This is a genomic window from Thermomonas alba, assembly GCF_022419205.1.
Taxonomy (GTDB): domain Bacteria; phylum Pseudomonadota; class Gammaproteobacteria; order Xanthomonadales; family Xanthomonadaceae; genus Thermomonas; species Thermomonas alba.
In genome coordinates, this window is sequence record NZ_JAJOZU010000001.1 from 1 (window position 1) to 56,507 (window position 56,507).

The window sequence follows — 56,507 nt, forward strand, 5'->3', positions numbered from 1 at the left end:
GGAAACCCGCCTGAAAGCGCCGGAAACGGCGCGTATACAGGGCATTGGAACGGCATTCGAGGCAAAAATCTGCCTTGGGAGACCGAGATCGAGGCGTCAGGGCGGGTTGTTCAGACCTTCCTTAAAGGACAAGAAGATGCCAATCGAGAGTCTAAATTCCTTGCTCTACTCCGCGACACCCTTCTGCCCAAACTGATCTCCGGCGAGATGCGCGTTCCGGATGTCGATAAGTTCATGGGGGCCATGGCATGAAGCTGACACATATTTCGATCCACAATTTTCGTGGAATCTTGGACGCGTCCATGGCGTTTCATCCTTACTCGCTCATTGTTGGCGCGAACAACTCGGGCAAAAGCACGATCATTGACTGCATCCGTGCCTTTTACGAAAAGGACGGATTCAAGTTCAAGAAGGAGGCCGACTTTCCCCTCAAAGGCGCTACTGATCAAGAGTCTTGGGTTGAACTAACCTTTGCTCTGACAGATGAGGAACATGAATCCCTGAAGGATGAATACAAGACAGACAGCAAATCTCTGAAAGTTAGGAAGTACTTTCAGACGAACGAAAAGCTCGATGACGGAAAAAATGCTGCTGGCTGGATACTGGGTTATAAGTCCGATGGTGTCCTGTCAAATACTCCGTTCTACGGCGCAAAGAATGTTCAAAGCGGCAAGTTCGGTGATCTGATCTACATTCCGGCAATCAGCAAGGTTGACGAACATACCAAGCTGAGTGGCCCATCGGCCCTACGCGACCTGATTACCAACATCATGTCGGACGTTGTGGAGGGAAGTGATGCCTACGCGGCTCTGGCTGATAGCGTCAAGGCCTTTGCGGGTAGCGTTCGGGCGATAGAGACCGAGGACAAGCGATCACTGTCGAGCTTCGAGAGCGACATAAATGCGATGCTTGCGTCATGGCAAGCAAGATTCAGTCTAGAGTTCACGGCTCCATCTACCGCGGAGATCATCAAGTCCATGCTTGGATGGAGTATCCGCGACAATCACCATGAAAGGCCGCAAGGAGTTGAGTACTTTGGCTCCGGTTTTCAGCGTCACTTCATCTATTCACTTATTCAGCTTGGAGCGAAGTACGTACCCCAGAAGGTGTCAAGGAAAGCGAAGGACTTCTCGCCTTCTCTGAACCTGGTGCTCTTTGAAGAGCCAGAAGCATTCCTGCATCCGCCACAACAGGAAGATCTGGCGCGAAACCTAATCAGGGTGAGCCACGCGGATGACTGGCAAATTGTATGTACCACACACTCCGCCCACTTTGTGAGTAGAAATGTCTCGCGGATCCCCGCCATCATTCGAGCTCGGCGAAATAACGGGATCGTGTCTATCTACCAAATAGATGACGCGCGATGGAGCATCATCGTGGATGCAAATAGAAGCATCCAACAGATTGCTGCAAAGTACTCCAAGGTGGCGAAAACCATGCAGGCAGATGACCTGCAGCCAGACATGGAATCCGTAAAGTACTGCTTGTGGCTTAATCCAGATCGAGCGGGGATGCTTTTTGCTCAGCATGTCCTGTTGGTGGAAGGGCCAAGCGAAACAGCGCTGATCAACCGTCTGCTGGACGATGGGAAGCTATCCTTGCCGCAAGGAACCTATGTATTGGACTGTCTCGGCAAGTACAACATTCACCGATTTATGAACTTGCTCAGCAGTCTCGGTGTGCCTCATGCCGTTATTCATGATGACGACGATAACGCAAACGAACATCAGGAACTCAATCAGCTCATTTATGACTCAAGAAATGCAGAATTTACGTGTGCGGTCGTGACCATACCAAAAGACCTGGAAAGTCTATTGAGCATCAACCCTCCAGGTTCTAGTCATAGAAAACCTCAGCATCTTCTGTATTGCTACTCTTCCAACAAGATTGATGCGGAAGCCATCAGCAAATTTTGCGAGCTGGTTCAGTCCTGCTTTGGAACTGAGATAGCAAGTAGAGTTTGAGTGTTTCTGAGACTCCCGCCAGAGTTCCCGCCAAGAACAAGGAGAAGCGCATTGGCATTCTTGTCGGAGGCCGAGATCGAAAGCGCGCTGCTGGATCAGCTGCGCGCGCTCGGTTACAGCGTTGAACGCGAGGACGACATCGGCCCCGACGGCCATTGGCCGGAGCGCGAGAGCCACGACGAGGTGGTGCTGCGCAGGCGGTTCGAGGAAGCCGTTGCCCGCCTGAACCCCGGGGTGCCGCCGGAGGCGCGGCAGGACGCGATCCGCAGGGTCGTACAGGCCGTGCGGGCCTCGCGGCTCGATGCGCATGATCCGCACGGCCTGATTTCCGGCACGCTGCGTATCTCCGATGCCCAAGCCTTCCTCAAGGAACGTGACTTATGAACGAAGCTGGGCAACTCGTCATCTTCGAAGCTGAAAACGGTCCGGTCCAGGTGCGGCTGGAGGGAGAGACCGTGTGGCTGACGCAGGCGCAGATGGCCGAGCTGTTCGGCACTTCCAGTGACAACATCAGCCTGCACCTCAAGAACATTTACAAGGAGCGGGAGCTTCAGGAGGCGGCAACTACCGAGGATTTCTCGGTAGTTCGCCAGGAGGGCGCACGGCAGGTACGACGCCGGCTCAAGCACTACAACCTCGACGCCATCATTTCCGTGGGGTATCGGGTCAGTTCCGCGAAAGCGACGCGCTTTCGCCAGTGGGCAACTACCGTCCTGCGTGAGCACCTGACCCGTGGCTTCACCCTGAACCGCCAACGCTTCGAACGCAACGCCGCCGAGCTGGAAGCCGCGCTGCAGCTGGTGAGAAAGGCGGCTGCGGGCGAGGCGCTGACCGCCGAACAGGGCCGCGGGCTGGTGGATGTGATCGCGCGCTACACCCAGACCTTCCTGTGGCTGCAGCGCTATGACGAGGGGCTGCTGACTGCACCGGCGGGCAGTCCGGGCGGCGTGCTGCCGACACTGGACGAGGCCCGTGCCGCCATTGCGCGGCTGAAGGCTGACCTGATGGCGCGCGGCGAGGCGACAGATCTGTTCGGGCGCGAGCGCGGCGATGCCTTTGCGGCCCTGCTCGGCAATCTGGACCAGACGGTGTTCGGCGAGCCGGCCTATCCCACGGTGGAAACCAAGGCCGCGCACCTGCTGTATTTCGTCATCAAGAACCATCCGTTCGCGGACGGCAACAAGCGCAGCGGGGCCTTCCTGTTCGTGGATTTCCTGGCACGCAACGGGCGCCTGCTGCGCAACGGCGAGCCCATCATCAACGACGTGGGGCTGGCGGCGCTGGCGCTGCTGGTGGCGGAATCCGACGCCAAGAACAAGGACGTGATGATCCGCCTGATCGAGAACATGTTGGCGCTGCCAACACCGGCCGGAGCTTGAAGGATGGCCTTTCTGTCGGAAGCCGAGGTGGAAAATGCCCTTCTGGATCAGCTGCGCGCGCTCGGCTACAGCATCGAACGCGAGGAGAACATCGGCCCCGACGGGCATCGCCCCGAGCGCGAAAGCCACGACGAGGTGGTGCTGAAGCGGCGGCTTGAGGAAGCGGTGGCCCGCCTGAACCCCTCGCTGCCCGCTGAAGCCCGGCACGACGCGATCCGGCGCGTGACGCAGTCCGAGCTGCCGAACCTTCTGGAAGAGAACCGCCGGCTCCATCGCCTGCTGACCGAAGGCGTGGATGTGGAGTACTACGCGGATGATGGCGTGCTCACCGCTGGCAAGGCGCGGCTGATCGACTTCGATGACCCGGCCAACAACGACTGGCTGGCGGTGAACCAGTTCGTGGTCATCAACGGACAGTATCAGCGGCGGCCCGATGTGGTGCTGTTCATCAACGGCCTGCCGCTCGCGGTGATCGAGCTCAAGGCGCCGGGCGACCACCAGGCCACCGTCGTGGCCGCGTTCAACCAGTTGCAGACCTACAAGCAGCAGATTCCGCAGCTCTTCCAGACGAACGCGCTGCTGGTGGCGTCCGATGGACTCATGGCGCGGGTGGGCTCGCTCTCGGCCGATCTCGAACGCTTCATGCCGTGGCGCACCACCGACGGCCGGGAGGTGGCGCCCAAGGGAGCGCCGGAGCTGGAGACGCTGATCGACGGCGTGTTCGAGCCTCGGCGCCTGCTGGACCTGCTGCGCGACTTCACGGTGTTCGGCGAGACGGGAGCCAGCCTCGTCAAGATCATCGCCGGCTATCACCAGTTCCACGCGGTGAAGAAGGCGGTGGAGCAGACCGTGCGTGCCATGCCGCCTGCCCATGTCGCGAAGGAGGACCCGGCCGACTACGGCCTGCCCTCGGTCAAGAGCCAGCGCCCCGGCGACCGGCGCGCCGGTGTGATCTGGCACACCCAGGGTTCGGGCAAGAGCCTGCTGATGGCCTTCTACGCGGGCCTCTTGGTCAAGCATCCGGCGCTGGAGAACCCGACGCTGGTCGTGCTGACCGACCGCAACGACCTGGACGATCAGCTCTTCGCCACCTTCTCGATGTGCCGCGACCTGATCCGCCAGACGCCGGTGCAGGCCGAGGGGCGCGAGCACTTGAAGGAACTGCTCAACCGGGCATCGGGCGGGGTGATCTTCACCACGTTGCAGAAGTTCGGCGAGGTCGAGGGGCCGCTCACCCTGCGACGCAATGTTGTGGTCATCGCCGACGAGGCGCACCGCAGCCAGTACGGCTTCAAGGCCAAGGTGGATGCCAGGACCGGCGAAATTTCCTACGGCTTCGCCAAGTACATGCGCGATGCCCTGCCGAACGCCTCGTTCATCGGCTTCACCGGCACGCCTATCGAGGCCGACGACGTGAACACCCCGGCGGTGTTCGGTCACTACATCGACATCTACGACATCAGCCGCGCGGTGGAAGACGGCGCCACGGTGCCGATCTACTACGAGTCGCGCCTGGCGCGCATCGAGCTGGCCGAGGACGAAAAACCCAAGCTCGACGCGGAGATCGAGGAGATTCTGGAAGGCGAGGAAGAATCCGCCCGCGAACGCGCCAAGCAGAAGTGGGCCACGGTGGAGGCCCTGGTCGGCGCGGACAAGCGCTTGAGGTTGGTCGCGGAGGACATCGTCCGCCACTTCGAGGACCGGGTGGCGGCCCTGGACGGCAAGGCGATGATCGTCTGCATGAGCCGGCGCATCTGCGTCAAGCTCTACAACGAGATCGTGAAGCTGCGTCCCGGATGGCACAGCGATGACGACCACGCCGGCAGCGTCAAGATCGTGATGACGGGCGCGGCCTCCGATCCGGCCGACTGGCAGAAGCACATCGGCAACAAGGCGCGGCGGGATCTGCTTGCCAAGCGCGCCCGCGACCCGAACGACCCGCTCAAGCTCGTGATCGTGCGCGACATGTGGCTGACCGGCTTCGACGCGCCCTGCATGCATACGATGTACGTGGACAAGCCGATGCGCGGCCACGGCCTGATGCAGGCCATCGCGCGCGTCAACCGCGTGTTCCGCGACAAGCCTGCCGGGCTGATCGTGGACTACATCGGCATTGCGCAGAACCTGAAGAACGCGCTGGCCCAATACTCACCGCGCGACCGCGAGAACACCGGTATCGACGAGGCCGAGGCTGTTGCGGTGATGCTGGAGAAGTACGAGGTCGTGCGCGACATGTTCCATGGCTTCGACTACCTTTCGGCCTTGAACGGTTCGCCGCAAGCGCGTCTTGCGATGATGGCTGGCGCCATCGAGTGGATTCTGGAGAGGCAGCAACAGTGGGCCGCCCAGGAAAGGACGCCCGAGGGCAAGAAGGCGGCGCACCGGCGCTACCAGGACGCCGTGCTGGCGCTGTCCAAGGCGTTCGCGCTGGCGGCATCGAGCGATGAGGCGCGGGAGATCCGCGAAGAGGTGGGCTTCTTCCAGGCCATTCGCGCGGCGCTGGTCAAGTCGAGCGCGGGCGCAGGCACCTCCGCCCAGGATCGGGAGCTTGCGATCCAGCAGATCGTCAGCCGCGCGGTGGTCTCGACCGAGATCGTGGACATCCTGGCGGCTGCCGGCATCAAGAGCCCGGACATCTCCATCCTGTCCGACGAGTTCCTGGCCGAAGTGCAGCAGATGGAGAAGAAGAACCTGGCGCTGGAAGCCCTGCGCAAGCTCCTCAACGACGGCATCCGCTCACGCGCCAAGGCCAACGTCGTGCAGACCCGTGCGTTTTCGGAGCGGCTGGAGGAGGCGGTCGCGCGCTACCACGCCAACGCGATCACGACGGCCGAGGTGCTGCAGGAGCTGATCCAGCTCGCCAAGGACATCCGCGCCGCCCGGCAGCGCGGGGAAGAGTCCGGCTTGTCGGACGAAGAGATCGCCTTCTACGACGCACTCGCGGAGAACGAATCCGCCGTGCAGGTGATGGGCGACGACAAGCTGAAGCTGATCGCACACGAATTGCTGATGAGCCTGCGCGAGAACGTATCCGTGGATTGGGCCCGCCGCGACTCTGCCCGCGCGAGGATGCGGGTGCTGGTGAAGCGCATCCTGCGGAAGTACGGCTACCCGCCCGATCTGCAGGATGCTGCGGTGCAAACGGTATTGCAGCAGGCCGAGGCGTTGTCGTCAGGGTGGTCGATTTCTCGGGGATGGGCGCACTGATATGCCCGGCCGTGAAATTGAGCGCGTGAACTGAAAGCGATGAAAAGCGGTGTCGGGTTCACTTCCTGATCTGTTGGTTCCCATCACGCACAAGGCCCGCATCGCTGCGGGCCTTGTCGTGTCTGGATTCCGGTTGACCTGCCGGCGTCGTCAATCCCGCAGCGCCAGCCGCTGCCCCAGCCGCACCGGGGATTCGGCATGCAGCGCCGGATCCAGCGTGGCCGCGCCCTTGGGCAGCAGCACGATGACGGTGCTGCCGTAGTTGAAGCGGGCCATCTCGGCGAAGCGTTCCAGGGTGATCCCCTTGCCGCGATAGTCCTTGCGGACGATGGCATGGCCATAGGGCGGGACTTCCTCGCCGCCCCAGACGGTTTCGATGCCCGATACCAGCAGCGCGCCCACCATCACCTGCGCCATGGGGCCGAAGTCGGTGTCGAAGTGGCAGACCAGGCGCTCGTTGCGGGCGAACAGGCGCGGCACGCTGGCCACGGCATCCACGCCCACCGAGAACAGGCGGCCGGGCACGTGCACGGTTTCGCGCAGGGTGCCGGTCCACGGCATGTGCACGCGGTGGTAGTCGCGCGGCGACAGGTACACGGTGGCGAAGCTGCCGTCGCGGAACGGGGCGGCATCGGCCTCGCTGCCCAGCAGTTCGGCGGCGGTGAAACTGCGCCCCTTGGCCTGGAAGATGCGGCCGTCCACGATTGGCCCGCACTGGCTGATATGGCCGTCGGCCGGCATCAGCAGGGCGCGCGGGTCGGCATCGGGCGTGCGCGCGCCGGGCTTCAGCGCGCGGGTGAAGAACGCGTTGAAGCTGGGGTAGGCGGTGGGGTCGGGCTCCGCCGCTTCGCTCAGGTCCACGCCGAACCGGCGGGTGACGGTGTCGATCAGCCACTGCTTGAGCGCGCGGTTTTGCGAGTACGCCAGCCGCCGCGCCAGCGAGGACAGCAGGCGGTGCGGCAGCACATAGGTGAGGGCGGTGAGGGGACTCATCGGGCGGGCGTGCTCAGCGCTTTGAGATCGGCCGCGATGCCCTTGACGTCGAACGGCGGCTGCACCACGCCAGCCATGCGCACCGAAGGGTCCAGCAGCACGAAGGCAGCGCTGTGGTCGATGCTGTAGTCGGCCGGGTCGCCGCTGGGGCCGGGCACCTTCATGAATACCAGCGATAGCGCGCGGGCGAAGGCCTGAAGCTGCGGCAGCGGCGCGGTGGCGGCCAGGGTGTCGGGGTGGAAGGCATGGGCGTAGCGGGCGACGGTCTCGGGGGTGTCGCGCTCGGGATCGGCGGAGACGAACAGCACCCGCGGGCGGGTGGCCTCCGGCAGCGCGGCCCACTGCTTCTGCGCGCCGGCGATTTCCGCCAGGGTGGTCGGGCAGACGTCGGGGCAGTGGGTATAGCCCAGGAACACCAGCGTCCAGTGGCCTTTCAGCGTGTCCGGCGTCAGCGCGGTGCCATCGGCCTGCTGCAGACGGAAGGCGGGCAGGGCGCGTGGAGTGGGAAACAGGGTGAGCGCGCGCGGGGCGGGCAGGGCGGGCACGGTCGGGGCATTCGGGCCAAGCAGGCGCTGCGCGGCCCACAGGCCGAGCGCGGCGGCGACCACGGCGACGACCAGCAGGGGGACGAGGCGTTTGGACATGGACGGGCAACCAGCAGGCGGTGAAGGCCCATGATACCGGGGCGCCGCCGGTATACTTCAGAACCTTTGCCCGCGCGCCTTCGCCCATGTCTCAGGAACTGCAGACCATCATCGACCTGATCCGCTACGGCGCCAGCCGGTTCAACGCGGCCGGCCTGACCTTCGGCCACAGCTACGACAACGCGCTGGACGAGGCCACCCAGCTCACCCTGCATGCCCTGCACCTGCCGCACGACCTGCCGCCGGCCTACGGCAACGCCCGCGTCACCGAGGCCGAGAAGGAGGAGGTGCTGGCCCTGTTCCTGCGCCGCATCGAAGAGCGCATTCCGGCCTGCTACCTCACTGGCGAGGCATGGTTTGCGGGGCTCAGCTTCAAGTGCGATCCACGTGCGCTGGTGCCACGCTCGCCGATCGCGGAGCTGATCGAGGCCGGCTTCCAGCCCTGGCTGGGCGACCGCGAGGTGCGTCGCGCGCTGGATCTGTGCACCGGTTCTGGCTGCATCGCGATCGCGATGGCGCACTACAACCCGGACTGGCACGTGGACGGCGTGGACATCAGCGACGACGCGTTGGCGCTGGCGCGCGAGAACGAGGCGCGGTTGCACGTCAAGAACGTGCGGTTTCTGAAATCCGACCTGTTCTCCGCGCTGACCGGCGAGCGCTACGACCTGATCGTCACCAATCCGCCTTACGTCACCAATGCCGAGACCGACGCGCTGCCGCGCGAATACGCGCACGAGCCCGAGCTGGGCCTGCGCGCCGGCGACGACGGCCTGGATCTGGCCCTGCGCATCCTGTGCGATGCGCCGCTGCACCTCACCGAGGACGGCCTACTCATCTGCGAGGTGGGCGAGGCCGAGCAGTCCCTGGTCAAGCTGCTGCCGGAGCTGCCGCTGGCGTGGGTGGAGTTCAAGGTCGGGCAGATGGGCGTCTTCGTGGCCGAGTGCGCCGACCTGATCGAGCACAATGCCCGCATCGCGCAACTCGTCGCGGCGCGCGCGAAACCAGGCCTGTTCTAGTGGGCGCGATCTTTCGGCGCGCGAATGCGCGTCGCCCAGCGCGCTGATGACGTTGCAGGCCCGGGCGAGCGATGTGCGGCGGTGCTCGTCATTCGTCGCGGAACTTGCCGGTGAAACGCTCGATGTCATCGTGCCGCTTGCAGCCGCCTGGCTCGATCAGCAGGGCGGGATGCCGCGCTGCTGTATCCATGCCATGAAAAGCCGGGGCATCACGCGCGGCCCGTGGCGATGGAGATGCGGTACTTCCGCGCCTTGAACGATTGCGCGTCCTGGCGGGGGGAGCCGCGGATCCGGTTCCCTCGGCGATCTGACGCCCGCCGAGGTTCGCCAGCTGAACCAGGAAAATCTGTGTGCGCGACGGAAAGCTCACGCTACGACCGGCTAAGCTTGGGTTGCACCAGGCGCGCGGATGATGTGTGTAGGCCACCACGGAGTCACGCCATGAATGCCAACGATGCCAAGGCTTTTCTCGTTGGATTGAGCCTCGCGCTGGCGGTGTCCGGCTGCGCCAGCGCGCGGATCGACGATGGCCAGCGCCTGGCGCTGTACCAGGCGCATGCCGGCGCGCCGGTGTCGCAGGTGCGCTACTACGATCCGATCGGCTGGGAGCGGGTGGATGGCCAGCATGTAGCGCTGCAGATGCGGCCGAACGAGACCTGGCTGCTGACGCTCTCGGGGCCTTGCCTGGACTGGGGCGGCGGGTCGCCGTTCCTGAAGGTGGTATCCAGCGACGGCATGACCCTGTCCACGTTCGACCGGGTGCAGGTGCCGGGCGGGCCGATGAGCTGTCAGATCCGTGAGATCCGCCCGCTCGACACCAAGGCGGTGCGCGCCGCAGAGAAGGCGCTGCGCGCGCAGGCGAAGGTTCAGGCTTCCGGCACGTAGCCGGCGGGCTTGTCGGCGCCGCCGCCGAACAGGAACTTGGCCATCTCGCCTTCGAGGAAGGCGCGGTGCTGCGGGTTCAGCGGCGACAGCCGGTTTTCGTTGATCAGCATGGTCTGGTGCGCCAGCCAGCGCTGCCAGGCCGGCTTGCCGACGCTGTCGAACACGCGTTTGCCGAGTTCGCCGGGCCACGGCGGGAAGTCCAGGCCGTCGGTGTCGATGTCATCCACCACGCAATGCACTCGGCGGGTCATGCGGTTTGCTCCTGCAGCAGTTTGCGAATGGGGGCGGGCAGGCCGATCGTGGAAAGCTCCGCGCGGCGCGCCCAGCGCAGGCCGTCATTATCGGCGATACGCGGCGGCGTGCCGCCGATGCGCACGCGCAGCGGGTGCAGGCGCAGGCGGTAGTGGCTGAAGGCGTGTTCGATCGGCGCCAGCGGCTGCGCCGCGGCGGGATCGCCGCGCAGGTGGTCGCGGAGCCAGGCATGCGCCTGCGCGGCATCTTCCAGCTGCGGCAGCGACCACAGCCCGGCCCACACCCCTATGGGCGGGCGCCGCTGCAGCAGCACGCGGCCGTCGCCATCCTCGGCCAGCAGAAGGTGCGCTTCGCGCTGCGGCAGCGGCTTGCCCGGCTTGGGCGCGGGCAGATCGTGCACCCGGCCCCCGCGGCGCGCGATGCAGGCGTCCTGCAAGGGGCAGATCGCGCAGGCGGGATTGGCGCGGGTGCACAGGGTGGCGCCGAAATCCATCTGCGCCTGGGTCCAGTCGGCCAGCCGCGTGGGCGGCAGCAGGGTTTCGGCAATCGCCCACAGGCGCTTCTCCACCGCCGGCTGGCCCGGCCAGCCTTCGATGCCGAACACCCGGCACAGCACGCGCTTGACGTTGCCGTCGAGGATTGGGGCACGTTCGTCCCAGGCCTGCGCGAGGATCGCGCCAGCGGTGCTGCGGCCGATCCCGGGCAGCGCCATGAGGGCTTGCAGATCGCGCGGCAGCTCGCCGCCGTGACGCTCCAGGCACAGCTTCGCGGCGGCATGCAGGTGGCGGGCGCGGGCGTAGTAGCCGAGGCCCGACCACAGCGCGAGGACCTCGTCCTGCGGTGCGCGGGCAAGCGCGGGGATGTCCGGCAGCGACGCCACGAAGCGCGCGAAGTAGGGAATCACCACCGCCACCTGGGTCTGCTGCAGCATGATCTCGCTCAGCCACACCCGGTACGGCGTGCGCGGATGCTGCCACGGCAGGTCGTGGCGGCCGTGGCGGTCGAACCAGTCCAGCAGGCGCGTGGCGATGTCGGGCATGGTGCTCATGGCGCGTCGTCGAGCTGCAGCTGCACGCCGTCCAACGTCACCCCGTCCAGCACCAGATGCGGGGTGGTCAGGCGGCCGGCCAGCGGCGGCAGCGGCGAACCGCTGGCGCCGGCGTCCAGCCACGTCAGCATCTCGGGCAGGCGGAAGCCCGCCTCCAGCGCGGTGGCGTCGCGGCGCAGGGTGAGATGGGCAGGGCCGCTGGCATCCGGCGCGCCGTCGTAGGCAAGGCTGAAGGTCAGCGGCGAGCGCGACGCCGCCAGCGGCGCCGGCAGCGCGGGCAATCCCGCCGGCCAGGCGGCGATCTCGCCGGCCAGCTGCAGGCGCAGGCGCGCGCCGAGGCTGAAGCTGCCGCGCGCGTTGGCCCGTGGCACCTGCGGATCGCCTTCCAGCACCACGCTGGCCGGCGCGAAGCGCCAGGTGACCTGATCGAAAGCCATCGGCGCGGCCAGCCCGAGCCGGAACGCGGTGCTGCCGCCGGTCGCCTGGTAGCGCGCAGCCAGCCCCAGCCGCACCGGCTGCATCAGCGCCGAGTCGCGCCCGATCCGCAGCGGCCCGGCCAGGAATACCTGCGCCGGCATCCGCCAGCCCTCGCCCGCAAACTCCAGGCGGCCGCGCGCGGAGAGCCGCGCCGGCTGCCGCTCCAGCAGCCGCTGCGGGGTGTCGAGCGAAAGCGTGAGGGCGGCCGGCAGGATGAGCGCGTCCGCGACGTAGCGGCCGCGCACGTCCAGGCGCAGCGCCTGGCGCGGATGCAGCGCGGGCAGGTCGATGGCCAGCGCCTCGATCTTCCAGGCGTCGTTGTCGATTCGCCCATCGACCACGCGCAGGCCATCGACGAGGGTCGGCAGCCGGGTCGCGCTGGGCGGCCGCCCGGCCAGCCAATGCTGCAGCGCCGGCAGGTCCAGCACCGGGGCGTCCAGCTCGATCCGCTGCACGGTGAGGTCGGCACCGCGGGTGCGCAGGGTGCGCCACGGCAGCGCGAGGAGCACGCGGCGCGCACGCAGCAGGGCGCGGGGAGCGCCGGGTTCGCGCGCGACCAGGTCGCGCAGTTCCAGCTGCGGGGTGCCGCGCAGGCGGTAGTCGAAGCCCTCGGCCTCGAGTTCCAGCGCCAGCGCATGGCCGGCCAGCGCCAGCAGGGCGCGCCCGGCGCGCGGGGCAGGGGCCAGCCAGACCATCAGCAGCACCGGCAGAATCAGCGCCAGCGCGATGGCCAGTGCCGCCAGCCGCCGCCACCGGCGCGGGCGCGGGCCGGCGGGCAGCGCCGCTGCGCTCACCCGCCCAGCGACTCCGGCAGCAGCGCGTCCACGAACGCCTCGGCGTCGAACACGCGCAGGTCCTCCGGGCGCTCGCCGATGCCGGCATAGCGGATCGGGATGCCGAACTCGCGCGCCAGCGCGAACACCACGCCGCCCTTGGCGGTGCCGTCCAGCTTGGTCACCACCAGGCCGGTGACCGGCAGCTTCTCGCTGAACTTGCGCACCTGGTTGATCGCGTTCTGGCCGGTGGTGCCGTCGATCACCATCAGCACCTCGTGCGGGGCCTCCGGATCGAGCTTGCGCAGCACGCGCGCGACCTTCGCCAGCTCATCCATCAGCCCGCCTTGGGTATGCAGGCGGCCGGCGGTGTCGGCGATCAGCACGTCCACCCCGCGCGCCTTGGCGGCCTGCAGGGCATCGAACGCGACCGCGGCCGCATCCGCGTTCTGGCCCTGCGCCACCACGGTCACGCCGTTGCGCTCGCCCCAGGCCTGCAGCTGCGCGACCGCGGCGGCGCGGAAGGTGTCACCGGCGGCCAGCATCAGGCTGCGGCCTTCGTCCTTGAAGCGGCGCGCGAGCTTGCCGATGGTGGTGGTCTTGCCGGCGCCGTTGACGCCGACCGTGAGCAGCACGAAGGGTTTCTTCGCCGGGTCGATCTGCAGCGGCCGCGCCACCGGTGCGAGCATCGCCACCAGCTCCGCGCGCAGTGCGGAGAGCAGGGCGTTGGCGTCGGCGAACTCGCGCGCGCGCATCCGCTTGCGCAGCGATTCGACCAGCTGGGTGCTGGCGGTTACGCCGACGTCGGCGGTGAGTAGGGCGGTCTCGATTTCGTCCAGCAGATCATCGTCCAGACGCGGATTGCGCGAGAACAGGCCGCTGAATGCGCGCGCGAAGGCGCTGTCGCGCAGGCGCTGCCGCCAGCCGGGCTTGCCGGCGGGCGCAGGTTCAGCGGAAGCGGCGGCAGCATCTGGGACAGACGGCGCCGGGGCGGAGGTGTCCTCCGGACGTGCGGGCTGGGGCGCGTCGGGGACGGAAGGCTGCGCGTCGGGCTTCTTGCGGCGGAACCAGCTGACCATGAGGCCGTGGGAATAGCGGAGAATGGCGCGCATGGTAGCACCCAGCCTTTCCGTTTCCCGATGAGCCGCTCGCGCGCAAACTCATCTCCGGCGCGGCCCGGCAGCGTCCGCATCATTGCCGGGCGCTGGCGCGGCACGCGCCTGCCGGTGCCGGATCGCCCGGGCCTGCGGCCCACTTCCGACCGCGTGCGCGAGACCCTGTTCAACTGGCTGCAGCCGGTGCTGCCGGGCGCGCGCGTGCTGGACCTGTTCGCCGGCAGCGGCGCGCTCGGGCTGGAGGCCGCTTCGCGCGGAGCAGCCCAGGTGCAGTTGGTGGAGGCCGATCCGCAGCTTGCGCGGGCGTTGACCGAGACGGCGGCAAGGCTGGACCCCGAGCGCCGGGTGGCGGTGCATCGGGGCGACGCGCTGGCGTTCCTGCGCACATCTGCCGAGGCCCCGTTCGACATCGCCTTCGTGGACCCGCCGTTCGCCGCCGGGCTGTGGCCGGCGGTGCTCGCGCTGCTGCCGGCACGAATGGCGGCGCAGGCCTGGCTGTACGTGGAAAGCCCGGCCGGGCAGGTGCCGCCGATGCCCGCGGAGTGGGCACTGCATCGCGAAAACCACACTCGCCAGGTGCGCTATGCGCTGTATCGGCGCGGTACACTGGACCATTCCTGAAGCAGCAGCGGTTCGACGACGAGCATGAGCGTGGCGGCACGCACCGCGGTCTATCCCGGTACCTTCGACCCGATCACCAATGGCCATCTGGACCTGGTGGATCGCGCCGCGCCGCTGTTCGAGCGGCTGGTGGTGGGGGTGGCGGCCAGTCCTTCCAAGGGGCCGGCGCTGCCGCTCGCGCTGCGGGTGGAGCTGGCGCGGCAGGCGCTCGGCCATCACGCCAATGTGGAGGTGCGCGGCTTCGACTGCCTGCTGGCGCATTTCGTGCGTGAGATCGGCGCCGGTGTGCTGCTGCGCGGCCTGCGCGCAGTGTCCGATTTCGAATATGAGTTTCAGATGGCGAGCATGAACCGCCATCTGATCCCGGAGGTCGAGACGCTGTTCCTGACCCCGGCCGAGCAATACGGCTTCATTTCATCGTCGCTGGTGCGCGAGATTTCGCGCCTCGGCGGCGACGTCTCCGGCTTCGTTCCGCCCACGGTCGCGGCGGCGCTCGAAGCCCATTGGCGGGGGCGGGCCGCTTGAGCCGGGCCGCCGCCACCGCTGCATCCATGACCACTGCCAAGCCTGGGGGAAAGCCCATGAACCTGTTGTCCCGTTTGCTCGTCGTCGCCTGCCTGGTGCTGCCGTTCACCGCCTGCAAGAAGGAGGAAGCCCCGCAAACGCAGGCGCAGGTCGCACCGCCGCTGCCCACCGGCAGCGAGCAGAAAGACTGGAAGGCCTATCTGGAATACAAGATCACCCCGCACATGGGCGGCATCACCAGCAGCCCGTACGTGTACTTCCTGCCCAAGCCGGATGTCGAGGACTTCGACGGCAAGTACCAGCGCCAGCTGGAGAAGCTGCAGACCGACCTCGGCCGCGGCATGACCGAGGGCGTGATGCTGGTGTTCGCCTCGCCCGCGCCGGAGAAAGAGGTCGAGATGATCGAAGCCGCCTTCAAGGACGTGCCGCAGGGCAGCATGAAGGGCGTCAAGGTGGTCTTCATCGGCACGCCGATCCTGGGCGAGCGGGTGAAGGCCGCGGTCGAGCCGGCCGGCGTCAACTACATCTTCGAAGAAGCGAAGTAAACCGGCGGCAACCGTCCGCCGCGGGCCCGCCCCGCGACGGACGCAGGCGCAGGGCCGACGCCGGTGCGCGCCGTCCATCGCCACTCCGGCGCGCCGCCCCGGCGGCCGCCGTCTTGCCCGTGGTACCGCAAGGAGTGATCGCATGAACCGCATCGCCTGGCTGCTCTTGGCCTTCCTGCTTCCACTGGCGGCTGCCGCCGGCCCGGCCGCGCCTGCCGCGCATCCTCCCGGCGCGGCGGTGGCGTCCGCGCATCATCTGGCTACCGAGGCCGGGATCGAAGTGCTGCGCCAGGGCGGCAATGCGTTCGACGCCGCGGTGGCAGTGTCCGGGGTGCTGTCGGTGGTGGAGCCGATCAGCTCCGGCCTGGGCGGCGGCGGCATGTGGCTGCTGCACGATGCCAAGAGCGGGCGCGACGTGTTCGTGGACGGGCGCGAGACCGCCCCGGCCGCGGCCACCCCGGACAAGTTCCTCGACGCCAAGGGCAATCTCGACCCCCAGCGCTCGCAGAACGGCCCGTGGTCGGCCGGCATCCCCGGCCTGCCGGCGCTGCTGGTGCATGTGGCCGAGAAATACGGCCGCCTGCCGCTGAAGCAGAGCCTGGCGTCGGCCATCCGGATCGCCCGCGAGGGCTTTCCGGTGTATGCGCGGATGGCCCATGGCTATGCGCTCAAGCGCCAGGTGATGGACCGCTACCCCGGCACCCGCGCGGTGTTCTCGCCGAACGGCAAGCCGATTCGCGAGGGCGACATCTTCCGCCAGCCGGATCTCGCCGCCACGCTCGAGCGCCTCGCCGCGCAGGGCTTCGACGGCTTCTATCGCGGCACTACCGCCAAGCGCCTGGTGGCAGGCGTGAATGCCGCGGGCGGGCAGTGGACGCTGGACGAACTCGCCGGCTACCGGGTGAAGGAGCGCGAGCCAATCCATTTCCGCTACCACGACTGGACGATCACCACCGCGCCGCCGCCGTCCTCGGGTGGGATCGCGCTGGCGCAGATGCTGCAGATCCTCGCGCCCTACGACCTCAAGGCGATGCCCGAGGCCGAGCGCGTGCACATGGTCGTGGAATCGATGCGGCGCGCGTTCCGCGACCGCACCTTCTACCTGGGCGATCCGGATTTCGTGAAGATCCCGCAGCGGCTGCTGCTGTCGCCCGACTACGCCGCCGGCCTGCGCGCGGGCATCGACCCCGACAAGGCCACCCCCAGCGACCTGCTGTCGGGCCAGCCGACCCCGCTGGAGGATGAAGAGACCACCCATTTCTCGATCATCGACGCCGACGGCAACCGGGTAGCCGCCACCCAGACCGTGAACCTGCTGTTCGGCTCCGGGCTGATTCCGCCCGGCACCGGCGTGCTGCTGAACGACGAAATGGACGATTTCGCGCTCAAGCCCGGCACGCCCAATGCGTTCGGTGTGATGGGCTTTGAAGCCAACGCGCCCAAACCGGGCAAGCGCATGCTCAGCTCGATGACGCCCACCTTCATGGAGTCGCGCGACAAGGTGGTGGCGCTGGGCACGCCGGGCGGCAGCCGCATCATCACGATGGTGCTGCTGGGCATCCTCGGCTACGACGCCGGGCTGCAGGCGCCGCAGGTCGCCGCGCTGCCGCGCTACCACCACCAGTGGCTGCCGGACGTGATCGACGCCGAGCCGGGCGCGATCTCCACGCAGGCTGCGCAGGCCCTGCAGGCGATGGGGCATCGCATCGAACTGCCGCCCGACGAAGCGGCCGGTGGCCGCGGCTCCAGCCACGTCTGGGGCAATCTGCAGACGGTGGAGTGGGACCGTCGCGCCAATGTGCTGCGTGGCGGCACCGATCCGCGCAACCCCCAAGGCAAGGCCGCGGTGCTGGCGCAGCCCTGACCGGGCGCGCATCCCCACGCCAGCGCGCAGGAGGCATTCCCATGAAACTCTGGTCATTGCTGGGTAATTCGCAGAAGCTCGATGGCGGTGCGATGTTCGGCAACGCGCCCAAGGCGCTGTGGTCGCGCTGGATGGCGGCGGATGCCGACAACCGCATCGACCTGGCCTGTCGCGCGCTGCTGGCCAGCCCACTCAGCGGCAAGACCGTGCTGTTCGAGGCCGGCATCGGCGCGTTCTTCCCGCCGCCGCTGCGCGAGCGCTACGGCGTGGTCGAGGATCGCCACGTGCTGCTCGATTCGCTGGCGCAGGCCGGCTTCAGCCACGAGGACATCGACGTGGTGGTGCTCAGCCACCTGCACTTCGACCATGCCGGCGGCCTGCTGGCGCCGTGGGCGGAGGGCCGCGCGTCGCAGCTGCTGTTCCCGAACGCCACCTTCGTGGTCGGCCGCGACCACTTCGAGCGCGCGCGCCACCCGCACCCGCGCGACCGCGCCAGCTTCATCCCCGAACTGCCCGCACTGCTGGAAGCGAGCGGCCGGCTGGAGCTGGTGGAGGGCGACCACTGCGCCGCGCTGGGCGAGGCGGTGCGCTTCCATCACAGCGACGGCCACACGCCGGGGCTGCTGCTGGCCGAGATCGTCGGCCCGGAGGTGGTGGAAGGCCAGCCGCACGGCGGCGTGGTGTTCTGCGCCGACCTGATCCCCGGTCGGCCGTGGGTGCACGTCCCCATCACCATGGGCTACGACCGCAACGCCGAACTGCTGATCGACGAGAAGCGCGCCTTCCTCGAGGACAAACTGGCCCGCAACGTGCGCCTGTTCTTCACCCATGACCCCGGCTGCGCGCTGGCGCAGGTGGTGCGCGACGACAAGGGCCGCTTCGCCACCGCGCACGAATATCCCGAACTGCATGCCCGCCCGCTGGCGGCCTGAGGAGCCTTACGATGCCGAAGATCACCCTGCTCATCGCCGCCCTGCACGTGCTGCTGATGCTGGTGCTGCTGATGCGCATCTCGCAACTGCGGCATACGCGCAAGATCGGCCTGGGCGATGGCGGTGATCCCGAGCTGCTGCGCAGCATCCGGGTGCATGCCAACTTCGTCGAGCACGTGCCGATCGCCCTGCTGCTGCTCGCCCTGCTGGAGCTTTCCGGATTGCCCGCGCCGTGGCTATGGGGCCTGGGCGGCGCCCTGCTGCTGGCGCGCGTGCTGCACGCGCAGGGGCTGTCGCGCACCGGCGGCTATTCGTTCGGCCGCTTCTGGGGCACCGCCCTGACCTGGCTGGTGCTGCTGCTCATGGCCCTCGCCGGGGCGTGGCTGGCCCTGCGCTGAAGCCGGCGGCGAGGTGTTTTCGGGCGAGCCGTTTTCGACGCGGGAACGCGAGAGCGTCGCGTCTCAGGCCTGACGCTGCACGGTGAGCCGGGCCAGCGCGGCCAGCGTCGCGGTGTCCACGGCCAACGCGGCCAGCGCTTCCTGCATCTGTGCCGATAGCGCCTGCAGGCGGGCATGGCTGGGCTGCACGCCGAGCAGGGCGGGGAAGGTTGCCTTGTCCTGTGCCTGGTCCTTGCCGGCGGTCTTGCCGAGGCTGGCGGCGTCGCCTTCGATGTCGAGCAGATCGTCCTTGATCTGAAACGCCAGCCCCAGCGCTTCGGCATAGGCATCGAGCGCGGCCGCCTGCTGCGGTGATGCATCTGCGGCCAGCGCCCCCAGACGCACCGCGCAGCGCAGTAGGGCGCCAGTCTTGAGCGCATGCAGGCGCTCGAGCGCGGGCAGGTCGATGCGTTGGCCGGTGGCATCGATGTCCAGCGCCTGGCCTCCGCACATGCCGGCTACCCCGGCCGCGCGCGCCAGTTCGGCCAGCATCGCAACGCGCGTCGCCGGGGATTGCGGCGCACCCGCCAGTACTTCGAAGGCGAGCGCCTGCAGGGCGTCGCCGGCGAGGATCGCGGTGGCCTCGTCGAAGGCCACGTGTACGGTGGGCTGGCCGCGGCGCAGGGCGTCGTCGTCCATCGCCGGCAGGTCGTCGTGGATCAGCGAGTAGCAGTGGATCAGCTCCACCGCCACTGCCGTGGAATCCAGCATCTCTTCCGCGGCGCCGAGCGCATGCCCGGTGGCATACACCAGCAGCGGGCGCATGCGCTTGCCGCCGTTCAGGACGCCGTGGCGCATCGCCGCGTGCAGGCGCCTTGGTGAAGCCTCAGGATCCGGCAGCACCGCATCCAGCGCGGCCTCCACGCGCGCGCGCCAGCGCGTCAGGGCCGCTTCAGTCATCGTCGATGTCGGCGAATGGGTTGGCCTGTTCCGGACGTGCCGGATCGCTGAGCTGGCGCACCCGCAGCTCGGCCTGCTCCAGTGCGGCCTGGCAGCGCTGGTACAGGCTGACGCCCCGCGTGTAGGCATCCAGAGACTGCTCCAAGGTCATCCCGCCTGCTTCCATTTGGGCGACCAGTTGCTCCAGCGCCTGCATCGACTTTTCGAAATCGGCGACCGCCGAGGCATCCTGCGCGGGGTCGAGGGAGTCGGGTGTCTTGGTCATGTGCGGAAGTTTACGCCAGGCGCGTCCAGAGCAGGCGGGCGCCGCGCGCCTGCAGCCACTGGCTGAAGGCGGCGGAGAGCACGCGGTCGCCGGCTGCCAGCACCTGACCATCCGCGGTCGATAGCAGCGGCATGCGCTCGCGCTCCCACGGCGGCACGGCGAGGGCCTGCAGCACGTGCTTGAGCGCATGCGAATGCCGGCGCCCCGGCAACCGGATGCGTTCGCCGCCGCGCCGCGCGTGCGCGCACAGCGGAGCCTCGAAGCCGGTGCTGCCGAGCAGGTGCAGGACATCGCCAGTCGGCAGCATTAGCGGCGTGCGGCCATCCCATCGCGTTTCCCATTCGCGAGCGAGTGGGGCGCGCAGCGGACTGGCATGCAGCAGGCCGCGCCAGCGCTGGATCCGCGCGCCATGCCAGTCGAATCGCGCCTTTGCGTCGTGCGGCGCGTCCAACAGCTCGCGCTGGATGTGGGCGAGCGCGTGCCCGGGCAGCGGTGGCAGCCCGCGCTGTTCCACCCAGCGGCGCAGCAGCCGCGCCTGCCGCATCTGCGGCTGCGCCCGCAGGATGTCGATGCGCAGGGTGTCCGCGGTGATCTGCGCTGTTGCCAGCAAGGCGTCGTCCTCGGCTTCCAGCAGATCTGCCGCCTGCGCGCTCAGCGCGGCGCTGCGGGCGAAGTTTTCCGCGGCCTGTGGCCAGCGCGTGGCCAGCAGCGGCAGCACGTGCCGGCGTAGAAAGGTACGGTCGAAGCGCGGGTCGGCATTGGCTGGGTCCTCCAGCCAGCGCAGGCCGTGCGCCTGCGCGTAATGGGTCAATGCGCGACGCGGTAGGTGCAGCAGCGGGCGCCATAGCCAGCCGTGTGCATAGGGCTGCCAGGAGCGCATCGCGGCCAGACCGTCCACGCCGGACCCGCGCAGGGCGCGTAGCAGGAAAGTTTCGGCCTGATCGTCGCGGTGATGCGCGAGCGCCAGGATCTCATCCTCCGCCAGTGCATCGCGGAAGGCGGCGTGACGTGCCGCGCGCGCTGCTCCCTCCACGCCGAGACCTTTGGGATCCACCTGGACGCGCACGGTGTGCAGAGGCACCCCCAGACCCTCGCAGACCTCCTGGCAGTGCGCGGCCCAGGCGTCGGCCTCTGGATGCAGGCCATGATGGACATGCAGCGCGCGCAGGCCGCGCGTGCGCAAGGCCGGGAGCGTTGCCAGGCGATGCAGCAGGACACTGGAATCCAGCCCGCCGCTGTAGCCGACCAGCAGCGGTCCTGGGCGGGGTGGAACGGTCAGATCGATGGCCATCGGTGCAGGCAACGGCCCGGGAGTGCTCCGCGCCCGGAAGGGCGCGGAGCCGACGGCCTCACTCCGTCTCGACCCGCAGACCGCCGACGATTCCGGCAGCGAGGTTGTAGATCAAGGCCTGGATCACGCCGCCGATGAAGCCGAAGATGCCGTACAGGATCGGCAGGATGATGATGCCCAGGAAGCCTCCCGCCATCATGCCGCCGCCCTCGTGCCCCAGCGCGCTTCCGAGCAGGGCGCCCAGCAGGCTGCCGAACAGGAAAAACATGACGCCCGCGATGAGGCCGATCGCGGCGGCGATGATGGCGGCGATCTTGCCGGCCGACAGAACGTCGATACGCTTGATGATCATGCAGTTCTCCCCAAACGCCGGCGGATTGCCGGCATCGGGAATCTAGCAAAAGCGGCTGGCGCGGCGTATCCGCGGCGACGCGCGATGCCGTCAGGGGCCAGACCTGCTCACGCAGGCCAGCCGGCTAGAACGGCGGCGCAGCCAACCCTGCCGCTCAGGCAGCGTGGATCTCGTAAGCCCCATAGCTGCGCAGACGCTGGTAGCGGCGCTCCAGCAGTTCCGCGATCGGCACACCGGAGAGGGCATCGAGCTCGTTCAACAACACCGCTTTCAGCCGCTTGGCCATCTGCACCGGGTTGCGGTGGGCGCCGCCAATGGGTTCGCGGATCACCTTGTCGATCAGCCCCAGGGCGTGCAGCCGCCTGGCTGTCATGCCCAGCTGCTCGGCCGCCTCCTTGGCCTTGCTGGCATCGCGCCACAGAATCGAGGCGCAGCCTTCCGGAGAGATCACCGAGTAAGTGCTGTATTCGAGCATCAACGTGCGGTCGCCCACGCCGATCGCCAGCGCGCCGCCGGAGCCGCCCTCGCCGATCACGGTGCACACGATCGGCACCTTCAGTTCGGCCATTTCCAGCAGGTTGCGGGCAATCGCCTCGGACTGGCCGCGCTCTTCGGCGTCGATCCCCGGCCAGGCGCCGGCGGTGTCGATGAAGGTCAGCACCGGCAGGCCGAAGCGCTCGGCCAGCTTGAACAGGCGCAGCGCCTTGCGATAGCCCTCCGGCTTGGGCATGCCGAAGTTGCGCCGGACCTTGGTCTTGGTGTCGCGGCCCTTTTCGTGGCCGACTACGACGACGCTACGGCCGTCGATGCGGGCCAGCCCGCCGACGATGGCGTTGTCATCCGCGAACGCGCGGTCGCCGGCCAGTTCCTGGAACTCCTCGCAGATCACCTTCAGGTAATCCAGCGTGTACGGCCGCTGCGGATGGCGCGCCAGCTGTGAGATCTGCCACGGCGTGAGGTCGCGGAAAATCGCCGCGGTGCGCTTGCGCAGCTTTTCCTGCAGCGCGCGCACTTCGGCGTCGATATCGACTGCCGGCCCGGTGCTGGCCTGCCGCAGTTCCTGGATTTTGGCTTCCAGGTCGGCGATCGGCTGCTCGAAGTCGAGGTAGTTCGGGTTCATTCGGCAAAGTGTAGCGCAGCCAGACCACCGTACCGAGCCGGACGGCGCCGGACGGCGACGGGCAGGATCAACCCGTCGCCCAAGGACGCACCAGCTGCACGCCGACTGCGGAGACTCCGGGCAGGCTGCGCAGCAGTCCGGGCAGTTCCTGCGACAGTTGCAGGCCGTGCTCCCTGTTGAGCAGCAGGCGCCCGATGCCGGATCGGGTGATGACCTCCAGCAGTACCGGGGTCGGGCCGGGGTGTTCCTTCAGCACCTGCTCGAACTGCGCAAGCGCGGTGGAAACGCGCAGGTCGAGCCGGATCGAAATGCGCTGTGCCTGTTGCTGGCAGAGCTGCGCGTAGTCCCAGCAGCGGGTGGCGCGCAGCGAGAAGCCGCCGTTGAACTCGTCCTCGCGCAGGCCGCCTTCCACCACCAGGATGCGATCGCGGGTGAGCAGCGGGGCAAACTCGCTCCACTGCTCGCCGAAGAAGCCGCATTCGATCCGGCCGCGTCCGTCTTCGAGCTGCACGAAAGCCTGCGCATCGCCGCGCTTGCGCACGCCCACCACCTGGCCGGCCACCACCGTCTGCACCAGCGGCCGCCAGCTGCGGCCTTCCTGTGGGCGATTGCTGCGCGCGGCGGAATCCCAGATCTCCTCCAGCATCGACAGATCGTGGCCGACAAGTTTGTGCAGGTCCTCGCGATAGGGGTCCATCGGATGGCCGCTGAGATAGAAGCCGAGCGTCTCGCGCTCGCCCTGCAGGCGCTGCGCCAGCGGCCATTCGGTGGTTTCCGGCAGCTCCAACCGGATCTCGTCGCCGCTCCCCATGCCGCCGAACATGTCGAACATGCCGGCCTCGCGGTTCCTGGCCATCTGCTCGGTGGCTTTCAGGACTTCCGGCAGCTGCAGCATCAGCGAGGCGCGGTTGACCGCCAGCGCATCCATCGCGCCGGCGTTGATCAGCGCTTCCAGCGTGCGCTTGTTGAGGCCGGAGGCCGACACGCGCTGACAGAAATCGAGCAGGCTGCGGAATGCGCCGCCATCCTCGCGCGCTTTTACGATCGCCTCGCACACGCCCTGGCCGACGCCTTTGATCGCACCCAGGCCATAGCGGATGGTGCGCGGATCGGTCGCCACGAACATGAAGCCGGAGTGGTTCACATCCGGCGGCAGCACGGTCAGGCCGAGCGCGCGCGCCTCGTCGAGGAAGCCTACGACCTTCTCGGTCTTGTCCATGTCCGAGGACAGGGTGGCGGCCATGAACTCGGCGGGATAATGCTTCTTCAACCACGCCGTCTGGTAGGCGACCAGCGAGTAGGCGGCGGCGTGCGACTTGTTGAAGCCGTAGCCGGCGAACTTCTCCATCAGGTCGAAGATCTCGTCCGCCTTGGCGGCATCGACCCCGTTCTTGGCCGCGCCCGCGCGGAACATCTCGCGGTGCTTGGCCATCTCGGCCGGGATCTTCTTGCCCATCGCGCGGCGCAGCAGGTCGGCGCCGCCCAGCGAGTAGCCGCCGACGATCTGCGCCATCTGCATGACCTGCTCCTGGTAGACCATGATGCCGTAGGTCTCCTCGAGCATGGCCTTGGTGCGTGGGTCGGGGTAGTCGAACTCCTCCAGGCCGTGCTTGCGCGCCACGAACGACGGGATCATCTCCATCGGACCGGGGCGGTAGAGCGCGTTCAGCGCGATCAGGTCCTCGAAGCGGTCGGGCTTGGCCTCCTTCAGCGCGCGTCGCATGCCGGCGGATTCGAACTGGAACACCGAGCCGGTGTTGCCGTTGGCGAAGATGTCGCGGTACACGCTGGCGTCGTCCAGCGGAATCGCGGAAATGTCGATCGGCGCGGCGCCCTCGCGCGCGCGTCGCGCATTGATCGCCTTCACCGCCCAGTCGATGATGGTCAGCGTGCGCAGGCCGAGGAAGTCGAACTTCACCAGGCCCACCGCCTCCACGTCGTCCTTGTCGAACTGCGTCACCGGGTTCTTGCCCAGCTTGCCGTGGTCGTGTTCGGCAAACAGCGGGCAGAAGTCGGACAGCGGCGACGGCGCGATCACCACGCCGCCGGCGTGCTTGCCGGCGTTGCGGGTGAGATCCTCCAGCTGCAGCGCCAGATCCACCAGGTCGCGCACGTCGTCCTCGGTCTGGTAGCGCTGGATCAGCTCGGGCGAAGCCATCTCGCCGTCCATCCCGCCTTTGCCGCGGCCCAGCGCATCCTTGAGAGTGATGCCGAGGACGTTGGGGATCAGCTTGGCGATGCCATCGACCATGCCGTAGCCGAAGCCGAGCGCGCGCCCGGCGTCGCGCAGCACCGCCTTGGCGGCCATGGTGCCGTAGGTGATGATCTGGCTGACGCGGTCACGCCCGTACTTGCGCGCGACATACTCGATCACCTCGTCGCGGCGGTCCATGCAGAAGTCGATGTCGAAGTCCGGCATCGACACGCGCTCCGGGTTGAGGAAGCGCTCGAACAGCAGGTTGTAGGGCAGCGGGTCGAGGTCGGTGATCGAAAGCGCCCATGCCACCAGCGAGCCCGCGCCCGAGCCGCGGCCGGGGCCGATCGGGATGCCCTGCTGCTTCCCCCACTGGATGAAGTCGGCCACGATCAGGAAGTAGCCGGGGAAGCCCATCTTGCAGATGGTGTCCAGCTCGAACTCCAGCCGCGCCTCGTAATCTGCGCGGGTCTTGCCCGGCGCCAGCGGATGCTTTGCCAGCCTGGCATCGAGGCCCTCGCGCGCCTGCCGGCGGATCCAGCTCTCCAGCGTTTCGTCCGGCGGCACCGGATAGGCCGGCAGGAAGTAGGTGCCCAGGCGCAGCTCGAGATTGCAGCGCTGCGCCAACGCAACGGTGTTGTCCAACGCATCGGGCACATCCGCGAACAGCGCGGCCATCTCCTCGGCCGACTTCAGGTACTGCTCGCGGCTGTAGACGCGCGGGCGACGGGGATCGTCGAGGGTGTATCCGCCGGCGATGCACACGCGCGCTTCGTGCGCCTCGAAGCCGGTGGCATCCAGGAAGCGCACGTCATTGCTGGCGATCACCGGCAGGCCGAGCTTGCCGGCGGCGTAAAGCGCGAAGCGGTTGAACGCTTCCTCACCGTCGCGCCCGGTGCGGGTCAGCTCCAGGTGCAGGTCTTCCCCGAAGACCTCGCGCAGCGCGGCCAGCTGCGCTTCGGCGATGTCATGCCGGCCATCACCGGCCAGCCGGCCGGCCAGGCTTTGGCGACCGGCGATGGCAAACAGCCCGGCGTGATCCTCGCGCAGCCACTCTGGCTCGATCGCCACGCAGTCGCCGCGATGCCCTTCCAGCCAGGCGCGCGTGAGCAGGCGCGACAGGCTGAGATAGCCGCTGCGGTCGCGGCAGAGCAAGGTCAGTAGCGAAGGCGCATCGCCGCCATCGGCCACCAGTACGTCGGCGCCGGCGATCGGCTTGATCCCAACGCTCTCGGCCGCCTTGTAGAACTTCACCAGCGCGAACAGGTTGTTGCGGTCGGTGACGGCAATCGCCGGCAGGCGCAGCTCCAGCGCCCGGCTGAGCAGGTTGGGGCGATCGCCGGCCTTCTCCGGACGCGCATAGTCGGGCTTCTCGGGCACGCGGATGGTGGAATCCACGAGCGAGAACTCGGTGTGCAGATGCAGGTGGACGAAGCGTGCGGGCATCGCAGGGTCGCGTGATGAACCGGCAGGGTAGGGCCGGGTGACCTGACCGGCAAGGCTTGACAGGCTTGACAGGCACGTCAGGGCGGCGGCGTGAATCCCGGCAGGGCAGCCTGTATCGGGCTCGATTCCAGCACGGCGCGGACGGGCGCGAAGCTGCGGCGATGCGCGGGGCAGGGGCCGAAGCGGCGCAGGGCGTCGAGGTGCAGCGGGCTGGGGTAGCCCTTGTGGCGGTCGAAGCCGTATTGCGGGTACTGCGCGTGCAGGTCGCGCATGCGCGCATCGCGCGCGACCTTGGCGAGGATCGAGGCGGCCATGATGCTGCGGTCGCGGGCATCGCCGCCGACCCAGGCCTCGGCCGGGCAGGGCAGGTTCTGCGGCAGGCGGTTGCCGTCGATGCGCGCGCAGTCGGCCACGTGCGCCACGCCCAGCAGGGCTTCGCGCATGCCGTGCATGGTGGCCTGGAAGATGTTGCGGCGGTCGATCTCGTCGGCCTCGATGAACACGATCTTCCATGCCAGCGCGCGTTCGAGGATGCGCGGGTAGAGTTGCTCGCGTTTGCGTGCGGTCAGCGCTTTCGAGTCATCCAGGCCGTTCACTGGCGTGCGGCCTGCTGGCGGAAACACCACGGCGGCGACCACTACCGGCCCGGCCAGCGGCCCGCGTCCGGCTTCGTCGATACCGGCGATGCGCAGGCTCATCCGTTCTCCAGCAATGCGGCGATCGCCTCCGCCGCGCGCTGCGAAGCGTCGCGCCGCAGCATCTCATGCTGGGCGAGGAAGCGCGGCTGCAGTGCGGCCACTGCGTCGGCATCGCGGAACCAGCGCAGCAGGGCGGCGTGCAGCTTGTCCGGCGTGCAGTCGTCCTGCAGCAGCTCGGGGATCAGCGCTTCGCCGGCCAGCACGTTCGGCAGGCTGACGAACCGCGACTTCAGCAGCCCAAACAACTTGACGATGCGGTAGGTCAGCGGCGCGATGCGGTGGCCCACCACCATCGGCCGCTTGCACAGCATCGCCTCCAGCGCGGCGGTGCCGGAAGCGAGCAGCACCGCGTCGCTGGCGATCATGATGCGCTGGGCCTGGCCGTCGATGACGCGGACCATCGGCGCATCGTTCATGATCGCGTCGATGGCGGCGCGGCAGTGCGCGTTCGCCGCCGGCACCAGCACCCGCAGGCCAGGCACGTCTTTCGCCAGCAGGCGGGCGGCTTCGGCGAAGGCCGGCAGCATGCGGCGGATCTCGCCCAGCCGGCTGCCGGGCAGCAGCGCGAGGATCGGCGCATCGGCGGGCTCGCCCAGCGCGGCGCGCGCGGCGGCGCGGTCGGGCTGCAGCGGGATCGCATCGGCCAGTGGATGACCAATGAACACCGCATCCACGCCGTGCCGCGCGTAGATCGCAGGTTCCATCGGGAACAGGCAGAGCACGCGTTCGGCGCTTTCGCCTATCTTCGCCGCGCGGTGCTCGCGCCAGGCCCAGACCGAGGGGCTGACGTCGTGCACGGTGCGCACGCCGCGCCGTTTCAGCCAGCGCTCGACGCCCAGGTTGAAGTCGGGGGCGTCGATGCCGATGAAGACATCCGGCTGCCAGGTGAGCACGCGCCGGCGAAAGCGCCTGCGCAGCGCGAGCAGGCGCGGCAGGTGCGCCAGCACTTCGGTCAGCCCCATCACCGCCAGTTCGCTGGCGTCGAACCAGGTCTCCACCCCGGCGGTGCGCATGGCATCCCCGCCGATGCCCGCGAACTCGGCGTCAGGAAAGCGCGCGCGTAGCGCCTGCACCAGGCCGGCGCCGAGTTGGTCGCCGGACGTCTCGCCGGCGCAGAGGGCGATGCGTGGTGTCATGGGCTGTTCCGCTTCGGGGTCGCGCCGCTGCGGTGGCAGGGGTGTATCCCGAGTCGCTCCTCGTTATTCGCTTTGTCGGGACACACCCCTGCCCCCGCAGTGGCGCTTGTTTTGTTGCGCCTTGCAACTATGTCCATTCTTGCGGCCAGGTCGTCCTGGCTCACCGCAGCAACGGCCGCTCGCTGGCGTCGATGAACTCGAGGAACGCGCGCACGTCGTCGCTGGCGGCGGCGATCTCGGCGATCTCGGCCTTGGCTTCGTCCAGCCTGGCTTCGCCCATGTACAGCGCGCGGTAGGCGCGCTTGATCGCGGCGATGCGAGCAGCGTCGAAGCCGCGGCGCTTGAGGCCTTCGGCATTGATGCCGCGCGGACGCGCGTATTTTTCCTGCGCCACCATCAGATAGGGCGGCACATCGCCATTGACGAACGCCCCCATGCCGATGAAGGCGTGATCCCCGATCCGGCAGAACTGGTGCACGCCGGCAAAACCGCTCAAGATCACGTGGTTGCCCACCGTCACGTGGCCGGCCAGGGTGGCGTTGTTGGAGAACACGCAGTCGTCGCCGACGTGGCAGTCGTGCGCGATGTGGCAATAGGCCAGGATCCAGTTGCGGTGACCGATCTTGGTGAGGCCGCCGCCACCGCCGGTTCCGCGGTTGATGGTGACGAACTCGCGGATCACGTTGCCATCGCCGATTTCCAGCGCCACCCGCTCACCGCGATATTTCTTGTCCTGCGGCGCAGTGCCGATCACGGCGTGGCCGTGGATGACGTTGTCGCGACCGATCCGGGTCGGGCCTTCGATCAAGCAGTGCGGGCCGATGCGGGAGCCGGCGCCGATCTCCACCTCCGCGCCGATCACCGCGTATGCGCCGATCTCGACGCCTTCGCCGAGCACGGCGGAGGGATCGATCACGGCGGTGTGATGAACATGGGCAGGCATGGGATCAACGACTCGCGGCGGCGCACAGGATTTCGGCGCAGGCGACTTGCTCCCCATCGACGCGGGCTACGCCTGCATATTGGGCCATGTTGCGGATGCGGCGCTTGAGCTCGACGTCGAGTTCGAGCCGATCACCCGGCACCACCATGCGGGTGAACTTGGCGTTGTCTACCTTGACCAGGTAGAACGTGTCCTTACCGAGCTCGGACGGATCGCGCGAGAGCTGGGTCAGCAGGCCGCCGGCCTGCGCCAGCGCCTCCACCACCAGCACGCCGGGCATCACCGGATGCCCAGGGAAGTGGCCATTGAAGAACGGCTCGTTGTAGCTCACGTTCTTGTAGGCGAGCACGCGTTTGTCCTTTTCGAACTCGACGACGCGATCCACCAATAAAAACGGATAGCGGTGCGGTAGCAGGCGCTCGATGTCGGCGCTGGTGACGGGAAGCTTGAAGGAAGCAGTGCGGTCGTTCATTCCAAATCCTTGCCTTCGCCAGGACGCCGCCGGGCGATGCGGTCGAGCTGCTTGAAGCGGGCGGCGCTCTTGCGCCAGCTGCGATTGTCCATCAATGGAGTGCCGGAAGAATACTCGCCGGGGGTGCGGATGGAATGGGTCACCAGCGACATGGCGGTGACCACCACGTGATCGCATAGCTCCAGATGGCCGAGGATGCCGGCGCCGCCGCCGATCAGGCAGTAGCGCCCGATCTTGGCGCTGCCGGCCACGGCCGAGCACCCGGCCATCGCGGTGTGCGCGCCGATGCGGACGTTGTGGCCGATCTGGATCTGGTTGTCCAGGCGCACGTCCTCTTCCAGTACGGTGTCGCCCAACGCGCCGCGGTCGATGGTGGTGTTGGCGCCGATCTCGCAGTCATCGCCGATGACGACGCCGCCCAACTGGGGCACGTTGATCCAGTGGCCGGAGTCCATCGCCAGGCCGAACCCGGCTGCGCCCAGCACCGCGCCGGGCAGGATGCGCACACGCTTGCCCAGGCGCACGCGGGTGAGCAGGGTCACCCGCGCCTGCAGCTCGCATTGCTCGCCGACTTCGCAATCTTCACCGATCACACAGCCGGGGCCGACCACCGCACCCGCCGCGATCCGGCTGCGCGCGCCGATCACCACATGCGGGCCGATGCTGGCGGATGGGGCGACCAAAGCATCCGGCGCGACCACGGCGGTGGAGTGGATGCCGGGGACATGCGCCGGGCGCGGCTCGAACAGCGCGGCGATGCGCGCGAACGCCGCGTATGGGTCGCGCGCCACCAGCGCGGTGCCCGCGAACGCCTCGGCGTCTTCAGCGCGCAGCACCACCACGCCGGCGCGGGTGTGTGCCAGCTGGCTGCGGTAGCGCGGATTGGCCAGAAAGCTCAGCTGGCTTGGATCGGCGCTGGCGAGAGTCGCCACGCCCTGCACATCGCGATCGTCGCCGCGTAGCTCCAGCCCGAAACGGCGTGCGAGATCGGATGCGGTGAAGCCCTGCGTGCTCATGCCGCCTGATTGTCAGAGCTGGCCACCGAAGTTGAACTGCAGCCGCTCGATCTGATCCCCGTTTTTCTTGCGAATCGGCAGCGCATAGCTGATCGACAGCGGCCCCATCGGCGAGCGCCACAGCAGCGCGATGCCGGCCGAGGCGCGCAGTTCGCTGGCGCTGAAGTTCTTGTAACCGTCGAACACGTTGCCGAAATCCAGGAAGGCCGAGACGCGCGCGGACGGGCTGTCGAACAGCTTGGGGAAGATGGTCTCCACCGAGCCGGCCAGCAGGAACGAACCGCCCAGCGGCTGCCGGTAACCAAAGGTCGTGGTGTAAACCGGACCCAGGGTGTTGTCCATGAAGCCGCGCACGCGGCCACTGGAGGCGATGCCGCCGGCGTAGAAGTTTTCGAAGAACGGCAGGCCCTTGGCAGTGACGGTCTTCACGTAGTCGCCCGAGGTCGGCAGACATGGGTTGCTCGGTGCCGGGCCTGGCACGTAGGTATCGCCGATGCCGTCGTTGTTGGTGTCCACCAGGGTCGGCGGGGTGAAGCAGATATTGCGGACGTAACTCTTGCCGTAAGAGTTGCCATAGCCCAGATTCAGGCCAGTCTTGATCACCAGCGACTGCGTCAGCGGCCAGTACTTGGCAATGTCGTAGCTGAGCTTGTAGTACTCCACGGTAGAGCCGGGCAGGGTGACTTCCAGCAGCAGGTTCTGGCTGGTGCCGATCACCGGCGTGAAGTAGTTGTTGCGGGTATCGCGGCCCCAGCCGAGCTGCGCGCGCCAGGCGTGGAAGGTGCGCTTGCCGATCGCGTCCACATAGTCCACCAGCGGCTGCGGCGTGGTGCCCTGGTAGGCGAGGATCTGGTTCTTGTCGATGCCGAGCATCAGCGAGACCGAGTCGCTCTCGCTCAGCGGCACGCCCAGGAACACCTGGAAGGCGCCGCTGTTGGTCGAATACTGGGCGACGTTGAAGTTCGAATAGTCGAACTCGCGCCACCACAGGTTGTAGCCGAGCGAGACTCCGTCGTCGGTGAAATACGGGTTGACGAACGAGAAGTCGTAGCGCTTCTGGTAGACGCTGCGGGTCAGCGCCAGCGAGGTGCGGTTGCCAGTGCCGAGGAAATTGTTCTCCGACAGCGACAGCGACAGGTTCACCCCCGACAGCTGCGAATAGCCGATGCCAGCAGTGATGCTGCCGGAGGTGGTTTCCTTGACCGTGTACACCACGTCCACCTGATCGTCGCTGCCGGGGACTGGCTGGGTATCGACGTCCACCGATTCGAAATAGCCCAGGCGATCCAGGCGCACCTTGCTGCGGTCGATCGCCGCCTGCGAGTACCAGGTATTCTCGAACTGGCGCATCTCGCGGCGCAGCACCACGTCGGCGGTGCGGGTGTTGCCCTTGAACACGATGCGACGAACCATCACCCGCGGCCCCGGCTGCACCTGGAAGTCGATCGCCACCGTGCGCTTGTCGCGGTCGATGGTCGGGATCGGGTTGACCCGCGCGAAGGCGTAGCCGATGTTGGCCAGGCGCAGGGTGATCGCGTTCGAGACGAACTCCAGCGAGGCGCGCGAGAAGGTGGAACCGGGCTTGATCATGCCGGCGATCTTCTCGATGTCCTCTTTCGGCAGCACGGTGTCGCCGGACACCGTGATGTCGGCGAAGTTGTAGACCTGGCCTTCGGTCAGGCCGGCGGTGATGAACATGTCCTTGTGGTCGGCGCTGATCGCCACCTGGGTGGAATCCAGGCTGAAATCCACATAGCCGCGATCGAGATACCAGGAGTTGAGCTTCTCGATGTCGCCCGAGAGCTTCTCGCGCGAGTATTGGTCATCGCGCTTGTACCAGGACAGCCAGTTGCTGGTATGCGATTCCCAGCCTTTGGTGATCTCCTCGTCGCTGAAGCTGTCGTTGCCGATCAGGTTGATATGGCGGATCTTGGCCGCCTTGCCCTCTTTGATGGTGAGGGTCAGGTTGATGCGGTTGCGGTCCAGATGCTCGATGCTGGGGCTGATCTGCACCCCGTACTTGCCGCGGTTGTTGTACTGGCGGGTCAGTTCCTGGGTCACCCGGTCCAGATCCAGCGGGTTGAAGGTCTCGCCTTCGGCCAGGCCGATTTCTTTCAACCCCTTGGTCAGGTCTTCGGTCTTGATGTCTTTGTTGCCAGTGATCGTCAGCTTGTTGATGGCCGGGCGCTCGACCACGGTGATGACCAGGATGCCGCCTTCGTGGTCCAGCCGCACGTCCTGGAAGAAGCCCGTCTTGTACAGCGCGCGCAGGGCTTCCGCGGCCTTGCCCTGATCGACGAGGTCGCCGCGTTCCAGCGGCAGGTAGGTGAGGACCGTGCCCGGGTTGATGCGCTGCAGGCCGTCGATGCGGATGTCGGTGACCTTGAAGGGCGTGAACGCCGACTGTGCCCAGGCTGGCAGCGTAAGCGCCGAAGCCAGGGCAAGAGACAGCAGGCGGCGGTGCAGAGGTCGGGTCATGCGGGACATCCTGTGGAGTGGAGCGACCCGCCGGAACGGCCCTGCGCAGGCGCCCGGCGGGGTGGGTGCCGCGGCAGGTTGCACCGAGCGGCGGAGGGAATATTGCATCACGACACCAGGTGCAGGATGTCGTTGTAGAACGCCAGCCCCATCAGCCCTGCGACCAGCGCAAGCCCGATGTACTGGCCCATGGCCATGACCCGTTCGCTGAGCGGGCGACGGGTGACCAGCTCGATAAGGTAATACAGCAAATGACCCCCGTCCAAGACAGGGATCGGCAGCAGGTTGAGCAGCGCCAGGCTGACCGACAGCAGAGCCAGGAAGTTCAGGAACCAGGCCGGCCCGCGCGCTGCGAAATCATTGGCGGCGCGGGCGATGGTGATCGGCCCGGATACCGTATTCTCGACCGCCACCTGGCCGCTGACCGCGCGCCCCAGCATGTCCACCAGCTGCCGCACCTGATAGCCGGTCTCGCGCAGCGCCGCCGGGATCGCCGGCAGCGCCGACAGGCGCAGCACCGCATCGCGCGGCGGTGGGCCGACCGGCGCACTGGTGATGCCCAGGATCCACTGCGAGGACCCATCGGCGCCAGCAAGGCGCTGCGGAGTGAGCTCGAGCGCCAGGCGTTCCCCGTCGCGCTCGACCTCGACCATGCCCGGCCCGCCGCGCTCGCCCAGCGAGCGCACCAGCGGGGCGATGTCCTCGAAGGTGGAGACCGGATGCCCATCGATGGCGGTGATGCGGTCGCCCTCGGCGAGCACGCCCCAGGCAGGGCTGCCCTCGCGCACGCGGCCGATCACGGCTGGCACCAGCAGGTGGCGTGGCACCAGCCCGATCGCCCCCAGCGCGTGCAGCTCGTCCACCTGCGGTGGAATCCGCTGCAGCGGCAGGGTGCGGTGTGCGATCTGGCCGTCGGCGCCGCGGATCTCCAGGCTGACCGGCTGACGATCTAGCGCGGCCATCACCAGCGCCATCTGCAGTTCGCTCCAGGTCGGAGTGGCACGCTCGCCGACCTTGAGGATGCGATCTTCTGGCTGCAGGCCGGCTGCGGCGGCCAGCGCGTGCGCCTGACCGACCACGGGCGCGTAGTCGGGGCGGCCGATGACCAGCATCCCCCATAGCAACAGGAACGCCAGCAGCAGGTTCGCCAGCGGACCGGCGGCGACGATCGCCATCCGCTGCCAGACCGGTTTGCGGTTGAAGGCCAGATGCGCCTCGTTGGCGGGCACGTCGCTCTCGCGCTCGTCCAGCATGCGCACGTAGCCGCCCAGCGGCAGCGCGGCGATCACGTATTCGGTGCCGTCCTTGCCGCGCCAGCGCCACAGCGGCGGGCCGAAGCCGATCGAGAAGCGCAGCACCTTGACGCCGCAGCGGCGCGCGACCCAGAAATGGCCGAACTCGTGAAAGGTGATCAGTACCCCGAGGGCGATCAGCAGCCACCAGACGGAGCCCAGGATCGAGCTCATGCGCGGCCTCCGCGCGTGGCGATACTGGCCTGCGCCAGCTGGCGGGCGCGCGCATCCGCTGCCAGTAGCGTTTCCAGGGAATCGGCGGCGTGGGGCGGCATGGCGTCCAGGGTCGCGCTGACGATGTCGGGAATGTCCAGAAAACCAATCCGGCACTGAAGAAAGGCTGAAACCGCCTCTTCGTTGGCGGCATTGAGCGCGGCCGGGGCGATGCCACCCGTCGAGAGCGCGGCGAACGCCAGCGCCAGGCAGGGAAAGGCGTCGAGATCGGGGGGCTCGAACTCCAGCCGTCCACCCTGCGCCAGCAGGTCCAGCGCGCCGACTCCGGAGGCGATCCGGTGCGGCCAGCCAAGGCCGACCGCGAGCGCGGTGCGCATGTCGGGCAGGCCGAGCTGGGCCAGGGTGCTGCCGTCGGCGAAATCCACCAGCGAATGCACCAGCGACTGCGGGTGCACCAGCACGCGGATGGCATCTGCCGGGACCGCGAACAGATGGTGGGCCTCGATCACCTCCAGCCCTTTGTTCATCAGGGTGGCGGAATCGACCGAGATCTTCGGTCCCATCGACCACTTCGGATGCGCCACCGCCTGCGCCGGAGTGACCGTGGCCAGCGCCGTGCGCGACCAGCCGCGGAACGGGCCGCCGGAGGCGGTCAGTGTGATCCGCGTCGGCGGGTTGCCGTCGGCCAGGCACTGGAAGATCGCGTTGTGTTCGCTGTCGATCGGGATGATGGTCGCCGCATGCGCGCGCGCTTCGCGCATCAGAAGCTCGCCCGCCAGCACCAGCGACTCCTTGTTGGCCAGTAGCAGGCGTTTGCCTGCGCGCGCGGCGGCCAGGGTCGAGGACAGCCCGGCGGCGCCGACGATCGCCGCGATCACGGTGTCGCAGGCATCGCTGGCAACCAGGGCGTTCAGCGCCGCAGGGCCGGCGTGCGCGCGGGTGTCCAGCCCGGCCGCGCGCAGGCCGTCGCGCAGGGCCGGATAGCCGTCTGGATCGGCGATCACTGCGTGCTCTGGCCGATGGCGGCGGCATAGCTCGAGCAGCGCTTCGACCTGGCGCCCGGCCGCCAGCACGCTGGCACGCATCGCCTGCGGATGGCGCGCGATCACGTCCAGCGCGGAGCTGCCGATCGAGCCGGTGGCGCCCAGAACCGCGACTTTCTGCATCTTCAGAACCCCAGCCAGAGTTTGCCCAGCGCGAACACCGGCAAGGCTGCCAGCACGCTGTCCATGCGGTCGAGCACGCCGCCATGGCCGGGAATCAGGGTGCCGGAATCCTTCAGGCCGGCGTGCCGCTTGAGCAGGCTCTCGAACAGATCGCCCACCACCGCGAACAGCACGGTGAGCGCGGCCACCAGCGCGATTCCGGGCAGCTGCGCGGCGCGCGCCCCGAGCGCCAGCGCGCCGAGCACCGCCACCAGCATGGCCAGCGCCGTGCCGCCGACCACGCCTTCCCAGGTCTTGTTCGGGCTGATCCGCGGCGCCAGCCGGCGCCCACCGAACCACTGCCCGCCGAAGCGCCGACCGGTGAAATAGGCGCCGGTATCGGCCGCCCACACCAGCAGCAGGGCCAGCAGCAGCCAGCGATGGCCGTTGGGCTGGCTGGCGTGGACCAGGGCCAGGGCGCACCAGGCCGGCACGATCGCCGCGGTGCCGGCGGCCAGCTTGAGCATCCGCGCATTGCCATCACGGCGGGAGGCGAACTCGAAATGGCGCAGCCACAGCAGGCTCAGCAGCCACCAGACCACGCCCAGCAGCACGACCAGCTGGAACAGCGGCAGCGCCCCGGTGTGCTGCGAGCGCGAGCCCCATACCAGCGCCACCATCAGCGCCAGGTTGCAGGCCAGCAGGATGCTGCGCGCCAGGGTGTCTTCCACCTCGGCCAGATGCAGCCATTCCCACAGCGCGAGTAGAAAGACCACCGCGCTGGGCAGCATCAGCCAGCTGGTCGGCAGCAGCAGGACGGCACCGATGGCGACCGGCGCCATGGTCAGGGCGGCGAGGACTCGGGTTCGGGTCAAGAGGTTCTCCCGCTGCTGGGGCGGCGCACCTGGTCGCTGGTCAGGCCGAAGCGGCGCTCGCGGCTGGCATAGTCGGCCAGCGCGCGCTCCAGCACTGCGGCGTCGATGTCGGGCCACAGGGTATCGGTGAACCACAGTTCGGTGTAGGCCAGCTGCCAGAGCAGGAAGTTGCTGATGCGCAGCTCGCCGCCGGTACGGATGAACAGGTCCGGCGCGGGCAGATCGGCCAGCGCCACGCGCGCGCCCAGCCGATGTTCGTCGATCTGCTCCGGGCGCAGGCGCCCGGCGGCCACATCCTCGGCCAGAGTGCGCGCCGCGTGGGCGATGTCCTGGCGGCCGCCGTAGCTGGCGGCGATGGTCAGCGCCAGGCGCGTATTGCCCGCGGTCAGGTCTTCGGCGGCCTGCATACGCGCTTGCAAAGCAGCCTCGAAGCGGTCGCGCGCGCCGATGAAGCGCAGGCATACGCCGAGCCGGTGCAACTCGTCCACTTCGCGTTCGAGGGCGCCGAGGAACAGCTTCATCAGGCCGCCGACTTCCTCGGGCGGGCGGTTCCAGTTTTCGCTGGAGAACGCGAACAGGGTCAGCGCCTCGATTCCGCGCTGCAGGCAAAACTCGACGCAGCGCTTGACCGCGCGCGCGCCGGCGCGATGCCCGACCAGGCGCGGGCGATGGCGCTGCTGCGCCCAGCGGCCATTGCCATCCATGATGATGGCCAGATGGCGGGGAACCGGGGCGGGCGGGGCGCTCACGCGAGATACGCGGGCATTCGCAGGATGAACATGGCAGGCTGGGGACGGCGAACGCTTCAGACGGCCATCAGCTCGGCTTCCTTGGCCTTCACTACCTCGTCCACTTCCTTGATCGCCGCGTCGGTGATCTTCTGGATCTCGGCCTCGGCGCGTGCGCTCTCGTCTTCGGTGATCTGCTTGTCTTTCAGCAGCTCTTTCACCCGGTGGTTGGCGTCGCGGCGGATGTTGCGAATCGCCACCTTGGCGTCTTCCCCTTCGCCGTGCACGACTTTGGTCAGGTCGCGGCGGCGTTCCTCGGTCAGCGCCGGCAGGTTCAGGCGAATCGTGGTGCCGGCAGTATTCGGGGTCAGGCCCAGGTCGGAGGTGAGGATCGCCTTTTCCACCGCGCCCACCACGGCCTTGTCCCACGGCGTGATGACGAGCGTGCGCGCGTCGGCCACCGACACACTGGCCACCTGCGAGAGCGGTACTTCGCTGCCATAGGCCATCACTTTGATCGAGTCCACCAGGCCGGTGGAGGCGCGTCCGGTGCGGACCTTGACCAGATTGTGGCGCAGCGCCTCGATGCTCTTGGCCATGCGGGCCTGCGCATCTTTCTTGATCTCGTTCAACATGGCGGTGTGGCTCCGAAGGAAATGTTCTGCGAACCGGTCATTATAGGTGGCAGTTGCAGGGCGCGGCGGCGGGTGCGCTCAGGCGCCGGCGTGGACCAGGGTGCCGATCGGCTCGCCGCGCAGGATGCGCAGCAGCGCACCGGGCTGGGCCATGTCGAAGATACGTAGCGGCAGGCCGGCATCGCGGCACAGGGCGAATGCGGCGGTGTCCATCACCTGCAGATTGCGCCCGATTACTTCGTCGTAAGTCAGATCGTCCAGTTTGACCGCATCGGCATGCTTGTTCGGGTCTTTGTCGTACACGCCGTCCACCTTGGTCGCCTTCAGCAGCAGGTCAGCGCCGATTTCGATCGCGCGCAGGGCGGCGCCGGAATCGGTGGTGAAGAAGGGATTGCCGGTGCCGGCGGCGAAAATGGTGATCCGGCCTTTCTCCAGATGGCGTATGGCGCGGCGGCGGATGTAGTCCTCGCACACGTCGTTGATCTTGATCGCGCTCATCACCCGACACTTGCCGCCGAGTTTTTCCAGCGCATCCTGCATCGCCAGCGCGTTGATGACGGTGGCCAGCATGCCCATGTGGTCGCCGGTGACCCGATCCATGCCGCTGGCGGCCAGGCCCGCGCCGCGGAAGATGTTGCCGCCGCCGATCACCAGCGCAACCTCGGCGCCAGCCTCGCGCGCTTCGATCACTTCGCGCGCGATCCGGGTCAGCACCTTTGGATCGATGCCGTAATCCTCCTCGCCCATCAGCGCCTCGCCCGAGAGTTTCAGCAGGATGCGGCGGTAGGCGAGTTCGGACATGGCAGGGCCTCGGGCGTTGGAAAAATCCCGGAGATTTTAGCGGAAAGCGTGTCCACCTCCCGCCGCTTCGCCCGGCGTCGGGTTCATCCGCGATGCAGATGGATGCGGTTGCGGCCGCTGCGTTTGGCCGCATACAGCGCGGCATCCGCGGCCTGCAGCAATCCCATCACGCTGTCGAAACGACCGTGAGCACCGTTGTGCACGGCGATGCCTGCCGAGAAGGTGACATGGATCAGTCCATCGTCCAGCACGGCCATCGGCTGCTGCGAGACGGCCGCCAGCAAACGCTGGAGCACCGCAGTCGCTGCCTCTTCGTCCGAGTGCGGCAGCATCAGCAAAAACTCTTCGCCGCCGTAGCGCGCCAACAGATCGTCCGCGCGCAGGCGCGATTGCAGGCACTGCGCGAACTTGCGCAATACCTCGTCGCCCACCAGATGGCCGTGGCGGTCGTTGATCTGCTTGAAATCATCCAGATCGATCAGGGCCAACGCCAGCGGCGACTGGCCGGCGAGGGCGAATGCTCGGCTCAGCGCTTCTTCCAGGTGCAGACGGTTGTACGCTCCGGTCAGTGGGTCGCGCTGCGCCTGTTCGGCCAGCTGGTGGATGCGCGCGCGCATCGCCTGCGCGTCGTCGCGCGCCTGCGCCAATTCCTGGATCTGGCGCAGGTTGCGCAGGAGCAGCACCTCGCGCGCCTGCTCGGCGATCGCTTGCAGGTGCGCGGGGCTGTCGATATGGATGTCGAACACTCCGCTGAGATCCGGCAGCGCGGCGGCGATTTCGGACAAGATCGCGTCCAGGTGGGAGGCGTCGATGCAGGCCGCGATGCGGGTGTTCACCTGCTCTATCAGTTCGACCGGCGGCTGGCTTCCGGCCAGCCACAGGTCGGCGATCGCGCCGGAGGCCTGGACGCAGCGCAGCAGCGGGTCCTGGGCCGGTTGCTCGGCTTCGCTGGCGGCGATCGCCTCCACCAGATGGCTCGGCAGGTTCCAGCGCGCGGCCAGCCAGGCGCCGATCTCGGCGTGATCGCTGCCGTACTGCGCGCGTTCGAGTGCGACCAGCGCATCATTCCCGTTGGCTTTGGCGCTGAGCGCGGCGTAGCCTTCCGTCAGCGCCTGCAGCAGCGCCAGCCGGCCCATGTCCTGCAGCAGGCCGGCCAGCATCAGCACGTCCGCGCGGCCCGCACCCGCATGCTGGCCGAGCGTGCGCGCGGCCAGGGCTGACAGCACGCTGCGGCGCCAGATGTGCTCCTGCAGCTGGGTGCTGCCGTGGCGGCCGCGCAGGCCGTGCATCAGGGTGAATCCGAGCGCCAGGCTCAAGGTCGCATTGAGGCCGAGGGTGGACATCACCTGCACCAGCGTATGGGCGCGCCGGCGGGTGGCATACAAAGGGGAGTTGGCCATGCGCAGCAGGCGCGCGCTCAGGCCTGGATCCAACTCTACGACCCGGCCGACGTCGGCCAGGGTGGCGTTGGGGTCTTGCGCAAGCTCGATGATCTGCAGTGCCAGCCCCGGCGGTGACGGCAGGTTGCGGCAATGCAGCAGTGTGGCTTCCAGTTCCGGTCGCATCGCGCGGCAGTCTCCAATCCTGAATGGATAGTATGCACAGGCAAGGCACGCAGCGCTCAGCAGGCAAACGAAAAACCCGCCAAACGGCGGGTTTTCGTGGCTTCGGTCAAGCTTTGCAGCCGGGATCAGACCTGCATGGCCTTGGCAACTTCGGCCAGATAGTCTTCCTGGACCTTTTCGATGCCCTCACCGACCACCAGGCGCTTAAAGCCGATGACGTCGGCGCCGGCGGCCTTGACCACCGCCTCGACGGTCTTGTCGCTGTCCAGCACGTACGGCTGGCCGTACAGAGTGACTTCGTTGACGATCTTGTTGAGCTTGCCGCTGATGATCTTCTCCAGGATTTCGGCCGGCTTGGCCTTGTCCTTCTCGCTCATCTTGGCCAGCTCGATTTCCTTTTCCTTGGCGATGAACTCGGCCGGCACGTCGGCGGCCTTGTTGTAGGGGGGGTTCATCGCCGCTACGTGCATGGCCAGACCGCGCGCCAGTTCGGCATTGCCGCCCGCCAGCTCGACCAGTACGCCGATCTTGCCGCCGTGGACGTAAGCGGCGACGTGATTGGCGGTGTCCATGCGCACCAGGCGCCGCACCTGGACGTTCTCGCCCAGTTTGGCGACGGCGGCGGCGCGGGCTTCCTCGACGGTCTCGCCGGAGGGCAGCTTGGCGGCCTTCAGGGCTTCCACGTCGGTACTGCCGGAAGTCAGCGCGGCCTGGGCCACGCCCTCGCACAGGGCGATGAAGTTGCTGTCCTTGGCCACGAAGTCGGTTTCGCAGTTGACTTCGACCAGCACGGCCTTGCCGCCGTCCTGGGCCGCGGCGATGCGGCCTTCGGCAGCGACGCGGTTGGCCTTCTTGTCGGCCTTGGCCAGCCCCTGCTTGCGCAGCCACTCCGCCGCAGCGTCGATGTCGCCATTGTTTTCGGTGAGCGCCTTCTTGCACTCCATCATGCCGGCGCCGGTGCGCTCGCGCAGTTCCTTCACGAGGGAAGCGGTGATTTCAGCCATTGGGGTTGCCTCTCGATGTTGTAAAGCGGCATTCCTGCACATGCAGAGCCGGCCGGTGGATGTGGGGACTTTCGATCGCCTGCCGGCCCGGGTGGGAATGCCGGGCAGATACGAAACGACGGCCGCGCAGGATGGCGCGGCCGCGTGACCGCATGATTACTCGCCCTTCTTGCCGTTGCGGCGGGCTGGCTTGGCGGGTTCCTCGTCCTCGCCTGCGACGGCGAACTCCTCTTCGCGCACCACGGCCGCGCCAGGCGCGGCAGCCTTGCCTTCCAGCACCGCATCGGCAGCGGCGCGGGCATACAGCTGGATGGCGCGGATGGCGTCGTCGTTGCCGGGAATGGCGTAATCGACCAGGGTCGGGTCGTAGTTGGTATCGACCACCGCCACCACCGGGATGCCCAGCTTCTTGGCTTCCTTGATGGCGATGTCTTCGTGACCGATGTCGATCACGAACAGCGCGTCGGGCAGCCGCTGCATGTCCTTGATGCCGCCCAGGCTGGCTTCCAGCTTCTCGCGCTCGCGGCGCAGCGCCATCACTTCGTGCTTCACCAGCTTCTGGAAGGTGCCATCGGTTTCGGCGGCCTCCAGCTCTTTCAGGCGCGCGACCGACTTCTTCACGGTGGCGAAGTTGGTCAGGGTGCCGCCCAGCCAGCGCTGGGTCATGTACGGCATACCGCAACGCTCGGCTTCCTCCTTGATCGCCTCACGCGCGCTGCGCTTGGTGCCGACGAACAGGACGATGCCGCGCTTCTGGGCTACGCCGCTGATGAAGTTCATCGCGTCGTTGAACAGCGGGACGGTCTTTTCGAGATTGATGATGTGGATCTTGCCGCGGGCGCCGAAGATGTAAGGGGCCATCTTCGGATTCCAGTAGCGGGTCTGGTGGCCGAAGTGGACGCCGGCTTCCAGCATCTGGCGCATGGTGATCTGGGGCATTGCAGAAACTCCGATGTGGTGGAATCCGCGCCGGGAAATGGTGGCGCTGCGCCGTGCCGCACGCGGCGGGCGCTGGATCCCGGGGTTGGGCCTCCCCATCGTCACTGCTACCGAACCCGCCTGCGCGGGCACCCCGGAGCAGGGATTGCCGATGGGTGTGGATTCGCCGGTGTCGCCCGGCGTGGCGGCGTAAAGCATGGCAAGTATAGCGGCGGCGCGTGGGGCGGGCAAATGCGCGATAATCTCGCCATGACCATTCATCTGAAGACCCCCGCCGAGATCGAGAAGATGCGCGAGGCCGGCCGCCTGGCTGCCGAAGTGCTGCAGGTGGTCGCTCCGTACGTGAAGCCTGGGGTGACCACCGAGGAGCTCGACCGCATCTGCTTTGATCACATCGTCAACGTCCAGGGCGCGATCCCGGCCAATCTCGGCTACAGGGGGTTCCCGAAAACCGTGTGCACCTCGGTCAACAACGTGATCTGCCACGGCATCCCCAGTCCGACCAAGGTGCTCAAGGACGGCGATATCCTCAATATCGACGTCACCGTCATCAAGGACGGCTGGCACGGCGACACCAGCCGCATGTACTACGTGGGCACGCCCTCGGTGATGGCCAGGCGTCTGGTCGAGGTCACCCGCGAGGCGATGTTCCGCGGCATCCGCGCGGTGCGGCCCGGCGCCACGCTCGGCGATATCGGACATGCGATTCAAAGCTATGCCGAGTCACACCGCTTTTCGGTGGTGCGTGAATATTGCGGGCACGGCATCGGCAAGGTCTATCACGACGATCCGCAGGTGCTGCACTATGGCCGTCCTGGCGAGGGGCTGGTGCTGCAGGAAGGCATGACTTTCACCATCGAGCCGATGATCAACGAGGGGAGCCGCCATACTCGCCTGCTGCCGGACGGCTGGACGGTGGTGACCAAGGACCGCAAGCTGTCGGCCCAGTGGGAGCACACCGTGGCCGTCACCCGCGACGGGGTGGAGATCCTGACTCGCCTGCCAGGGGATGACAACGAGCTGTGAGCAGCGGGCCGTGAGCGTGGCGGCGGGCGAGGACGCGGCCTGGGCGGCGACGGCGCGGGCGGCATTGGCCCAAGTGGATGCGCGCCTGGCGCGGCGTTTCGATACCGGGCATCCCGCCGATCGCTTGATCGCCCTGCGCGCACGCGCGGTCGATGCGCAGGTGCGCGCGGCCTGGAAGCGCTGCTTTGCGGAAGATGCGCCGCTGGCACTGCTGGCGGTTGGCGGCTATGGGCGCGGCGAGCTGTTCCCATATTCCGACATCGACTTGCTGGTACTGGCCGAACCCGGTGCGCAGCGCGCGCATGAGGCGGAAATCGCGCGGTTCTTCGCCCTGTTGTGGGATGCCGGGCTGGAGGCCAGCCATGCGGTGCGCTCACTTACGCAGTGCACGCAAGCCGCGGCCGACCTGAGCGTGGTGACCGCCTTGATGGAGGCGCGACCGCTGCATGCCAATGCGGATGCCACCGCTGCACTGGCAGAGGCGATCGCGCCGACGCGGGTGTGGCCTGCGGATGCCTATTTCCAGGCCAAGCTCGAGGAGCTGCGGCAGCGTCATGCGCGCTTCGGCGATACCTCCGACAACCTCGAGCCCAATCTCAAGGATGGCCCGGGCGGCCTGCGCGATCTCCACGTCCTCGGCTGGCTGGCCCTGCGCAGTTTCGGCGTGCATGCGCTCGATCGCCTGATCGAGCTTGGTCGGCTGGGCTGGGACGAGGCGGCGGCGCTGGAGCGCGAGCGGCGCGCGCTGTGCCGGCTGCGCTATGGCTTGCATCTGGTCGCTGGCCGGCGCGAAGAGCGGCTGCGCTTCGATTATCAGAAGGCGCTGGCGCAGCGCTTGGGCTATCGCGACCAGGCGCAAGCCCTCGCCGTCGAGCAGATGATGCAGGAGTTTTATCGCAGCGCGGCGGTCGTGCGCCGGATTGGAGATCGGCTGCTGCAGCGGCTCGAGGAGCATTTCGCGGGCGTCATCGTGGCGGAGCCGATCGATGCGCACTTCGAGCGTCGCGGGGGCTATCTGGCGGCGCGTTCGTCCGGCTGGCTGGCCGCGGACCCGGCGCACATATTCGCGCTGTTCGCGGCATGGGCAGCCGATCCCACTCTGCGCGGGCTGCATTCGCAGACCGCACGGGTGTTGGCGCAGGAACTGCCGCAGATTCCGGCCTATGAGGATGCGCCGGAATCGCTGCGCGCGGCATTTTTGGCCCTGCTGCGCGGCCCGCAGCCGGTGCGCACGCTGGAACGGATGGCGCGCGCCGGAGTGCTCGGGCGCTGGATTCCGGCGTTCCAGCGCGTATCCGGGCGCATGCAGTTCGACCTGTTCCACGCATTCACCGTGGATCAGCACACGCTGGCGGTGCTGCGCAATCTGGAGCGCTTTGCCAGCGGCCAGCCGGATCCGCGCTTTTCGATCGCGCACCAGGTCTGGCCGTCGCTGCGCAAGCCCGAGTTGCTGCTGCTGGCCGGGCTGTTCCATGACATCGGCAAGGGCCGCGGCGGCGATCATTCGGAGCTGGGCGCCGCCGATGCGCGCGCGTTTTGCGTGGCGCATGGGCTGTCCGAGGCCGACACCGCGCTGGTGGAGTGGCTGGTGCGCAAGCATTTGCTGATGTCGGTGACTGCGCAGAAACAGGACATCACCGATCCCGAAGTGATCCATCGTTTCGCGGTCGAGGTGGCGGATCGCCAGCGCCTGGATGCGCTGTATCTGCTGACCTGCGCCGATATCGCCGGAACTTCGCCCAAGCTGTGGAACAGCTGGAAGGATCACCTGCTGGCGGATTTGTATGCCGCAACCCGACTGGCGCTGCGGCGCGGGCTGGGCCAGCCGGTGGCGGTGGCGGAGCGCATTGCCGAGAACCGCGAGGCCGCGCGCGCTCTGCTGCTGGCAGAGGGTAAGGAGGAGGCGACCATCCATGCCTTGTTTGCCCGCATGCCGGAGGAAAACTTCCTGCGCAGCCGCGCCGACCAGATCGCCTGGCAGGCGAATGCGCTGTGCAAGGCTGCGCCCGGGCAGCCGGTGGTGGCGGCGCGCGCGATCCTGGGCCGCGATGGCCGCGACGGGCTGGAGCTGCTGGTGCACATGCCCGACCGCGACGGCCTGTTCGCTGCGATCGTGATCACCCTCGACCGCCTGGGCATGAGCGTGCTGCAGGCGCGCGTGCTGGACGGCCCGGACGGCACCATCTTCGATACCTTCCACCTGCTGCCGGCGGAGCAGCGCCAGGCCCCGGAGCCAGCCCTGCTGGAGCAGGCCTTGGCACGCGCCCTGGTCGGCGACCTCGGCCACCTACGTCCGACCCGGCGTCGCCAGCCGCAGCATCTGCGCCATTTCCGGGTGAAGCCGCAGCTGGATTTCACCGACATGGCGCAGGGCACCCGCATCGAGCTGATCTGCACGGATCGCCCCGGGCTGCTGGCCGATGTCGCCCATGTCCTGCGCGAACATGGCCTGCGCGTGCACGATGCGCGGATCGCCACCTTCGGCGAGCGCGCCGAAGACCTGCTGCTGGTCAGCGATGCCCACAATCACCCCTTGCCGCCGGAGCGTCGCGATGCCCTGCGTGGCGCGCTGCTGGCAGCGATCGACGGAGACATGCGATGACCTCATTCGACACCGATTCACTGCGCGCCACCCTCGACGATGCCTGGGAGCGTCGCGCCGAGCTGACCGCCGACGAGATCGCCCTGCGCGTGCGCCCGGCGGTGGAGCAGGCCATCGCCGGCCTGGAGCGCGGTGAGCTGCGCGTGGCCGAGCCCGATGGCAACGGCGGCTGGCGGGTCAACGAGTGGCTGAAGAAGGCGGTGCTGCTGTACTTCCGCACCCAGGACATGGCGGTGGTGGACGCCTCGCCCGCGCCGTTCTGGGACAAGGTGCCGGCGCGCTTCGCCGGCTTCGATGCGGCCGCGTTCCGCCAGCTGGGCGCGCGCGTGGTGCCGGGCGCGGTGGTGCGCGCGGGCAGCTACATCGGCAAAGACGTGGTGCTGATGCCGAGCTTCGTCAACATCGGCGCTTACGTGGGCGAGGGCACGATGGTGGATACCTGGGCCACAGTTGGTAGCTGCGCGCAGATCGGCAAGGGCTGCCACCTGTCCGGCGGGGTCGGCATCGGCGGCGTGCTGGAGCCGCTGCAGGCCAGCCCCACCATCATCGAGGACCACTGCTTCATCGGTGCGCGCTCGGAGGTGGTGGAGGGGGTCGTGGTCGGCCATCACAGCGTGATCGGCATGGGCGTGTTCCTCGGCCAGAGCACCCGCATCTACAACCGCATGACCGGCGAAATCAGCTATGGCCGGGTGCCGCCGTACAGCGTGGTGGTGGCAGGTGCGCTGCCGGCGGCCGACGGCAGCCACTCGCTGTACTGCGCGGTGATCGTCAAGCAGGTGGACGAGAAGACCCGCAGCAAGACCAGCGTCAACGAGCTGCTGCGGGGGCTGGCGGATTGAGGCCGTGACCGTCGGCAGTGGCCGCCGCGGCCAGGCTGTGGCATACCGGCCGCCAGCATCCGCGGATCGAGGGGACTGACAATGAAGAAGACGACCTTGCTGACGCTTGCGCTGTCCGCTGCGGTGGCGGTGGCCGCGGCTCACGCCGGGCAAGATCTTGCGCGCTATAGCGACGATGGGCTGCGTGCGGAGTTGGCCGACATCGCGGATGCCGACATCGCCGTGCTGGTGCCGATGCGCGACGGCATCGGGCTGTCCACCAATATCTGGCGGCCGAAGGGTGCCACCGGGCCGCTGCCCACCATCCTGTGGAAGACGCCGTACAACGAGCACGTCCCGCGCGGCAGCACCGCCCGTTTCGCGGTGGAGGCGGTACGCCGTGGCTATGTCTTCATCGTGCAGAACGAGCGCGGCCGCTATTTCAGCCAGGGCAAGTACGAGATCCTGGGCTATCCGCAGACCGACGGCTACGACATGCTCAGCTGGATCGCCAGGCAGCCGTGGTCGAATGGAAAGGTCGGCACCTTGGGCTGCTCGTCGTCGGCGGAATGGCAGCTGGCGCTGGCCGCGATGAACCACCCGGCGCACGCGGCGATGGTGCCGATGGCGGCGGGCGCGGGCATCGGCAAGGTCGGGCCGTTCTGGGAGCAGGGCAACTTCTTCACCGGCGGCGTGCCGCGCACCCTGTTCGCGGTGTGGATGTACGGCGTGGACAACCCGCTGCGCGCGCAGATCCCCGATTCGGTCACCGGCCCGCTGCGCGCGCGTATCGCCCAGTACAACGACCTCGATGCGAAAAAGCCCGAGGTGGACTGGAAGAAGCACATCTGGCACCTGCCCTACGCCAGCCTGCTGTCCTCGCTGGGCGAGCCGCCCGGCATGTTCGAGCAGCAGATCGCGCGCACGCCGGGCGATCCGGCCTGGAAGACTGGCGGCCTGTATGACGATTCCATGGGCTGGGGCGTGCCGGCGCTGTGGTTCAACAGCTGGTACGACGTCTCGATCGGCCCCAACATGGCGCTCTTCAATCATGCGCGCAGCGTCAACACCGATCCCGAAGCCAGCGCCCATCAGTATGTGGTGGTGGGCCCCAACCCACACTGCCAGTTCGCGCGCCTGGGCAAGAACTACAAGGTTGGCGACCGCGAGATGGGCGACGCCAGCTTCCCGGTGGACCAGCAGATCTGGGCCTTTTTCGACCGCTGGCTGAAGAACCAGCCCAAGGCTTTCCCGGACAGCACGCCGCACGTGCGCTACTTCACCATGGGCTTGAACCGCTGGCAGTCCGATGCGCAGTGGCCGCCAAAGGCAGCGCAGCCGGTGCGGCTGTACCTGCACTCGCAGGGGCGCGCGAACTCGCTGGACGGTGATGGCGTGCTGAGCTTCGAGGCTCCGCGCGGCCAGGAGCCCGCGGACCGCTATCGCTACGACCCGGCTAACCCGGTGCCCACGATCGGCGGTGGTGACTGTTGCAATGGCGGGCTGGTGGTGTCGGGGGCATTCGATCAGCGCCCGGTCGAGGCCCGCCACGACGTGCTGGTGTACACCAGCACGCCGCTGGAGCAGCCGCTGGAGGTCACCGGCTTCGTGCAGCCGGTGCTGCACGTGGCCTCCAGCGCCAAGGACACCGATTTCGCGGTGAAGCTGGTGGACGTGGCGCCCGATGGCACCGCCTGGATCATCGGCGACACCATCCTGCGCGCGCGTTACCGCGACGGCTATCTCAAGCCGGAGATGATGCAGCCCGGGCAGGTGTACATGCTCAGGCCGACCCCGATCACCACTTCGATCCAGTTCGGCAAAGGCCACCGCATCCGGGTGGAGATCACCAGCTCCAACTTCCCCAAGTTCGCGCGCAACCTCAATACCGGCGGGCCGAACGAAACCGAGAGCGAGATGGTGGTGGCGGACAACGCCGTGCATCATTCCGCCGCTGCTCCCAGCTACCTCGAACTGCCGGTGGTGAAGCACTGACATGGCCGCGACCCTGTACGGACTGAAGAACTGCGATACCTGCAAGAAGGCGCTCAACTGGCTGAAGCGCTTCGACGTGCCGCATGCGTTCGTGGACTACCGCGACGCGCGGCCGGCGCCGGAAACGCTGATCGCCTGGAAAGAAGCGGTGGGCGGCTGGGATGCGCTCATCAACAAATCCTCGACCACCTGGCGGCAGCTGCCTGCCAACCGCAAGGCGCCGGGCAGCGACGCCGAATGGAAGCTCTTGCTGCGTGAGTACCCGCAGCTGATCCGGCGGCCGGTGGTGGTGCTGGACGACGGCACCATCGCGCAAGGTTTTTCCGACAACGGCTTCAAGAAGCTGTTCGGGATCGGCTGATGGAGACGCTGCGCGTGCTCGCGGCGGGGCTGTTGGGCGCCTGCGCGGGGGCAGTGGCGGGCTTCTTCTTGGCCTTGGCCGGCGGCGAATGGCTGTTCGGCTGGCATGACAACATCGGCCCAGAACTGCGGGTCGCCTTTTTCGGGGCCTTGATCGGCGCAGCGCTGATGGCAATCTGGCAGCAGTCGCGCAATGCGGGACGGCGCCTGCGTTCGGCAGCGGGCAGGAGCGAGGCATGAATGAGGTTTTGGCGCTGGCGTGCGACCTCATCGCCCGCCCGTCGGTGACGCCGGAGGATGCCGGCTGCCAGGCAGTGATCGCGCAGCGCCTGCGGGCCGCGGGCTTTTCCATTGAACATCTGCGCTTTGGCGACGTGGACAACCTCTGGGCCAGCCACGGCCGCGGCGGCCCGGTGCTGCTGCTCTTGGGCCATACCGACGTGGTGCCGCCCGGTCCGCGTGCGGCCTGGGCCAGCGATCCGTTCGTTCCCGAGGTGCGCGACGGCTTGCTGTACGGGCGCGGCGCCGCCGACATGAAGGGCAGCGTGGCGGCCTTCGTGGTGGCGCTGGAGCGTTTCGTCGCCGCGCATCCGGACCATCCGGGCACGGTGGCCTTGCTGTTGACCTCGGACGAGGAGGGCGAAGCCATCGACGGCGTGCGCAAGGTCGCGCAGGTGCTGCGCGAACGCGGCGAGCGCATCGACTGGTGCATCACCGGCGAGCCGTCCTCGAAGCAGACGCTGGGCGACCTGCTGCGGGTCGGCCGGCGCGGCACGCTGTCGGCCACGCTGACGGTGCGCGGCATCCAGGGCCACGTGGCCTATCCGGAGAAGGCGCGCAACCCGATCCACCAGGCGCTGCCGGCGCTGGCGGAACTGGCTGCGCGGCGCTGGGACGATGGCTATGAATCGTTCCCGCCGACCAGCCTGCAGATCAGCAACGTGCATGCCGGTACCGGCGCCAACAACGTGATCCCGGGCGAACTCACGGTGCTGTTCAACCTGCGCTACAACCCGCACTGGCGGGCGGAGCAGCTGGAAGCCGAATGCGAGGCGGTGCTGCGCGCGCATGGACTGGACTACGTTTTGCACTGGCACCGTGGCGGCGAGCCGTTCTACACCCCGGAAGGCCGCCTGCGTGCGGTCGCGCGCGCGGTGCTCACCGGGTTCGCCGGCCACCCGCCGGAGGAGAGCACCGGCGGCGGGACTTCGGATGCGCGCTTCATCGCCCCGCTGGGCGCGCAGTGCATCGAGATCGGCCCGGTCAACGCCAGCATCCACCAGGTGGATGAACACGTGCGCGTGGCCGACCTCGAGCGCCTGCCTGCGCTGTACGAGGCGCTGATGGAACGCCTGCTGTGTGCCTGAGCCGCCGCTTGCGCGCGCCGCGGCGGGCGTGCAATAGTTGATCCATGCCTTCCCGCCGCGCCAGCGCGATTTCCCTCAACCGCAATAATCGCGGCGCCCACCAGCGTGCGCGGCGGCGGGCCCGCGCCTAGGCGAAGCAGACAGCAAGCCGAATCCCTCCCAAGCCCGCATCGCAAGATGCGGGCTTTTTCGTTGCACGCCCGCCAACCCACGACAAGGACCTCCCCATGTGCGCCATCTTCGGAATCTTCGGGCTGCAGCCCGGCGACGACCTCCATGCCCTGCGCCGCGAGGCGCTCGACCGTTCCCGCCGGCAGCGCCACCGCGGGCCGGACTGGAGCGGCATCCACCTGGACGCCGGCGCCATCCTGGTCCACGAGCGCCTGGCCATCGTCGATCCGGCCGGTGGCGCGCAGCCGCTGCTGTCGGAAGACGGCGCACTGGTGCTGGCGGTCAACGGCGAGATCTACAACCACGCCGCGCTGAAGGACGCGCTGCGCCAGCCATACGCATTCCAGACCGGCTCCGATTGCGAGGTGATCAACGCGCTGTACCGCGAAGACGATCCGGCGGCATTCCTGAACCGCCTCAACGGCATCTTCGCGTTCGCGCTGTGGGACCGCGCGCGCGGGCGCGTGCTCATCGCGCGCGACCCGATCGGCGTGGTGCCGCTGTACTGGGGGCACGATGCGGAAGGTCGCCTGCGGGTGGCCTCGGAGATGAAGGCGCTGGTGGACGACTGCGCCGACGTGGCGCCGTTCCCGCCCGGCCACTGGTATGACAGCGCGACCGGCGAGCTGGTGAAGTATTACGCGCCGGCATGGCGTCACTACCAGGCGGTGGAAGGCGTGGAAGTGCCGCTGGTGGAGCTGCGCGCGGCGCTCGAAGCCGCGGTGCGGCGGCAGCTGATGACCGACGTGCCCTACGGAGTGCTGCTGTCGGGCGGGCTGGATTCCTCGCTGGTGGCGGCGGTGGCCGCGCGTTACGCACGCCACCGCATCGAGGACGGCGACCGGTCCGAGGCGTGGTGGCCGCGCCTGCACAGCTTCGCGATCGGGCTGAAGGGGTCGCCGGACCTCGCGGCCGCCGAGGTCGCCGCGCGCGCACTGGGCACCGTGCATCACGGCTTCGAATACACCTTCGAGGAAGGCCTGGACGCGGTGCCGGAGGTGATCCGTCATGTCGAGACCTACGACGTCACCACCATCCGCGCGTCCACCCCGATGTTCCTGCTAGCGCGCCGGATCAAGGCGATGGGGGTGAAGATGGTGTTGTCCGGCGAGGGCAGCGACGAGCTGTTCGGCGGCTACCTCTACTTCCACAAGGCACCGGATGCGCGCGCCTTCCACGAGGAGCTGGTGCGCAAGCTGGAGGCCTTGCACCAGTTCGACTGCCTGCGCGCGAACAAGGCGATGATGGCCTGGGGCGTGGAGGCGCGGGTGCCGTTCCTGGACGTCGAGTTCATCGAGGTGGCGATGCGCATGGACGCCGCGTTCAAGATGGTGCGCAAGGGCGACCCCGGGCCGCAGCGGATGGAGAAGGGCGTGCTGCGCGCTGCGTTCGCCGGGTATCTGCCGGACGAGATCCTGTGGCGGCAGAAGGAGCAGTTCAGCGACGGCGTGGGCTATGGCTGGATCGACGGCCTCAAGGCGCATGCCGAGGCGCAGGTCTCCGACCGCGTGCTGGCCGCCGCAGCCGCGCGCTTTCCGGTCAATCCGCCGCAGACCAAGGAAGCCTACTGGTACCGGCATCTGTTCGAGCAGTTCTTCCCCGGGCAGGCCGCGGCGCAGACGGTGCCGGGCGGGAAATCGATCGCCTGCTCATCGCCGGCGGCGATCGCCTGGGATGCCGCGTTCGCGGCGATGGCCGATCCGTCCGGGCGCGCGGTGGCGGGCGTGCACCACGCCGCGCCGCCCGCTGCCGCGCGCTGACTTAGCCCGGCTCCAGCCCGCGCAGCTGGTTGCGCCCCCCGGCCTTGGCCAGGTACAGGTGGCGGTCGGCCTCGCCAAGCAGTTTGTGCAGGTTGGGGAACTGCGCGTCGCGCTGGCAGGCGTCGAGGCTGATGGTGATGCGCAGCGGGCAGCCGTCGATGTCGATCTGAAGCGCCTGCAGCGCCTCGCGCAGGGCCTCCAGGTGGCGCGCCGCGGTTTCGCGGTCGAGGCCTTGGATCAGCATGCAGAACTCTCGCCGCCGAAGCGCCCGCTGAAGTCGCTGGCGCGGGTGTGCGTATGCAGCGCCTGCGTCATCGCGTCCCGGTTCGCGATGCACATCGTTCACCAGCTCTGATCGGGCGATCGCGCTCCAGCCAGTGCGGCGGTCTCATGTCGCCGGGGCGTCGAGCGCCTCCAGCAGCGGCCCCAAATGCGCGGCTGATCGCCGCCGGCAAGATGCCCAGGCAGGGTTGCGCTAGTGGCCTACAAGCGCAAGTGCGTTGAACGCGCTCAACGCCATCATCAGAACCAACATGCCTTGCAAAAACTGGCTGTATGGCGCTTGATTTTGAAGACGATCACTCAATCCACCGGCGTTCCGAACAGGCGGTCGCCGGCGTCGCCGAGGCCTGGGCGGATGTATGCATTTTCATCCAGGCGCTCATCGATCGCGGCGACGTACACCTCGATCTCGGGGTGGGCGGCCTCCAGCGCGTGCAGGCCTTCTGGCGCGGCGACCAGGAAGATCGCCTTGATCCGCCGACAGCCGGCCTCCTTCAGCAGCTGGATGGCGGCGATCGCGCTGCCGCCGGTGGCCAGCATCGGGTCGATTAGCAGCGCTGTGCGCTCGTGCATGCGGTCGGCTAGGCGCTGGTAATACCCTTCCGGGCGGTGGGTGGTCTCGTTGCGGCGCAGGCCGACCACGCTCACCGGCGCCGCCGGCAGCAGGGCCTGCACGCCGGGCAGGAAGCCGAGGCCGGCGCGCAGGATCGGCACCAGGGTGAGATGTTCGCCGCGCACGTGCTCCACTTGCAGCGGGCCGGCCCAGGTCTGCACCGTTATCTGCTCGGTCGGCAGGTCGCGGGTGGCCTCGAACGCCAGCAGCCCCGCGATTTCGCCGGCCAGCTGGCGGAAGTGGACGGGATCGGTGCTGATGTCGCGCAGCTTGCCGAGCTTGTGGCGGACCAGCGGATGATCGACGACGACGGTTTTCATGCCGCCAGCGTAGCGGGATGGATCGCGCAAAAACAGACGGGGCGGCCTTCAGGCCGCCCCGCAAGGGCGCTGCACAGGAACGGGCGGATCAGGCCGCGACGGTCTGCGTCACGCGCGGGCCTTCCAGGATCGCGCGCTTGACCATGCTCACCACCAGCTTCAGCTCGTCCTCGGTGATTGCAAAGTGCGGGGTGAAGCGTAGCGAGTTCTCGCCGCCGTGGATCACGCCGATGCCGTGTTCGCGCAGCCACTCCTCGGTGGAGCCGGTGCCGTAGCCCTTGAACTCGCGGGTGAGTTCGCAGGAGAACAGCAGCCCGGTGCCCTGCACCTTGGTGATCGGTCCACCCAGCTCGGCCTTCAGCGCTTCCAGCAGGGCCAGGGCCTGGCGGCCGCGGGCGCGGATGTTCTCGCGCAGGGCGGGGGTGAGCTGCGCCAGCACGGTGCAGGCCACCTCCAGCGCGCGCGGGTTGGCGGTCATGGTGTTGCCGTACAGGCCGCGCTTGTAGAGGCTGGCGGCATGCTCGTTCACCGCCAGCACCGACAGTGGGTACTGGCCGGCGTTGAGCGCCTTGGAGTAGGTCTCCATGTCCGGGGCTTCGATGCCCTCGAAGCCGGGGTAGTCCACGATCGACAGGTAGCCGGTGGCGCGCAGGCCGGCCTGGATCGAGTCCACCAGCAGCAGGCTGCCGTGGGCGCGGGTGAGCTCGCGCGCGGCGTTGTAGAACGCCACCGGCACGCTGCGGCCGGGGTCGCCTTCGCCCATCACCGGCTCCAGGAACATCGCCTCGATGAACCAGCCGTTGGCATCGGCCTCGGCGAACACCTTGCGCAGGGCGTCGATGTCGTACGGCGGCACCGCGATCACCGAATCCTCGCCGCGGAAGCTGGCCAGGTGCTGGATATAGGTCTTGCGGGTGGAGTCGGAATACAGCGCCGGACGCTCGGTGCGGCCGTGGAAGGCGCCCTTCACCACCAGCCGCTTGATGGTCTTGCCGGCGTGGCGGGCGCCAGGGTCGGTCATGAGCTTGGCATTGGCATCCACGATGCGGGCCGCCAGCGACACCGATTCCGAGCCGGAGTTCAGGCACATGAAGGCCGCATACGGGCAGCCGCCGCGGGTCTGCCCGATCTCGCGGCGCATGGCGCTGGCAAAACGCAGCTGCGCCACGTGCGGGGTCATGATGTTGGCCATCACCTGCGGGCGCGCCATCGCCGCGATCACCGCCGTCGGCGTGTGGCCGAGGCCGAGCATGCCGTAGCCGCCGGTGTCGTACAGCACCGCGCCCTTCAGAGTGACGATCCACGGGCCGCGCGCGGCCAGCGCCACGTAGGGGTTGGCATTGTCCTGCGAGTAGAAGTTGACGAAGCCCTCCTGCACTTTGGCGCGCTGGGCATCCTCGTCCAGGTCCAGCAGTTCGGGGAACTCGCTGCGTACGTTGGCATAGCCGGCGGCGGCCGCGGCGATGGCCTCGCCCAGCTGTGGGTCGCGCTCGGCGAAGGCCAGAATGGTGGTGTCGTCCAGGCCGGTGGTGCGGGTGCCGCCGTGGGCGCGCAGTGGGGCGAGGGTGTCGATCAGGCTCATGGTGCGTCTCCCGTCTGGGGCCATGGCCGCGGGAGGCGGCCGGGCAAACCTCCATTATCCGGGGTCGCCTGTCATTCGGTAGGGTGGATTCGCCTTGAATGACGAGTATTTTTGTCGAATCGACGATATCATTCGTCGATATGAGAATCTCCGCCGCCGACGAACAGCTGCTGTCCCTGCTCCGCGAGGACGCCCGCGCCGCCACTGCCGACATCGCTCGCCGCCTGGGGCTGTCGCGCACCACCGTGCAGAACCGAATCGCCCGTCTGGAGCAGCAGGGGGTGATCCGCGGCTACACCGTGCGCATCGACGACGAGCTGGAGCGCAACCGCATTCGCGCGCACATCCTCATCACGGTCCGGCCGAAGCAGATGGCGGCGGTGGTGCGGGCATTGCAGGCGATGCACGAGGTGCGCGTGCTGTATTCGATCAGCGGCGACAACGACCTGATCGCGCTGGCAGTGACCGCGAGCGTAGGCGAGATGGACGTGCTGACCGACCGCATCGGCGCGATCGATGGGGTGGAGCGCACCAATACCTCGATCATCCTCTCGACCAAGTTCGAGCGCTGACGCCGCAGGTGGCGTCAGCGCGGGCGCCTACAATAGGCGGCTCCGTCCGTACCGTCGTCGCACGCCGTTGAAGACCTCCGATTTCCACTACGACCTTCCGCCCGAGCTGATCGCGCAGGCGCCGCTGCCGGAGCGCTCGGCCAGCCGCCTGCTGCACGTGCCGCCGGGCGCGGCGCCCTTCGAAGATCTGCACGTGCGCGATCTGCCGACGCTGCTGCGGCCCGGGGATCTGCTGGTGTTCAACGACACCCGGGTGATCCCGGCGCGGCTGTTCGGCGCCAAGGCCACCGGCGGGCGGGTGGAGATCCTGATCGAGCGTCTGCTGCCGGACAACGCCGCGCGCGCGCAGCTGGGCGTGAGCAAGCCGCCGCAGGTGGGCAGCCGGATCGCGCTGGACGCGGGCGGTGAGGCCGAGGTGCTCGCCCGCGGTGATGACGGCTTCTGGACGCTGCGCTTCCACGTGGACGGGACGCTTGCGGACTGGCTGCAGCACGCCGGTCAGCTGCCGCTGCCGCCTTATATCGAGCGCTCGCCCGACAAGGCCGATGCCGAGCGTTACCAGACCATCTTCGCGCGCGAGGCCGGCGCGGTGGCCGCGCCCACCGCCGGCCTGCATTTCGACGCCCCGCTGCTGGAGGCGCTGCGGGCGCGTGGGATCGGGATCGGTCACATCACCCTGCACGTCGGCGCCGGCACCTTCCAGCCGGTGCGGGTGGAGGACGTGCGTGCCCACCGCATGCACAGCGAATGGATCAACGTGGGCGCGGCGCTGGTGGAGCAGGTGCGGCGCACGCGCGCGGCCGGTGGCCGGGTCATCGCGGTGGGCACCACCGTGGTGCGGGCGCTGGAGAGTGCGATGGTGGGCGATGTGCTGCAGCCGTTTGCCG

Annotated in this window: 53 protein-coding genes and 1 pseudogene (1 of these 54 running past the window's edge); 24 read left to right on the plus strand and 30 right to left on the minus strand. The window is 68.0% G+C overall.

Features of this window, described 5'->3' with window-relative positions; translation table 11 throughout:
* From ML342_RS00005 to ML342_RS00025, 5 genes and pseudogenes are all read left to right on the plus strand, one after another.
* Positions 1–252 (plus strand): restriction endonuclease subunit S (locus tag ML342_RS00005; RefSeq protein ID WP_369408256.1); only part of this gene is annotated, 252 nt, incomplete at its 5' end.
* Entirely contained in the window at positions 249–1,964 is a 1,716-nt protein-coding gene (locus ML342_RS00010; RefSeq protein WP_240124880.1) for an ATP-dependent nuclease, read from the plus strand. The genes ML342_RS00005 and ML342_RS00010, both read left to right, overlap by 4 nt.
* A 51-nt stretch (positions 1,965–2,015) precedes the next feature.
* Positions 2,016–2,267, plus strand: a pseudogene (locus ML342_RS00015) (type I restriction endonuclease); the annotation flags it as partial.
* A gap of 77 nt (positions 2,268–2,344) precedes the next feature.
* Entirely contained in the window at positions 2,345–3,343 is a 999-nt protein-coding gene (locus ML342_RS00020; RefSeq protein WP_240124882.1) for a virulence RhuM family protein/type II toxin-antitoxin system death-on-curing family toxin, read from the plus strand.
* A gap of 3 nt (positions 3,344–3,346) precedes the next feature.
* Entirely contained in the window at positions 3,347–6,550 is a 3,204-nt protein-coding gene (locus ML342_RS00025) for a type I restriction endonuclease subunit R (protein ID WP_240124883.1), read from the plus strand.
* Positions 6,551–6,700: 150 nt separating this feature from the next.
* Here ML342_RS00025 and asd read toward each other — a convergent pair whose 3' ends face one another.
* Both asd and ML342_RS00035 read right to left on the minus strand, forming a co-directional pair.
* Entirely contained in the window at positions 6,701–7,543 is an 843-nt protein-coding gene (gene asd, locus ML342_RS00030) for an archaetidylserine decarboxylase (RefSeq protein ID WP_240124884.1), read from the minus strand.
* Entirely contained in the window at positions 7,540–8,187 is a 648-nt protein-coding gene (locus ML342_RS00035) for an SCO family protein (RefSeq protein ID WP_240124885.1), read from the minus strand. The genes asd and ML342_RS00035 overlap by 4 nt, the downstream gene beginning before the upstream one ends.
* Before the next feature lie 86 nt (positions 8,188–8,273).
* On the opposite strand from ML342_RS00035, the gene prmB reads away from it, so the two are divergent.
* Both prmB and ML342_RS00045 read left to right on the plus strand, forming a co-directional pair.
* Positions 8,274–9,206 (plus strand): 50S ribosomal protein L3 N(5)-glutamine methyltransferase, encoded by a 933-nt coding sequence (gene prmB / locus ML342_RS00040; RefSeq protein ID WP_240124886.1) that lies wholly within the window; start codon positions 8,274–8,276, stop codon positions 9,204–9,206.
* 441 nt (positions 9,207–9,647) lie between these two features.
* Complete coding sequence (locus ML342_RS00045; RefSeq protein WP_240124887.1) at positions 9,648–10,091, plus strand: DUF6491 family protein; 444 nt, start codon at positions 9,648–9,650, stop codon at positions 10,089–10,091.
* Here the strand turns inward: ML342_RS00045 and ML342_RS00050 are convergent.
* From ML342_RS00050 to ftsY, 4 genes are read right to left on the minus strand one after another with little or no spacing between them, the layout of a single operon-like run.
* Positions 10,073–10,342 (minus strand): oxidative damage protection protein, encoded by a 270-nt coding sequence (locus ML342_RS00050; RefSeq protein ID WP_240124888.1) that lies wholly within the window; start codon positions 10,340–10,342, stop codon positions 10,073–10,075. The two genes, ML342_RS00045 and ML342_RS00050, sit on opposite strands and share 19 nt — an antisense overlap.
* Positions 10,339–11,391, minus strand: a complete 1,053-nt coding sequence (gene mutY, locus ML342_RS00055; protein WP_240124889.1) for an A/G-specific adenine glycosylase — start codon at positions 11,389–11,391, stop codon at positions 10,339–10,341. The genes ML342_RS00050 and mutY overlap by 4 nt, the downstream gene beginning before the upstream one ends.
* Entirely contained in the window at positions 11,388–12,662 is a 1,275-nt protein-coding gene (locus tag ML342_RS00060) for a hypothetical protein (RefSeq protein WP_240124890.1), read from the minus strand. The genes mutY and ML342_RS00060 overlap by 4 nt, the downstream gene beginning before the upstream one ends.
* Positions 12,659–13,720 carry a signal recognition particle-docking protein FtsY gene (ftsY, locus tag ML342_RS00065; RefSeq protein ID WP_439655132.1) on the minus strand — a complete coding sequence of 354 codons (1,062 nt, stop codon included), beginning with the start codon at positions 13,718–13,720 and terminating at the stop codon, positions 12,659–12,661. Before ftsY ends, ML342_RS00060 begins: the two co-directional genes overlap by 4 nt.
* A 60-nt stretch (positions 13,721–13,780) precedes the next feature.
* Between ftsY and rsmD the strand changes: the two genes are divergently transcribed.
* The 6 genes from rsmD (at position 13,781) to ML342_RS00095 (ending at position 18,641) form a co-directional block, all read left to right on the plus strand.
* A complete protein-coding gene (gene rsmD, locus ML342_RS00070; protein WP_240124892.1) occupies positions 13,781–14,377 on the plus strand; it encodes a 16S rRNA (guanine(966)-N(2))-methyltransferase RsmD in 597 nt (198 codons plus the stop codon).
* 24 nt (positions 14,378–14,401) lie between these two features.
* Entirely contained in the window at positions 14,402–14,902 is a 501-nt protein-coding gene (gene coaD / locus ML342_RS00075) for a pantetheine-phosphate adenylyltransferase (protein WP_240124893.1), read from the plus strand.
* 56 nt (positions 14,903–14,958) lie between these two features.
* Positions 14,959–15,447, plus strand: a complete 489-nt coding sequence (locus ML342_RS00080; RefSeq protein ID WP_240124894.1) for a hypothetical protein — start codon at positions 14,959–14,961, stop codon at positions 15,445–15,447.
* Between the two features lie 142 nt (positions 15,448–15,589).
* The gene (ggt, locus tag ML342_RS00085) at positions 15,590–17,311 is read left to right on the plus strand and encodes a gamma-glutamyltransferase (RefSeq protein ID WP_240124895.1); all 1,722 of its coding nucleotides are present in this window, start codon (positions 15,590–15,592) and stop codon (positions 17,309–17,311) included.
* Between the two features lie 41 nt (positions 17,312–17,352).
* Positions 17,353–18,243 carry an MBL fold metallo-hydrolase gene (locus ML342_RS00090; protein ID WP_240124896.1) on the plus strand — a complete coding sequence of 297 codons (891 nt, stop codon included), beginning with the start codon at positions 17,353–17,355 and terminating at the stop codon, positions 18,241–18,243.
* An 11-nt stretch (positions 18,244–18,254) separates the two neighbouring features.
* A complete protein-coding gene (locus tag ML342_RS00095; RefSeq protein WP_240124897.1) occupies positions 18,255–18,641 on the plus strand; it encodes an MAPEG family protein in 387 nt (128 codons plus the stop codon).
* Between the two features lie 63 nt (positions 18,642–18,704).
* Here ML342_RS00095 and ispA read toward each other — a convergent pair whose 3' ends face one another.
* The 21 genes from ispA to rpsB form a co-directional block, all read right to left on the minus strand.
* Complete coding sequence (gene ispA / locus ML342_RS00100) at positions 18,705–19,580, minus strand: (2E,6E)-farnesyl diphosphate synthase (protein ID WP_275672327.1); 876 nt, start codon at positions 19,578–19,580, stop codon at positions 18,705–18,707.
* On the minus strand, positions 19,573–19,845 hold the full coding sequence (locus ML342_RS00105; protein WP_240124898.1) for an exodeoxyribonuclease VII small subunit: 273 nt from the start codon (positions 19,843–19,845) through the stop codon (positions 19,573–19,575). Before ML342_RS00105 ends, ispA begins: the two co-directional genes overlap by 8 nt.
* 10 nt (positions 19,846–19,855) lie before the next feature.
* A complete protein-coding gene (gene tilS, locus ML342_RS00110; protein WP_240124899.1) occupies positions 19,856–21,136 on the minus strand; it encodes a tRNA lysidine(34) synthetase TilS in 1,281 nt (426 codons plus the stop codon).
* Positions 21,137–21,194: 58 nt separating this feature from the next.
* Positions 21,195–21,488, minus strand: coding sequence for a hypothetical protein (locus ML342_RS00115; protein WP_240124900.1), 294 nt, complete (start codon positions 21,486–21,488; stop codon positions 21,195–21,197).
* 154 nt (positions 21,489–21,642) lie between these two features.
* On the minus strand, positions 21,643–22,608 hold the full coding sequence (locus ML342_RS00120; RefSeq protein WP_240124901.1) for an acetyl-CoA carboxylase carboxyltransferase subunit alpha: 966 nt from the start codon (positions 22,606–22,608) through the stop codon (positions 21,643–21,645).
* 67 nt (positions 22,609–22,675) lie between these two features.
* The gene (gene dnaE, locus ML342_RS00125; RefSeq protein WP_240124902.1) at positions 22,676–26,248 is read right to left on the minus strand and encodes a DNA polymerase III subunit alpha; all 3,573 of its coding nucleotides are present in this window, start codon (positions 26,246–26,248) and stop codon (positions 22,676–22,678) included.
* 77 nt (positions 26,249–26,325) lie between these two features.
* A complete protein-coding gene (rnhB, locus tag ML342_RS00130; protein WP_240124903.1) occupies positions 26,326–26,946 on the minus strand; it encodes a ribonuclease HII in 621 nt (206 codons plus the stop codon).
* Entirely contained in the window at positions 26,943–28,082 is a 1,140-nt protein-coding gene (gene lpxB, locus ML342_RS00135; protein ID WP_240124904.1) for a lipid-A-disaccharide synthase, read from the minus strand. The genes rnhB and lpxB overlap by 4 nt, the downstream gene beginning before the upstream one ends.
* Before the next feature lie 160 nt (positions 28,083–28,242).
* Positions 28,243–29,025, minus strand: a complete 783-nt coding sequence (gene lpxA / locus ML342_RS00140; RefSeq protein WP_240124905.1) for an acyl-ACP--UDP-N-acetylglucosamine O-acyltransferase — start codon at positions 29,023–29,025, stop codon at positions 28,243–28,245.
* Between the two features lie 4 nt (positions 29,026–29,029).
* On the minus strand, positions 29,030–29,497 hold the full coding sequence (fabZ, locus tag ML342_RS00145) for a 3-hydroxyacyl-ACP dehydratase FabZ (RefSeq protein WP_240124906.1): 468 nt from the start codon (positions 29,495–29,497) through the stop codon (positions 29,030–29,032).
* Positions 29,494–30,513, minus strand: coding sequence for a UDP-3-O-(3-hydroxymyristoyl)glucosamine N-acyltransferase (lpxD, locus tag ML342_RS00150; protein WP_240124907.1), 1,020 nt, complete (start codon positions 30,511–30,513; stop codon positions 29,494–29,496). Before lpxD ends, fabZ begins: the two co-directional genes overlap by 4 nt.
* Before the next feature lie 12 nt (positions 30,514–30,525).
* A complete protein-coding gene (gene bamA, locus ML342_RS00155; RefSeq protein WP_240124908.1) occupies positions 30,526–32,991 on the minus strand; it encodes an outer membrane protein assembly factor BamA in 2,466 nt (821 codons plus the stop codon).
* A gap of 107 nt (positions 32,992–33,098) precedes the next feature.
* On the minus strand, positions 33,099–34,457 hold the full coding sequence (gene rseP / locus ML342_RS00160; protein WP_240124909.1) for an RIP metalloprotease RseP: 1,359 nt from the start codon (positions 34,455–34,457) through the stop codon (positions 33,099–33,101).
* On the minus strand, positions 34,454–35,623 hold the full coding sequence (gene dxr, locus ML342_RS00165) for a 1-deoxy-D-xylulose-5-phosphate reductoisomerase (protein WP_240124910.1): 1,170 nt from the start codon (positions 35,621–35,623) through the stop codon (positions 34,454–34,456). The genes rseP and dxr overlap by 4 nt, the downstream gene beginning before the upstream one ends.
* Before the next feature lie 2 nt (positions 35,624–35,625).
* On the minus strand, positions 35,626–36,477 hold the full coding sequence (locus ML342_RS00170; RefSeq protein WP_240124911.1) for a phosphatidate cytidylyltransferase: 852 nt from the start codon (positions 36,475–36,477) through the stop codon (positions 35,626–35,628).
* On the minus strand, positions 36,474–37,226 hold the full coding sequence (uppS, locus tag ML342_RS00175; RefSeq protein ID WP_338064959.1) for a polyprenyl diphosphate synthase: 753 nt from the start codon (positions 37,224–37,226) through the stop codon (positions 36,474–36,476). Before uppS ends, ML342_RS00170 begins: the two co-directional genes overlap by 4 nt.
* A 56-nt stretch (positions 37,227–37,282) precedes the next feature.
* Positions 37,283–37,840: a ribosome recycling factor gene (gene frr, locus ML342_RS00180; protein WP_240124912.1), complete on the minus strand. Its 558-nt coding sequence runs from the start codon at positions 37,838–37,840 to the stop codon at positions 37,283–37,285.
* 78 nt (positions 37,841–37,918) lie between these two features.
* The gene (gene pyrH, locus ML342_RS00185; protein ID WP_240124913.1) at positions 37,919–38,641 is read right to left on the minus strand and encodes a UMP kinase; all 723 of its coding nucleotides are present in this window, start codon (positions 38,639–38,641) and stop codon (positions 37,919–37,921) included.
* An 83-nt stretch (positions 38,642–38,724) separates the two neighbouring features.
* Positions 38,725–40,206 (minus strand): sensor domain-containing diguanylate cyclase, encoded by a 1,482-nt coding sequence (locus ML342_RS00190; RefSeq protein WP_240124914.1) that lies wholly within the window; start codon positions 40,204–40,206, stop codon positions 38,725–38,727.
* 125 nt (positions 40,207–40,331) lie between these two features.
* On the minus strand, positions 40,332–41,210 hold the full coding sequence (gene tsf / locus ML342_RS00195; RefSeq protein WP_240124915.1) for a translation elongation factor Ts: 879 nt from the start codon (positions 41,208–41,210) through the stop codon (positions 40,332–40,334).
* A gap of 156 nt (positions 41,211–41,366) precedes the next feature.
* On the minus strand, positions 41,367–42,149 hold the full coding sequence (gene rpsB, locus ML342_RS00200) for a 30S ribosomal protein S2 (RefSeq protein WP_240124916.1): 783 nt from the start codon (positions 42,147–42,149) through the stop codon (positions 41,367–41,369).
* On the opposite strand from rpsB, the gene ML342_RS00205 reads away from it, so the two are divergent.
* The 9 genes from ML342_RS00205 (at position 42,133) to asnB (ending at position 52,251) form a co-directional block, all read left to right on the plus strand.
* Entirely contained in the window at positions 42,133–42,342 is a 210-nt protein-coding gene (locus ML342_RS00205; protein ID WP_240124917.1) for a hypothetical protein, read from the plus strand. The two genes, rpsB and ML342_RS00205, sit on opposite strands and share 17 nt — an antisense overlap.
* 56 nt (positions 42,343–42,398) lie before the next feature.
* Positions 42,399–43,175 carry a type I methionyl aminopeptidase gene (gene map, locus ML342_RS00210; protein ID WP_240124918.1) on the plus strand — a complete coding sequence of 259 codons (777 nt, stop codon included), beginning with the start codon at positions 42,399–42,401 and terminating at the stop codon, positions 43,173–43,175.
* The gene (gene glnD, locus ML342_RS00215) at positions 43,159–45,777 is read left to right on the plus strand and encodes a [protein-PII] uridylyltransferase (RefSeq protein ID WP_240124919.1); all 2,619 of its coding nucleotides are present in this window, start codon (positions 43,159–43,161) and stop codon (positions 45,775–45,777) included. The genes map and glnD overlap by 17 nt, the downstream gene beginning before the upstream one ends.
* Complete coding sequence (gene dapD / locus ML342_RS00220) at positions 45,774–46,619, plus strand: 2,3,4,5-tetrahydropyridine-2,6-dicarboxylate N-succinyltransferase (protein ID WP_338064960.1); 846 nt, start codon at positions 45,774–45,776, stop codon at positions 46,617–46,619. Before glnD ends, dapD begins: the two co-directional genes overlap by 4 nt.
* Positions 46,620–46,700: 81 nt before the next feature.
* Complete coding sequence (locus tag ML342_RS00225; RefSeq protein ID WP_240124920.1) at positions 46,701–48,593, plus strand: CocE/NonD family hydrolase; 1,893 nt, start codon at positions 46,701–46,703, stop codon at positions 48,591–48,593.
* Position 48,594: 1 nt separating this feature from the next.
* On the plus strand, positions 48,595–48,954 hold the full coding sequence (locus ML342_RS00230; RefSeq protein WP_240124921.1) for a Spx/MgsR family RNA polymerase-binding regulatory protein: 360 nt from the start codon (positions 48,595–48,597) through the stop codon (positions 48,952–48,954).
* Positions 48,954–49,193: a hypothetical protein gene (locus ML342_RS00235; protein WP_240124922.1), complete on the plus strand. Its 240-nt coding sequence runs from the start codon at positions 48,954–48,956 to the stop codon at positions 49,191–49,193. Before ML342_RS00230 ends, ML342_RS00235 begins: the two co-directional genes overlap by 1 nt.
* A complete protein-coding gene (gene dapE / locus ML342_RS00240) occupies positions 49,190–50,320 on the plus strand; it encodes a succinyl-diaminopimelate desuccinylase (protein WP_240124923.1) in 1,131 nt (376 codons plus the stop codon). The genes ML342_RS00235 and dapE overlap by 4 nt, the downstream gene beginning before the upstream one ends.
* Before the next feature lie 227 nt (positions 50,321–50,547).
* On the plus strand, positions 50,548–52,251 hold the full coding sequence (gene asnB, locus ML342_RS00245) for an asparagine synthase B (RefSeq protein ID WP_240124924.1): 1,704 nt from the start codon (positions 50,548–50,550) through the stop codon (positions 52,249–52,251).
* A gap of 1 nt (position 52,252) precedes the next feature.
* Here the strand turns inward: asnB and ML342_RS00250 are convergent, their stop codons facing one another.
* The 3 genes from ML342_RS00250 to ML342_RS00260 form a co-directional block, all read right to left on the minus strand.
* A complete protein-coding gene (locus tag ML342_RS00250) occupies positions 52,253–52,597 on the minus strand; it encodes a GGDEF domain-containing protein (RefSeq protein WP_338064961.1) in 345 nt (114 codons plus the stop codon).
* Between the two features lie 236 nt (positions 52,598–52,833).
* Positions 52,834–53,466: a uracil phosphoribosyltransferase gene (gene upp, locus ML342_RS00255; RefSeq protein WP_240124926.1), complete on the minus strand. Its 633-nt coding sequence runs from the start codon at positions 53,464–53,466 to the stop codon at positions 52,834–52,836.
* 88 nt (positions 53,467–53,554) lie between these two features.
* Complete coding sequence (locus tag ML342_RS00260; protein WP_240124927.1) at positions 53,555–55,048, minus strand: aminotransferase class III-fold pyridoxal phosphate-dependent enzyme; 1,494 nt, start codon at positions 55,046–55,048, stop codon at positions 53,555–53,557.
* Positions 55,049–55,188: 140 nt separating this feature from the next.
* On the opposite strand from ML342_RS00260, the gene ML342_RS00265 reads away from it, so the two are divergent.
* Positions 55,189–55,620 (plus strand): Lrp/AsnC family transcriptional regulator, encoded by a 432-nt coding sequence (locus ML342_RS00265; protein WP_240124928.1) that lies wholly within the window; start codon positions 55,189–55,191, stop codon positions 55,618–55,620.
* A 67-nt stretch (positions 55,621–55,687) separates the two neighbouring features.
* Positions 55,688–56,507 carry the 5' portion of a tRNA preQ1(34) S-adenosylmethionine ribosyltransferase-isomerase QueA gene (gene queA / locus ML342_RS00270; RefSeq protein ID WP_240124929.1) on the plus strand. Its footprint extends 221 nt past the window's final position, so only the first 820 of its 1,041 coding nucleotides appear in the window; its start codon is at positions 55,688–55,690; its stop codon lies off the right edge, out of view.

Excerpts from the sequence above, each read along its gene's own strand:
- ML342_RS00010 (WP_240124880.1), top strand. The coding sequence starts at position 249 with ATGAAGCTGACACATATTTCGATCCACAATTTTCGTGGAATCTTGGAC.
- ML342_RS00020 (WP_240124882.1), top strand. The coding sequence starts at position 2,345 with ATGAACGAAGCTGGGCAACTCGTCATCTTCGAAGCTGAAAACGGTCCG.
- ML342_RS00025 (WP_240124883.1), top strand. The coding sequence starts at position 3,347 with ATGGCCTTTCTGTCGGAAGCCGAGGTGGAAAATGCCCTTCTGGATCAG.
- asd (WP_240124884.1), bottom strand. The coding sequence starts at position 7,543 with ATGAGTCCCCTCACCGCCCTCACCTATGTGCTGCCGCACCGCCTGCTG.
- ML342_RS00035 (WP_240124885.1), bottom strand. The coding sequence starts at position 8,187 with ATGTCCAAACGCCTCGTCCCCCTGCTGGTCGTCGCCGTGGTCGCCGCC.
- prmB (WP_240124886.1), top strand. The coding sequence starts at position 8,274 with ATGTCTCAGGAACTGCAGACCATCATCGACCTGATCCGCTACGGCGCC.
- ML342_RS00045 (WP_240124887.1), top strand. The coding sequence starts at position 9,648 with ATGAATGCCAACGATGCCAAGGCTTTTCTCGTTGGATTGAGCCTCGCG.
- ML342_RS00050 (WP_240124888.1), bottom strand. The coding sequence starts at position 10,342 with ATGACCCGCCGAGTGCATTGCGTGGTGGATGACATCGACACCGACGGC.
- mutY (WP_240124889.1), bottom strand. The coding sequence starts at position 11,391 with ATGAGCACCATGCCCGACATCGCCACGCGCCTGCTGGACTGGTTCGAC.
- ftsY (WP_439655132.1), bottom strand. The coding sequence starts at position 13,720 with ATGGTCAGCTGGTTCCGCCGCAAGAAGCCCGACGCGCAGCCTTCCGTC.
- rsmD (WP_240124892.1), top strand. The coding sequence starts at position 13,781 with ATGAGCCGCTCGCGCGCAAACTCATCTCCGGCGCGGCCCGGCAGCGTC.
- coaD (WP_240124893.1), top strand. The coding sequence starts at position 14,402 with ATGAGCGTGGCGGCACGCACCGCGGTCTATCCCGGTACCTTCGACCCG.
- ML342_RS00080 (WP_240124894.1), top strand. The coding sequence starts at position 14,959 with ATGAACCTGTTGTCCCGTTTGCTCGTCGTCGCCTGCCTGGTGCTGCCG.
- ggt (WP_240124895.1), top strand. The coding sequence starts at position 15,590 with ATGAACCGCATCGCCTGGCTGCTCTTGGCCTTCCTGCTTCCACTGGCG.
- ML342_RS00090 (WP_240124896.1), top strand. The coding sequence starts at position 17,353 with ATGAAACTCTGGTCATTGCTGGGTAATTCGCAGAAGCTCGATGGCGGT.
- ML342_RS00095 (WP_240124897.1), top strand. The coding sequence starts at position 18,255 with ATGCCGAAGATCACCCTGCTCATCGCCGCCCTGCACGTGCTGCTGATG.
- ispA (WP_275672327.1), bottom strand. The coding sequence starts at position 19,580 with ATGACTGAAGCGGCCCTGACGCGCTGGCGCGCGCGCGTGGAGGCCGCG.
- ML342_RS00105 (WP_240124898.1), bottom strand. The coding sequence starts at position 19,845 with ATGACCAAGACACCCGACTCCCTCGACCCCGCGCAGGATGCCTCGGCG.
- tilS (WP_240124899.1), bottom strand. The coding sequence starts at position 21,136 with ATGGCCATCGATCTGACCGTTCCACCCCGCCCAGGACCGCTGCTGGTC.
- ML342_RS00115 (WP_240124900.1), bottom strand. The coding sequence starts at position 21,488 with ATGATCATCAAGCGTATCGACGTTCTGTCGGCCGGCAAGATCGCCGCC.
- ML342_RS00120 (WP_240124901.1), bottom strand. The coding sequence starts at position 22,608 with ATGAACCCGAACTACCTCGACTTCGAGCAGCCGATCGCCGACCTGGAA.
- dnaE (WP_240124902.1), bottom strand. The coding sequence starts at position 26,248 with ATGCCCGCACGCTTCGTCCACCTGCATCTGCACACCGAGTTCTCGCTC.
- rnhB (WP_240124903.1), bottom strand. The coding sequence starts at position 26,946 with ATGAGCCTGCGCATCGCCGGTATCGACGAAGCCGGACGCGGGCCGCTG.
- lpxB (WP_240124904.1), bottom strand. The coding sequence starts at position 28,082 with ATGACACCACGCATCGCCCTCTGCGCCGGCGAGACGTCCGGCGACCAA.
- lpxA (WP_240124905.1), bottom strand. The coding sequence starts at position 29,025 with ATGCCTGCCCATGTTCATCACACCGCCGTGATCGATCCCTCCGCCGTG.
- fabZ (WP_240124906.1), bottom strand. The coding sequence starts at position 29,497 with ATGAACGACCGCACTGCTTCCTTCAAGCTTCCCGTCACCAGCGCCGAC.
- lpxD (WP_240124907.1), bottom strand. The coding sequence starts at position 30,513 with ATGAGCACGCAGGGCTTCACCGCATCCGATCTCGCACGCCGTTTCGGG.
- bamA (WP_240124908.1), bottom strand. The coding sequence starts at position 32,991 with ATGACCCGACCTCTGCACCGCCGCCTGCTGTCTCTTGCCCTGGCTTCG.
- rseP (WP_240124909.1), bottom strand. The coding sequence starts at position 34,457 with ATGAGCTCGATCCTGGGCTCCGTCTGGTGGCTGCTGATCGCCCTCGGG.
- dxr (WP_240124910.1), bottom strand. The coding sequence starts at position 35,623 with ATGCAGAAAGTCGCGGTTCTGGGCGCCACCGGCTCGATCGGCAGCTCC.
- frr (WP_240124912.1), bottom strand. The coding sequence starts at position 37,840 with ATGTTGAACGAGATCAAGAAAGATGCGCAGGCCCGCATGGCCAAGAGC.
- pyrH (WP_240124913.1), bottom strand. The coding sequence starts at position 38,641 with ATGTCCGAACTCGCCTACCGCCGCATCCTGCTGAAACTCTCGGGCGAG.
- ML342_RS00190 (WP_240124914.1), bottom strand. The coding sequence starts at position 40,206 with ATGCGACCGGAACTGGAAGCCACACTGCTGCATTGCCGCAACCTGCCG.
- tsf (WP_240124915.1), bottom strand. The coding sequence starts at position 41,210 with ATGGCTGAAATCACCGCTTCCCTCGTGAAGGAACTGCGCGAGCGCACC.
- ML342_RS00205 (WP_240124917.1), top strand. The coding sequence starts at position 42,133 with ATGGTGATCTGGGGCATTGCAGAAACTCCGATGTGGTGGAATCCGCGC.
- rpsB (WP_240124916.1), bottom strand. The coding sequence starts at position 42,149 with ATGCCCCAGATCACCATGCGCCAGATGCTGGAAGCCGGCGTCCACTTC.
- map (WP_240124918.1), top strand. The coding sequence starts at position 42,399 with ATGACCATTCATCTGAAGACCCCCGCCGAGATCGAGAAGATGCGCGAG.
- glnD (WP_240124919.1), top strand. The coding sequence starts at position 43,159 with ATGACAACGAGCTGTGAGCAGCGGGCCGTGAGCGTGGCGGCGGGCGAG.
- dapD (WP_338064960.1), top strand. The coding sequence starts at position 45,774 with ATGACCTCATTCGACACCGATTCACTGCGCGCCACCCTCGACGATGCC.
- ML342_RS00225 (WP_240124920.1), top strand. The coding sequence starts at position 46,701 with ATGAAGAAGACGACCTTGCTGACGCTTGCGCTGTCCGCTGCGGTGGCG.
- ML342_RS00230 (WP_240124921.1), top strand. The coding sequence starts at position 48,595 with ATGGCCGCGACCCTGTACGGACTGAAGAACTGCGATACCTGCAAGAAG.
- ML342_RS00235 (WP_240124922.1), top strand. The coding sequence starts at position 48,954 with ATGGAGACGCTGCGCGTGCTCGCGGCGGGGCTGTTGGGCGCCTGCGCG.
- dapE (WP_240124923.1), top strand. The coding sequence starts at position 49,190 with ATGAATGAGGTTTTGGCGCTGGCGTGCGACCTCATCGCCCGCCCGTCG.
- asnB (WP_240124924.1), top strand. The coding sequence starts at position 50,548 with ATGTGCGCCATCTTCGGAATCTTCGGGCTGCAGCCCGGCGACGACCTC.
- upp (WP_240124926.1), bottom strand. The coding sequence starts at position 53,466 with ATGAAAACCGTCGTCGTCGATCATCCGCTGGTCCGCCACAAGCTCGGC.
- ML342_RS00260 (WP_240124927.1), bottom strand. The coding sequence starts at position 55,048 with ATGAGCCTGATCGACACCCTCGCCCCACTGCGCGCCCACGGCGGCACC.
- ML342_RS00265 (WP_240124928.1), top strand. The coding sequence starts at position 55,189 with ATGAGAATCTCCGCCGCCGACGAACAGCTGCTGTCCCTGCTCCGCGAG.